The sequence below is a fragment of the Sphingomonas mali NBRC 15500 genome (assembly GCF_001598415.1).
GTDB lineage: Bacteria > Pseudomonadota > Alphaproteobacteria > Sphingomonadales > Sphingomonadaceae > Sphingomonas > Sphingomonas mali.
Genome location: NZ_BCYX01000011.1, coordinates 55,399 through 109,781 on the forward strand (window position 1 = coordinate 55,399; position 54,383 = coordinate 109,781).

The following is a 54,383-nucleotide window of genomic DNA, read 5'->3' on the forward strand; positions in this document are numbered from 1 at the left end:
ACGGTCGAACTCGGCGCGACCGAACATGGCCTTCGCGTCGAACGCGGTGGCATCGCCCTGGGCGAAGGTGATGCGATCGCTCAACCCCGCCTTGGCGACATTGGCGCGCGCTGTCTCGAGCATCGCTTCGGAGATATCGACGCCATAATAATGCGCATCGGGCCAGCGCCGCGCGGCGACGATCAGGTTGCGCCCGGTGCCGCATCCCGCCTCGAGCACGCTGCCGCCCGGCGGTGGCGCGAGGCCCTCGATCAGCGCGTCGCGTCCCAGCAGGTAATATTTGCGGGTCAGGTCGTAAAAGTGACGCTGGCTGCGATAGATCGCGTCCATCTGCGCCGCATGCGGCTGCTCGCTCAGGCGGCGTCCCCCAGCGCGTAGAGATGCACGCCACCGTAGATCGAGGAGCGATCGCGCCGCGTATAATCGAGCGATTCCTCGGCGCGATAGGTCCAGCGGCCGAGCACCGCGTCGGGAACGCGGCCAGGCAGGATGGTCGGCTCGCCCGCGGTGCGGAACAACACGCGCGATCCTGGCCGCGCCGTGCGCGTGATTTCGGTCCAGAGGTCGGTCAATTGCTCGTCGGTCATCCAGTCCTGCGCGTCGAGCAGGATGTAGCGATCGAGCGAAGCGTCGGGCTGGCGTTTGAGGAACTCGGTATAGTTGGAATGGAGGATTTCCATCCGGTCGAGCCGGTCGACGACGTCAGTGTAGTTGTCAGCCTGGAGATAAGGCGGCAGCGGCGCCTCGGGCCCCTCGCCATAGCCTCGTCCGAACGCCTGCCAGGCGAAATAATTGTCCTTGAGGTCGAAGTCGCAGGCGAGCTTTTCGAGCCGCTCGCGCAGCACGGTCGCCATCTTGGCGTCGCCGGCCAGCGCTTCGTATTGCGCGGGCGGGATGCCGAGCCCGAACAAGGACGCCGGCTGGTCGGTCAGCCAGCGCACGAACGCCTTGTCGAAGAACGGCGCATATTCGCGATCGAAAATCTCGCGCTGTTCCTCGATCGTATTGGCCTTGAGGATCGCCTTGGGATCGAGCCCGTGGAGCCGCGCCAGCATATGCGCCGCGCCGATGAAGCCGCCGAGCAGACCGCGCTTGTAGAGGCCCTTGGCGAAACCGCCGATCCGCCTGCGGCCGATCAGGTCGCGGCTTTCCCAATAATGCCGCGTCGGCTCGTCGAGATGCGGGCGGATATAGGTCTTGTATGCCGCGATGTTCGCCTTGGTGTTCGCTTCGGCGAAGAAGCGGTGGAAGGCGTCGTAGTCGGGCAGATAGCGCGCCGCCGCGAGCTTCAATTTGTTGAGCGCGATATGCGCGGTGTTGAGATCGACCGCGGTGATCCGGCGCGGATTGGCGGTCAGATAGCTGAGCGCGTTGCATCCGCCCGAGGCGATCGTCACGACGTGATTGTCAGGCTGGATCGCCAGCGCTTCCATGTCGACCGAAGGGTCTTCCCAGATCTGGGCATAGACCAGGCCGCGGAACGCGAAGGTGAAGGCGCGTTCGAGGATGCCTTGCTTGGTCAGATGGTCGTGGCGGTGGACCGCATCCTGGACGGCGCGGTTCTTTTGCGGTGCGAGTGCTGTGGCCATGGGGCAGTGTCCTAGCGGTGCGCGGCGCTTACTCCGCGCGACCGCCTTGCGCTAGGCCAATCCGGTGACGTTTCGATGACGGCCCCGCGACGTGCGACAAGGCGAGCCGGTCACGGAGTCATCGCCCCGCCCTCGGGCCAAGTCGTGTCCCCGACGCGGGTCAGGTGCATCTCGAAGAATCGAGCCGGGGGCTGGCCGGCCACGACGCGTTCGCCGATCTCGGTCCAGACCTTGTCCCTGAGCGTCGCGGTGTAGCGGATCGTGGCCGGACCGGCGGGAACCTCCCAGACATAGCCGTCGACGGTCGGCGTGATGACGAAGTCGCCGCCATGCCCGAGCGCATAGGAGCGGAAATTATAGGCTTTCTTCGCCGGATCGTACGAAATCATCGCAAAGGCGTTGAAGCCGATCGATCCATCCGGGTTGAACGATCGCCCTTCGATCACGCGCAAGGTCCCGCCGAGCATCGTACCGATGCGCTCGGTATGCGTGACCTTGTGCTCGCCGGCCGGGCCGCGCGTCGTGGCGATGCCGCGCCAGGTTCCGTCCATCCAGGCGAACTGGCCCGCGGCCTCCTTCTGCGCGGCGATCACGGCGGGATCCGCCTGTTGCGCGATGGCCGGTGCCGTCATGATCAGCGCCAAGGCTCCCAGGATGATTCGTCGCATATGGTCCTCCGCATCGCTTCGTGGCAGCGTCTGCCGCGATGGCGACGCTTTCCCCCGATCAGCCCGAGCGGCGGCGTCCGCGCAATCGCGGCTTCGCCAATGCCGCACGCAATTTCGCGAACCGCGTCTCGGCCTTGCCAGGCTTCATACCGCTGACGGCCAGCGGGCTCGCGGCGATCGTGCTGGCGACGATCACCGGCGCCTTCGGGACGATCGCAATGGCCTATCCGGCGCGGCTCGGTTTTTGGTCGCTGCTGATCGGCTGGAACATTGCCAAATGGATCGTCTGGTTCGGCTGGCGCGTGCGGCGCCCGCACGATTGGCGCCGCGCGGCGATGATCGGGGCATTGGTGATCAACCTGCCGCTGCCGCTCGAAATCCCGCTAGCGCTCCGCCTGTTCGGGATCCGGACGGCGATCGATCCCGCACGGACCTGGATCGAAGCCGCAGCGATCAGCGCCACCTTGTTCGTCGCCTTGTTCCTGGCGCGGCGGTCGAGCCGGCGGGAAGTGGCAATCCCCGCCGATACCGGCATCCTGTTTCGCGCCGGCGTGCGCGAACTCGCCGACGTGCACGGCCTGCGGGCGGAGGACCATTATTGCCGGGTCCATCTCGGCGACGGGCGTTCGCTGCTGGTGCTGGCGCGCTTCGCCGATCTGCGCGCCGAACTGGCGGGGATCGACGGCGAGCAGGTCCATCGCGGCGCCTGGATCGCCGCCGCCGGCATGGACGGCGCGGTGCGCGAGGGGCGGGCGTGGCGGCTGGTGCTCGGCGACGGCACGCGATTGCCGGTCAGCGATACCTACCTTTCCGCGGTCCGCGCGCGCGGCTGGCTCAAGATAAAACCCAAGCTCGGGGTAGCGTAACGCGCACGGGCTCGGTAAGGGCGTCTCACACGACAGCTCAAAGGACCCGCGCCCAGTTCATGCGCATCGCCATCGCGTCCGATCATGCCGCCATCGCGCTCAAGGCGACGCTTGCGGAATGGTTGCGTGCGGCCGGGCATGAGGTCGACGATCTGGGTCCGCACGACGGCACGAGCGTCGACTATCCCGATTATGGCTACAAGCTTGCCGATGCCGTCGCTTCCGGCGCGGCCGAACGCGGCGTCGCCTTGTGCGGATCGGGGATCGGCATCTCGATCGCGGTCAATCGCAATCCGAAAGTTCGCTGCGCTCTCGTCTCGGAGCCGCTATCCGCCGCGCTTGCCCGCGAGCATAACGACGCCAACGCGATCGCGATGGGGGCGCGCCTGACCGGCGAGGCGATGGCGATCGCCTGCCTCGACGCCTTTCTTTCCACTCCCTTTGCCGGGGGCCGCCACCAGGGCCGGGTCGACAAGCTCGGCCAGCCGATACCAGCCAATCCAACGAAAGCCTGATCGATGAGCACCAACCCCTCCGCGCTCCACGACGTCCAGCCCGACGGCTATTTCACCCGCGGCCTGGCCGAGGCCGATCCGGCGGTGTTCGCCGGCGTGCGCCACGAACTCGCCCGCGAGCAGAACCAGATCGAGCTGATCGCGTCGGAGAATATCGTCTCCAAGGCGGTGCTCGAAGCGCAGGGGTCGGTGTTCACCAACAAATATGCCGAAGGCTATCCCGGCAAGCGCTATTATCAGGGCTGTCACCCGTCGGACGAGGTCGAGCAGCTGGCGATCGATCGCGCCAAGGAGCTGTTCGGCTGCGAGTTCGCCAACGTCCAGCCGCATTCCGGGGCGCAGGCGAACGGCGCGGTGATGCTCGCTTTGGTCAAGCCGGGCGAGACGATCATGGGGCTCAGCCTCGATTCGGGTGGCCACCTGACCCACGGCGCCAAGGCGGCCATGTCGGGCAAGTGGTTCAACGCGGTGCAATATGGCGTCGACGCCACCACGCACCTGATCGATTTCGAAGAGGTCGCGGCCAAGGCGCGCGAGCATAAACCCAAATTGATCATCGCCGGCGGCTCGGCCTATCCGCGCCAGATCGACTTCGCCAAGTTCCGCGCGATCGCGGACGAGGTCGGCGCGATCTTCATGGTCGACATGGCGCATTTCGCCGGCCTGGTCGCGGGCGGCGCTCACCCCACCCCGTTCGGCCACGCCCATGTCGTCACCACCACGACGCACAAGACCCTGCGTGGCCCGCGCGGCGGCGCTGTGTTCACCAATGACGAGGCGATCGCCAAGAAGATCAACTCGGCGGTGTTTCCGGGGCTGCAGGGCGGCCCGCTGATGCACGTCATCGCCGCCAAGGCGGTCGCGTTCGGCGAGGCGCTGCGCCCCGACTTCAAACTCTACGCCGCGGCGATCATCGAGAATGCCAAGGTGCTGGCGGCGACGCTGGCCGAGCGCGGCGCGGCGGTGGTCTCGGGTGGCACCGACACGCATCTCGCGCTCATCGACCTGACGCCGCTGGGCGTGACCGGCAAGGACGCCGATGAGGCGCTCGAGCGCGCCGGCATCACCTGCAACAAGAACGGCATCCCCAACGACCCACTTCCCCCGGTCAAGACCAGCGGCATCCGCGTCGGATCGCCGGCCGGCACCACCCGCGGATTCGGCCCGGCCGAGTTCCGCGAGATCGGCAATATGGTCGCCGACGTGCTCGACGGACTCGCCAAGAATGGCGAGCAGGGCGACGCGCAAGTCGAAATGGCTGTGCGTGACCGTGTTAATACGCTATGTCACCGTTTCCCGATTTATCCGGAGGCGTGAGAGATGAGTGACGACAATCTGAAGCGGATGTGCGCGCATTGCGACGCGGCCCTGCCCGACGGCGCAAAATTCTGTCCGGCCTGCGGTGTGGCGACCGGCGACGGTTCAAGCACCTTTGAGGAAGCGAAGGCGTTCGTGATGAACAGCGCGTCCGAGGCCGAAAAGACCGCGCGCGAGCTCATGAAGAACGAAGATGCGCAGAAGATCGCGGGTGCCGCCGCAGTCGGCGCGGTCGCGGCGATCGTGTTGCCGATCTCGATGGTGACGGGCGCGGTTATCGGCGCCGGGATCATGGCGTATAACCGGTTCGCCAAATAAGGGGACTTTGATGAGTTCTTCGGACGAAACGCTCGCAGCCGCCCGCGCCGCGCTCCACCGCTCGCGCGCCGGTGAGCCCGAACCGGGCGTCGGCGGCGCGATGAAGCGCGGCGCGGTGCTGGGCGCGATCGTTTCATTGCCGGTCGCGGGCATTGGCGTGATCGGCGGCGCGGTGATCGGTGCCGGCGCCGCCGCGCTCGACAGACTGACGAAGAAGGACTGATCGACTTTGCGCTGCCCCTTTTGCGGTCACGAAGACAGCCAGGTTAAGGATTCGCGCCCGACCGAGGACGGCGCGGCGATCCGCCGCCGGCGGCAATGCGAGGGCTGCGCGGCGCGCTTCACGACGTTCGAGCGTATCCAGTTGCGCGATCTGGTCGTGCTCAAGAGCGACGACCGCCGCGAACCGTTCGACCGCGAGAAATTGATGCGCTCGATTTCGGTCGCGACGCGCAAGCGCCCGATCGACCCGGTGCGGATCGAGAAACTGGTATCGGGAATCCAGCGTCAGCTCGAAACATCGGGCGATCCCGAAATCCGCGCGCAGCAGATCGGCCAGATGGTGATGGAGGGGCTGAAGGGCCTCGATTCGGTCGCCTATATCCGCTTCGCCAGCGTCTATAAGGACTTCACCGAGGCGAAGGATTTCGAGGAATTCGCCGGGTCGGTGAGCGAGATCGGGGCGAAGCCTTAGCGCCGGCAGCAGCGTCCGGCCGCGCCACAAAATACGGCCGTCACCCCGGCCTTGTGCCGGGGTCCACCGTGCCCCAATCCCTGGGCCAAGCGGCTCGGTGGATGCCGGCACAAGGCCGGCATGACGATTAGATTTGAGCCCATCCGCTCGCCAATCTCGACGTGACGCCGGCCGCACCTCCGATTAGGTCCACGGCCATGACCGCCTCCGCGATCACTCGCCGTTCGATCGTCGCGCAAGCCTGGCCGATCATGATCGGGCAGATCACCGTGCCGCTGGTCGGGCTGGTCGACACCGCGATCATCGGCCGGACCGGTGACGCTGTGGCGCTGGCGGCGGTCGCGCTCGGCAGTTTCGTGGTGACGTTCCTGTTCTGGACCTTCGGCTTCCTGCGGATGGGGATGACCGGTCTGACCGCGCAGGCCGAGGGCGCCAAGGACGGGCAAGAGGTACGCGCGCTGCTGGTTCGTGGCATCGCTTTGGGAGTCGGACTCGGTGCTGCCCTGCTCGCGCTCCAGGCGGTGATCGTCCCGCTCGCGTTCCGCATCTTCGCGGGATCGGGCGAACTCGACGCGGTGGCCGAAGGGTTCGTCGCCGCGCGACTGTTCGGCGCGCCCGCCGCGCTTGCAGGTTTCGCGATCAATGGCTGGCTGCTTGGACTGGGCCGCACACGCGCTGCCTTGCTGCTCCAGGTCGTGATGAACGCCGCCAACATCACGCTCGATTTGATCTTCGTCTGGCATTTAGGCTGGGGCGCGCGCGGCGTCGGGTTGGGGACGTCGAGCGCGGAGTGGATCGCGCTGGCGACCGGACTTGCCATCGCCGCCGTCGTGCTGGGGCGCGACGGCCGCGCCGCGATCCGCGGCGAAGCGGCGCGAGCGTTCGAGCCGGCGGCGCTCAAGCGGCTGTTCGGGGTCAATGCCGACATCATGGTCCGCACCGTCGCGCTGCTGATCCTGTTCGGCTGGTTCGCCAATGCCGGCGCGCGATTGGGGCCGGTCCAACTCGGCGCCAACCATGTCCTGTCGCAATTCGTCGGCCTCGCCGCCTATGTGCTCGACGGCTTCGCCTTTACCGCCGAATCGCGCGTCGGCCAGGCGATCGGCGCCAAGTCGCGGAGCGATTTCCTCCGTGCGATCCGCCTGACCGGCGAATTCTCGTTCGCCAGCGGGCTGGTCTTCGTCGCGGCGATCGCCTTCGGCGGGCACTTCCTGGTCGAGCTGATGACTAGCAACCCGCAGGTCCAGGAGCGCGCGCTGGCGCTCGCGCCGTTCGCCGCGCTGCAGCCGTTGATCGGCGCGCCGGCCTGGCTGCTCGACGGCATCTTTATCGGTGCGACACGCGGCAAGGCATTGAGAAACGCCGCGATCCTGTCGACCGCTTTGTATATCGCGACCGATCTGGCGATGCGCCCCTGGGGCGCGCTCGGCGTGTGGATCGCGCTGACCATGAGCTATGTCTATCGCGCCGGCGCGCTCGCTTTGTGGTGGCCGGGGCTGCTCAAGGACGTGGGAACGCCCCCGCCGCTTGCGGAACCGTCCCCCGGGACCTAGACGCGCTCGCGATTCCCCTAATTCCAGTTCGCGGAGCCGCCATGTCGGAACAGATCAATCGTCCAGCCGGCGAAGCCGGTATCAATAGGGTTGTCCTCGCCTATTCGGGCGGCCTCGACACCAGCGTCATCCTCAAATGGCTGCAGCAGACCTATCAGTGCGAGGTGGTGACCTTCACCGCCGACCTCGGCCAGGGCGAGGAGCTCGAGCCGGCGCGCAAGAAGGCAGAGATGGCGGGGGTCAAGCCCGAGCACATCTTCATCGACGATCTGCGCGAGGAGTTCGTCAAGGACTACGTCTTCCCGATGATGCGCGCCAACGCGCTCTATGAAGGCCTGTACCTGCTCGGCACCTCGATCGCGCGGCCGCTGATCGCCAAGCGCCAGATCGAGATCGCCAAGCTCGTCAATGCCGATGCGGTCAGCCATGGCGCCACCGGCAAGGGCAACGATCAGGTTCGCTTCGAACTCGGCTATTATGCGCTCGCCCCCGACATCAAGGTGATCGCGCCGTGGCGCGAATGGGACCTGACCAGCCGCACCCGGTTGATCGAGTTCGCCGAACAGCACCAGATTCCGGTTTCGAAGGACAAGCGCGGCGAAGCGCCGTTCTCGACCGACGCCAACCTTCTCCACACCTCGTCCGAGGGCAAGGTGCTCGAGGATCCGTGGGAGGAAGTGCCGGACTACGTCTATTCGCGCACCGACAATCCCGAGGATGCGCCCGACACGCCCGAGATCATCACGATCGATTTCGAGCGCGGCGACGGCGTCGCACTGAACGGTGAGGGCATGTCGCCCGCGACGCTCCTCACCAAGCTCAACGAGCTCGGCAAGCGCCACGGCATCGGCCGGCTCGACCTGGTCGAGAACCGTTTCGTCGGCATGAAGTCGCGCGGCATGTACGAGACGCCGGGCGGCACCATCTATCACCTCGCGCATCGCGGCATCGAGCAATTGACGCTCGACCGCGGCGCCGCGCACCTGAAGGACGAGCTCGCGCCGCGTTATGCCGAGCTGATCTATAACGGCTTCTGGTTCTCGCCCGAGCGCGAGATGCTCCAGGCGGCGATCGACCATAGCCAGGAAAAAGTCACCGGAACGGTACGGCTCAAGCTCTATAAGGGCGGGGTCTATGTGATCGGCCGCAAATCGCCTTATTCGCTCTACAGCGAGAAGGTCGTGACCTTCGAGGACGATCAGGGCGCGTACGACCAGCGCGACGCGGCGGGGTTCATCAAGCTCAACGCGCTGCGGCTGCGGCTGCTCGGGCGGCGGGATCGCTGACGCGGGCTGCGCTTCGATTGAAGCGCAGTCGCCCCCGGCGCTTGGTGATCGTCTGTTTGGTCGACGGCACGCCCTAATCGCTCGCGCTTTAGGAGAGCGTTAACCACTTTCCGCCAAGGCTCCCTCCGACCATCGCGGTTCGGGGGAAAGTAGACATGCGGGACGACCAGGCAGTCGATGTCGCGATCATCGGCGCCGGCCCGGCGGGCCTGACCGCCGCGTACCAGCTTACCAAGCTCGGCTATTCGGTTACCGTGATCGAGAAGGATCCGGTCTATGTCGGCGGCATCAGCCGCACCGTCGAGCATGACGGCTTCCGGTTCGATATCGGCGGCCACCGTTTCTTCTCGAAATCGAAAGAAGTGGTCGATCTCTGGAACGAGATCCTGCCCGACGATTTCATCGAACGCCCGCGGATGAGCCGCATCTATTACGAGGGCAAGTTCTACAGCTATCCCTTGCGCGGGTTCGAGGCGCTGATGAATCTCGGCATCTGGCGCTCGGCCATGTGCATGCTGAGCTACGCCAAGGCCAAGGCATTTCCGACCAAGGATCCGCGCTCGTTCGAGCAATGGGTGGTCAATCAGTTCGGCCACAAACTCTATTCGATCTTCTTCAAGACCTATACCGAAAAGGTCTGGGGCATGCCGTGCGACGAGATGTCGGCGGACTGGGCGGCGCAGCGCATCAAGGGACTGAGCCTGGGCGGTGCGGTGATCGACGGACTCAAGCGTTCGCTCGGGCTCAACAAGCGGCGCAACGACGGCATGGCGGTCAAGACATTGCTCGAAACCTTCCGCTATCCGCGCCAGGGGCCGGGCATGATGTGGGATGCAGCGCGCGACAAGGTGGTGGCCGGCGGCAACCGCGTGCTGATGGGAACCGCGCTGCATCAGATCAGCCAGGACCAGGCGACGGGGCGCTGGCGCGTCGCGGCGCGCCGTGGCGACGAGATGCTGACGATCAATGCCGGCCATGTCATCTCATCCGCGCCGATGCGCGAGCTGGCCGGGCGAATTCATCCTCTGCCAGCGACGTTGCCCAACGCGCTCGACCTCAATTACCGCGACTTCCTGACGGTGGCGCTGATGATCCGGTCGGACGATCTGTTCCCCGACAATTGGATCTATATCCACGACCCGCGCGTGAAGGTCGGCCGCGTCCAGAATTTCCGCAGCTGGTCGCCAGAAATGGTGCCCGACGAAGCGCTTGCCTGTGTCGGCCTCGAATATTTCTGTTTTGAAGGCGATGGTCTGTGGTCGGCGTCGGACGACGATCTTGTCGCGCTGGCGACGAAGGAACTCGCGACTTTGGGGCTGGCGGATCCGGCCACTGTCGTCGGCGGGCGCGTCGTGCGGCAGGAAAAGGCCTATCCCGTCTATGACGACGCCTACCGGACGAATGTCGAGGAAATGCGCGGCGAGCTCGAAGCGCGCTATCCGACGCTACACCTGGTCGGCCGCAACGGCATGCATCGCTACAACAATCAGGATCACGCGATGATGACCGCGATGCTCACCGTCCGCAACATCCAGGCCGACGAGCGGATCTACGATATCTGGGCGGTCAACGAGGACGCCGAATATCACGAGAGCGGTAATGAGGGCGAACGCGCCGCCCTCGCATCCGAACGCCTCGTGCCTGCCCGCTTGGGAGCGGCCGCCTGATGAATCGCGTCATGGCCTTGCTGTGGCGAGCAACCTATCTGCGCTATCTGGCCGCGAGCGTCGTTGCGCTTGGCGTCGATGTCTCGCTGTTCATGGCGCTCCAGGCCACCGGCATGCCGATCGCGCTGCTGTCGGCGCTCAGCTACAGTGCGGGCATCCTGATCCATTGGCTGATGTCGAGCCGGCTGGTGTTCGCCGGTGACCTGCGCGACGTCGGCATCGAACGTACGCGGCAACAGGCGCTGTTCCTGCTCTCGGCCTTTGCCGGTCTGCTGATCACCGTCGGGATCGTCAGCCTTGCGGTTCAATTCGGACTCGACGCCCGGCTGGCCAAACTGGTCGCGATCGCGGCGAGCTTCCAGGCCACCTATCTGCTGCGATCGAAAATCGTCTTCGCATGACCGACCGGCGCTTCTGGCTGTCGACCGCGGCGATCTGGGCCGGCACCTGCCTCCTGCTCGTCGTCATTGCCTGGAGCGCGATCGTCGCCTGGCGTTTCCCCGATCCCGACGATCAGATGCGGTTGCTCGAGGTCCGCGACTGGCTGGCCGGACAAAGCTGGTTCGACGTGACCCAGCATCGCATCAACCTTCCCGCCGGCTTGCCGATGCACTGGTCTCGCCTGGTCGACCTGCCGATCGCCGCCGTGATCCTGACGTTGCGGCCGTTGCTGGGTCAGCTTCTCGCCGAGCACGTTGCCTTGGTGGTCGTGCCGTTGCTGACGCTCGGCGTGGTGATGGCCTTGGTCGCGGCTTTGGCGCGGCGGCTGTTCGCGAATGACGCCCCAGCCTTGATGGCGGTCAGCATCACGCCGGTTTGCGCCGAAGTCCTGCACCAGCTTCAGCCGATGCGCATCGATCACCATGGCTGGCAGATGGCCATGGCGCTGCTGACGGTCTACGCGGTGATCGGCGCACCGACGCGAAGATCCGGATGGCTGGCAGGCTTGGCGATCACCGTCTGGGTCACAATCTCGCTCGAGGGGCTGCCGATGATCGCAGCCATCCTGGCGCTGGTCGCGCTCAAATGGGCGATCACGCCGTCCAATCGCCCGCTGCTGGTTGCGACGATGGCGACCAGTTGCGCGGGCGCCGGTTTCCTTTTTCTGGTGTCGCATTCGCCCGGTGCGTGGGGCGTGTCCATGTGCGACGCGGTGTCGCCGGTCTATCTGGCGATGCTCGCCATCGCCGCGCTCGGCTCGATCGGCGTAGCGATGCTGCCGATCAAAACGACTGCTGGCCGCCTGGTCGCGTTGGCCTGCGTCGGCGCGGTCGCGCTCGTACCGTTGCCGTTGATCGCACCGCAATGCGCGACCGGTCCGTTCGGCCAGCTTGATCCGCTCGTGCGCCACTTCTGGTATCTCAAGGTGGCGGAAGGATTGCCGCTTTGGGTCCAGGATCTGCCATCGGTCGTCAACACGATCGGCTTGCCGGTGATTGGCCTTGCCGGCACCGCCCTCGCGGTCAAGACGAGCGACGGCGACCAACGGACGCGCTGGATCGCCATGTTGTTCCTCCTCAGCGCCGCGACGATCCTGGCAATCCTCGTCCAACGCGCAGCTGGAGTCGCCAATCTGCTCGCTATCGCGGGTGCCGTGCGCTTGCTCCATCCCTTGCTTCTGCGGGCTCGATCGATCGAGAATCTGCCGAAGCGGCTGGCAGCGACGCTTGGTGTCTTCGTCGCGGCCGCGCCGGGCGCGGTGTCCGGTGTCGCGATAACTTCCGCCGCGCCCGACGCGCGGGTCACGGCCATTCGCCGGGCGATGGGATGTCTCGCCGCCAGCGATATGAAGGCATTATCCGACCTGCCCCGCGGCAATGTCCTCGCACCGCTCGATATCTCGCCAACCATCCTGCTACTCACTCACCACGAAGCGGTGGCCAGCGGCTATCACCGCGGCGCGACCGCGATGCACGACGTGATCGCGACCTTCACTGGCACGGCCGATCAGGCGCACGCCGTCGTTGTCAGGCGGCGGGTCGACTATGTCGCGTTCTGCCCCGGTCTGCCTGAAGTCCTGATCTACGAGAATGAAGCGCCCAAGGGGTTTCTCGCGCAGCTCGACGCCGGCCGGACACCTGCCTGGCTGACGCCGGTGGCGCTTCACGGCTCGCCCGCAAAGGTTTGGCGCGTGCGTTGACCTTGCGGCGTGGCCCCGGCCATGCCTAAAGCCGCGAAGATGGACGGCGGCGACAAACTTCAATGGTGGCAGACGCGCACCTTCGTGGTGGTGATGGCGTTGTTGTCGATGGTGCCGCTGTTATGGCCCAATATCCCGCCGCTGGTCGACTTGCCTGGGCACATGGGCCGGTATCGCGTCCAGGTCGATCTCCAGAATTACCCCTGGCTGCTCGACTGGTATAATTTCCAATGGTCGCTGATTGGCAATCTCGGCGTCGACCTGCTGGTCGAGATCATGCACCCGATCTTCGGGCTCGAACTGTCGGTCAAGCTGATCGTGTTGTCGATCCCGCCGCTGATCGTGATCGGGCTGTTATGGATCGCGCGCGAAGTGCATGGGCGCATCCCGCCCACCGCCCTGTTCGCGCTGCCGCTCGCTTATTGCTACCCGCTGCAATTCGGCTTCGTGAACTTCATGCTGTCGATGGCCTGGGCGCTGCCGATGTTCGCGCTCTGGCTGCGGCTCGCGCGGCTCAAGAAGTTCCGGTTGCGCGCGATCATCTTCGTGCCGCTGTCGTGCATCCTGTGGGTCTGCCACACCTTCGGCTGGGGCGTGCTCGGCGTGCTCGCTTTCTCGGCGGAAATGGTTCGCGAGCACGATCGCATAAAGGACGAGGTCGGGGCGCGGATCGGGCCAATCACGCGCGAAGGTGCCAAGCGTTGGGCAATGGGATTCGTGCGCGCCGGGCTGCATTGCCTGCCGCTGTGCTTGCCGATGCTGATGATGATCGCCTGGCGGAACGGCCAGCATGTATCCGGGCAAACCGGCGACTGGTTCAACTGGCAAGCCAAGATCAGCTGGCTGACGATGATGCTGCGCGATCGCTGGATGGCGTTCGACATCGCCTCGGTGGCGGTGATCGGGCTCGTCATCTATAAGGCGGTGCGCGACCCCAATTTCGAATATTCGCGTGCAGTCGGCCTCTCGACCTTGTTCCTGGTCACGGTCTTCGTGCTGTTGCCGCGCATCGTGTTCGGTTCGGCTTATGCCGATATGCGCCTGGCGCCGTTCATGGTGGCGATCGCTGTGATCGCGATCCGGCCCAAAAAAATGGTGTCGACACGCGCGATGACGACGGTCGCTGTTCTCGGGCTGGCCTTCGTGCTGGTTCGCACCACCGCGACGACGGTGAGCTTCTACATTTTCGACCAGAATTACGACCGCGAGCTCAAGGCGCTCAACCATATCCCGGTCGGCGCGCGGCTGGTCAGCTTCGTCGGCAAGACGTGCAACAACGAATGGCTGATGAGCCGGCTCGAGCATCTGCCCGCGCTCGCGCTCGAGCGGAACGCTGCCTATACCAATGACCAATGGTCGATGCCCGGGGCGCAATTGCTCACGACCAAATATGTCGCCGCCGGGCACTTCTCGCACGACCCGTCCGAAATCGTCACCGAACGGCAATGCGCGCGCGAATGGTGGCGACCGATCGACCGCAGCCTCGCGCTCTTCCCGCGCCCGGCATTCGATTATGTGTGGCTGATCACGCCGCCGCCCTATCACGCCAAATATGTTCAGGACCTGACCCCGATCTGGCGCAGCGGCGACAGCGTGGTGTTCAAGGTCAACCATGTCGAGGTGGCGCCGCAGGCCAAGAGGAGCGACTTTCCGCTCCCGCCTAAGAGCAAGGTTCCCCTCTTCTGAATGGCGTGAGCTGCGCCAGATATTGCTGGTCGCTTTCGACGCCGGCGCGCTCGCGCGCCAGGAAGTCAGCGATCGCGCGGCGGAAATTGCGGTCGGGAATGTAATGCGCCGACCAGGTCGGCACGGGGACATAACCGCGCGCCAATTTGTGCTCGCCCTGTGCGCCTGCTTCGACGGTTTTGAGTCCTAGGGCGATCGCGGCATCGATCGCCTGGTAATAGCATAGCTCGAAATGGAGGAAGGGGACGTCTTCGACGCATCCCCAATAGCGGCCGTAGAGCGTGTCGCTACCGATCAGGTTGAGCGCTCCCGCGATCGGACGGCCGTCGCGTTCGGCCAGGATCAGCAGCACCTGATCCGCCATCCGCTCGCCAAGCAACGAGAAGAACGGTCGCGTCAGATAGGGATGCCCCCATTTGCGGCTGCCGGTGTCCTGATAGAATGCCCAAAAGGCGTCCCAATGCGCCTCGGTCAGCTCGGCGCCGGTGACGTGACGGATCGTCAGTCCCTCCACTGCCTTGGCGCGTTCCTGGCGAATCGCCTTGCGCTTGCGGCTGGCGAGCGCGGCGAGGAAATCGTCGAACGTCGTGTAACCGTCATTCCGCCAGTGGAATTGAGTGCCCTCGCGGATCAGCCAGCTCGCCGCCTCGAACAGTGGCAGCTGGTCGGGCGCGATGAAGGTCGCATGCGCCGAGCTCAGCCCGTTCTGGTCGGTCAGCGCCTCGATCGCGCCGATCAGTGCTGGGGCGAACGCCGCGTCGCGTAGCAGCAGTCGCGGACCCGGTACCGGGGTGAACGGGGCCGCGATCTGGAGTTTGGGGTAATAGTCGCCGCCAGCGCGCTCCCAAGCGTCGGCCCAGGCGTGATCGAAGACATATTCGCCCTGGCTGTGGCTCTTGGCATAGGCCGGTGCGATCGCCGCTGGGCGACCATCGGCGCCATCGACGATCACCGGCAGTGCCTGCCATCCGGTGCCGCGCCCGACGCTCCCCGATTCTTCGAGGATCGAGAGGAAATCGTGGCGCACGAACGGGTTACCGGTGCCGGCGCACGCGTCCCAGTCAGTCGCGGCGACCTGCGACACCCCTTCGGAAATTCGCGCGGTAATGGGAGTGCGACTCACCAGCCGCAGTCTTTCGTCACCCCGGCCTTGTGCCGTGTGCGGGTTTTGGCCTGCCCCAGGCAGGCCAACATCATGTCCGGGGGACATGATGCCACCCGCACACCACTGTGCCGCTTTCCTCGCATGCGCGGAATATGCGGATCGGTGGATGCCGGGACAAGCCCGGCACGACGTTTAGTTCGTTTGCTCGTTGGTTCGCTCAGTCCGCCAGCTTGACGACGGCGTCGACCTCGACCGCCGCACCGCGCGGCAACGCAGCGACGCCGACAGCGCTACGGGCATGTTTGCCGGCCTCGCCGAACAAGGCTTCCATCAGGTTCGACGCGCCGTTGGCGACTTCGGGCTGATCGGTGAAATCGGGTGCTGAATTGACGAACACGCCCAGCTTGACGATCCGCTCGACGCGGCTGAGGTCACCGCCCAGTGCCGCCTTGATCTGCGCGACCAGCATCAGCCCGCACAATTCGGCGGCTTCCTGCCCCGCGACCTTGTCGACGCCGTCACCCAGCCGGCCGGTGACCACCTTGCCGTCCTTGAACGGCAGCTGGCCCGAAATGTGGAGCAGGCCGTTGGCGTCGACCGTCGGCACATATGAGGCGACTGGAGCGGCCGGCGACGGCAGGCTCAGGCCCATTTCCTCCAGCTTGCGGTCGATACGGTCGGTCATGCGGAAATCCCTTCTGTTATGGCCGGCTGGCCGGCGGCGAAGCGCTGGTCGATCCAGTCGCGCGCTGCCCCCCAGTCGTCGATTCGTGCGTGCGCGTGCACCGCGGGCGGCACTTGCGGTGCCATTGCGGGCTCGGCCACCAAGTGGAGCCGGTGGACTGTGGGCGCGTGCTTGGCAACCGATTCGTGATGGGTCGCCAGATCATCGACGAAAACCGTGACCGGATTGCCATATTCCGCGACCAGCCGGGCGACGGGACCACCCTTGCCGCCCTGATTGGTTTCGACCCGGTGGCGGATGCCATGCCGCGCCAATTGCTCGATGCGATGGTCGCGGCAGTGATCGCCGAGATTAGTCAGGATGACGATGTCCGCGCTCTCCGCCAGCGCGGCCAGCGCCTCGGCGGCACCGGGGACCAAAGTCTGGCGTTCCATCTCCGCGGGAAAGAATTCGTCCAGCATCGCCCAGATCCGCTGGTGCTCGACCGGGCTGCCATCGGCATGGGTCATCGCGATGAAACTGCCCGTTTCGTGCGCGAAGGCGATGTCGTGGCGCTCGCGCAGCCAGGTGCCGAAATGCCGCACCATGTGCAGCAGCACTTCGTCGCAATCGCAGATCAGCAGCGGGCGCGTCATGCTTCCAGGCTCCGTCGCGCGGCGACCAAGGTTTCGGGTTTGACGCCGAGTTCCGCCGCACAGGCGACCAGATCGGGCTCGTGCGCCTCGAGGAACCCGAGCACCGCCGCCTGCGTGCCGCGATTCGCCGCCGAACCACGCAGGGCGTCCGCGTCGAGTCCGGTCAGGTCGAGCAATCGCCGCGCGCGTGCCGGATCGGCCAGCGTCCAGGCCAGCGCGTGCAATGCCAGGGTCGGGGCGTCGTTGGTGTCGGTGGGGTTCATTGCTATGTCGTGGTCCAAGGAGACCCCGTTGGCAAAGCGCGTGCTGGTTGTCGAGGACAACGAACTCAATCTGAAGCTGTTCTGCGATTTGCTGCGCGCGCACGAATTCGAGACCGAACCCGTGCGCGACGGCCGCGACGCGGTCGAGCGCGCGCGTGCCTTCGTTCCCGACCTGATCGTGATGGACATCCAGCTGCCTTATGTCAGCGGCTATGACCTCATCCTGCAGATCAAGGCCGATGAGAATCTGGGCAAGATCCCGATCATGGCGGTGACCGCTTATGCCGGGCGCGAGGACGAGGACCGCATCCGTGCCGCCGGCGCCGATGCCTATGTGTCCAAACCGATCTCGGTCGCGCGATTCGTCGAGGAAGTGAACGCGCTGCTTTGACGGTCCGGGAAGGACCACCCCACCTTCCGTCGTCACCCCGGACTTGTTTCGGGGTCCAACTATCATCCCGGCAGCACCTATGCAGACGCGATGCCGTCTGACATGCAAAGGGCCGCTGAGGGTTTCCCCCGCGGCCCGTTGGATCCCGGCACAAGGCCGGGATGACGTTTGGGGCTTTACGCCCCGCGCGTTACTTGATCTTCGCTTCCTTGAACTCGACATGCTTGCGCACGACGGGATCGTATTTGCGGAACGACAGCTTCTCGGTCTGGGTGCGCGGATTCTTCTTCGTAACGTAGAAGAAGCCGGTGTCGGCCGAGCTGACGAGCTTGATCTTGACGGTGGTCGGCTTGGCCATGACCCAAATTCCTGCTGGTTGAAATACAAAAGCGGCGGACGTGCCGCCGCTTGTCAGGGGCGGGCCATTGGCCCAGCCGAGGGCGATTGTCAAGCGCAAGGGGCTTTAACACTCCCTTTACCATCTTCGTAGCACTCTCGCGCAAGCGAAGCGGGAGTTAGGGAAATGGGGGTTTCTGCTCGTAATGACGATCTCGCCGCGCGGGTCGCGCGGCTCGACCTGATGGCGCAGCATGTGCGCCCGCGCGACCTCGTCGTCGAAGTCGATTCGATCCGCTGTGTTGCCGAAGCGGCGGGCGTATTGCCCGTGGTGGCGGTGGCGCATGCGCTCGAAGCGGCGCTGGGGCGCGGCGAAAGCGGGATGATCGTGCGCGGCTGGATCGCGATGCTGAGCGAAGCGGTCGGCTGCGGCCAGACCGACGCGCAGACCGGCCACGTCTTCCTCGCCGCCGGTGCGATGCGACTGGGCGGCTGATGGATTCATTGATGGCGGCGCTGGTTGCCGCCTTGCTGATTCGCGCGACCGATCCGACGGCGACTTATGTCGCGCGCGTCGCTGATCGTTCGGGCAAGGCCGGCGCGGTGCTCGCCGGCGCGCTGGTCGCGATCCTGATCACGCATGCAATTGCGGCGGTGGCGGGTTTCTTTCTCGCGCCGCATCTTACGCCCAATCCGAAACGGCTGTTCGTCGCCTTTGCCCTGCTCGCAGCGGCGAGCGGCGGGATCTGGCCGGGCAAAGCGATCGAGCCGGGAGAGGGACGCCATCCGTTCTGGACCACGGCTGGCCGGCTGACCGTCGGCGGGTGGAGCGGCCGGACCGAATTCGTCACGCTCGCACTGGCGATGAGCGGCACCGCCGCGCTCGCCGGGATCGGCGGATTCATCGGCAGCGCGGTCGTGCTCGGTTTTGCTGCGATCGGTGGCGACATGATCTGGCGCACCTTGCCGCATCGCGCGATCGGCATCGTCCTCGGCGGATTGCTGGCGGTCGCCGGGTTCTGGCTCGCCTTTTCCGCGCTACGCCTGATCTAGCGCGTCGATCACTCTGCCCGGCATTTTCGTGCGGCGAGGGCGGGAGCCAATCCCATATTGATCCGTTATCGCAACGACTCGTTCGTTCCAACGGAGACACCATGCCCAACGCCGATCTCAAAACCCCGACCGATTTGTCGTCCAACGCCGCCAAGAGCGTGAAGGACGCGCTCAACACGATCCTGGCCGATTCGTTCGCGCTCTATCTCAAGACCAAGAACTTCCACTGGCACGTCTCGGGCCCGCATTTCCGCGATTATCATCTGATGCTCGACGAGCAGGCGGCCGAGATCTTCGCCTCGACCGACGACATCGCCGAGCGCGTGCGCAAGACCGGCAACGTCACCTTGCGCTCGATCGGCGACATCGCCCGGCATCAGACGATCAAGGACAATGACAAGGATTTCGTCGCGCCCGACGACATGCTCAAGGAATTGCGCGACGATAACCTCAAGCTGGTCGAAAGCCTGCGCGAGGCCAAGGACATCGCCGACACTGCCAAGGACAATGCCACCAGCGCGATGATCGACGATTGGACCGACCAGGCCGAACGCCGTGCCTGGTTCCTGTTCGAGGCCGGGCGGAAGGCGTAACCTCTTGGGATTCCCCTCCCTTGCGGGAGGGGAGTTCCGTGGCCCTCAGCCTTCGATCGTAATCAGCCACAGATCCGGCGGCGCGCCGAAGCGCAGCGGCGGGCCGCTCGTTCCCAGTCCCCCAGTCACAATCACCGCGTGTCCCGGGTCGAGCACCAGCCCGCAGCGATAGCGGTCCCCGAAATGCGATACGCTTGCGACCGGGCCGTAAAAGGGCAACACCCCTTGGCCGCAATGCGTATGTCCCGCGAGCAGCAGATGCACGTCCCCGGGCAATCGTGGCGCGATGTCGGGCGAATGCGTCAGGATGATGCGCGCTCCCTCGAACGGACGCAGCTTGGCCATGGTCGCGGCGATGTCGGCATGGTGCGTGTAATCGTCGTCGACCCCGCCGATGGCAATTGGTCCGCGCGCGGTGACGTCGTTGACCAGCACGGTGATCCGCGCCTGCGCCAACAGGCTGGTCACGTCGTCGGCCCCCGTCCAGTGATCGTGATTGCCCAACACGGCAACAACGCCGAGCGGCGGGTGCAGCTTCTTGAACGGCGCCACCAGCCCGGGGCCGAGCTTCCTCCCGCCATGCGGATCGTGGCCATAGATGAAGTCGCCCGCCATCAGCACGATATCGGGGTTGAGCGCGTTGATCTGGTCGACGATGCGGGTCAGCCGCGCCTCGTCCATCGCTTGGCTGCCGATATGCACATCGCTGATCAGCACCGCGCGAACGGGCTTTATGCCCTTCGGCCAGCGGGGTAGCTTCACTGTCGCGGTTCTGACCACCGGATCGAACCGCGCCTCGGCGCGCGCATAGAGATAGAATCCCGCCACGATCAGCAACAGGATCAGTACGACCATCAGCAGCTTGCGCATGGCCGAACGCCTAGGAGGTGCGCGGGCGGCGGGCAATGGCTCCAAATCCTCCCCGGAACGGGGAGGGGGACCGCTCGCGTAGCGAGTGGTGGAGGGGGGCCTCCACATTTAGTGCACCGCTTGGGGGTCGCCCCCTCCACCAAGCCGCTGCGCGTCTTGGTCCCCCTCCCCATGAATGGGGAGGATTTAGTGGGCGCCTCTGGTGGAACCGTTACGCCAGCGCCATGTTGGTCGCGACATGCACGCTTTCGCGCCGCTCCTCGATTCGCTGATCTATACGCGGTCGCGCAACGCCAAGCTCAAGCTGATCGGCGATTATCTGAAGGCGACGCCCGATCCGGACCGCGGCTGGGCGATCGCCGCGCTGACCGGCGACCTCGACCTTCCTGCGGTCAAGCCGGCAGTGATCCGCGCGCTGATCGAGGAGCGCGTCGACCCGGTACTGTTCCGGATGAGCCGCGACTATGTCGGCGACACCGCGGAGACGATCGCCTTGCTGTGGCCGGGCGCCGATGACGGCAGCGGCGAGCCCCTGTCGGTCGGGCAGGTGGTCGACACGCTCAATTCGCTGTCGCGCTCGGACGCACCGGCGGCACTCGCCGCGATGCTCGACCGGATGGATGCCGAGGAAAGGTTCGCGTTGCTCAAGATGGCGACCGGCGCGCTCCGCATCGGCGTCTCCGCGCGGCTCGCCAAGACCGCGCTGGCTCAGGCATTCGGCGTCGCGGTCGAGGCCGTGGAGGAAGTCTGGCACGCCATCCGCCCGCCTTATGCCGAATTGTTCGACTGGGTCGAAGGGCGCGGCCCCCAGCCGACGTCGGCCGACGTTCCGGTGTTCCGCCCGTTCATGCTCGCGCATCCGCTCGAGGACGGAATCGTCGACCTCGCCGATTACGCGGCCGAGTGGAAATGGGACGGCATTCGCGTCCAGCTCGTCCATGTCGGCGGGACGACCCGGCTCTACAGCCGTGCCGGCGACGATATCACGGGCAGCTTCCCTGACATCGCCGCGGCGTTCCGCACGCCGGGCGTGCTCGACGGCGAATTGATGGTGAAGGGCGAGGCGCAAGGCAGCGCGCTCGAGGAAGGCGCGGGCGCCGCCAGCTTCAATGCGCTGCAACAGCGGCTGGGGCGCAAAATCGTATCGGCGAAAATGCTCGACGAGTATCCGGCCTTCGTCCGCCTCTACGACATATTGTTCGATGAGAACGACGACCTGCGCGCGCTCCCCTGGACCGACCGCCGCACGCGGCTCGAAAGCTTCGCTGCCCGGCTCGATCCCGAGCGGTTCGACGTCAGCGTCCTGATCGAAGCGCAGGATTTCGCCGCGCTGGAAGAAATTCGCGCCGGCGCGCGCGACGCCGCGATCGAGGGCGTGATGCTCAAGCGCCGCGATTCCGATTACGTCGCCGGGCGCCGCACCGGCCTGTGGTACAAATGGAAACGCGATCCCCTGACCGCCGATTGCGTGATGATGTATGCGCAGCGCGGCAATGGCCGGCGCTCCTCCTTCTACAGCGATTATACGTTCGGCTGCTGGACCGAAGAGGGCGAGTTGCTACCCGTCGGCAAGGCGTATTCGGGGATCACCGACGACGAGCTCAAATGGCTCGACAGCTTCGTGCGGAACCACACCGTCAACCGATTCGGTCCGGTCCGCGAAGTCGAGAAGACGCTGGTCCTGGAGGTCGCGTTCGATTCGATCCACGAGTCGAAACGCCACAAATCGGGCGTCGCGATGCGCTTCCCGCGCATCCATCGCATCCGCACGGACAAGCCGGCGGCCGAAGCGGATACGATCGCGGGAATCAGGAAGCTGGTGACCTGATCGGGGTCTCCGATTATCGGCGGCGACCGGTCAAGCCGCCGGCAGCCAGTGCCCACCAGCAGATGAGCGGCTGCGCGAACAGGCGAGGGTAATGATAGGCCCAGCCCAGCCCGGTGCCGGTCGACAAATCGTGCACAGCATGGAGAATGTTCGCCGGATAGACGCAGACCGCATAGAGCGCGAGCGCCACACCTGCGGCCGCTCGGGTCCGCGGCACGAACAGCCCGACCGCGCCGGCAATCTCGGCAGCACCGGTCAGCACGACGATGACGAGAGGATATGGAAGCGCCGGTGGCATGACCTGCATGAAGAGGTCCGGTCGCGCTATATGTATCGCTCCAGCCAGCAGATAGAGCGGCGCGATGGTCGCCCGGGCCAGGTCGGCGCGCCTCACCTGGATCGTTTTCCGTTCGTCATGTCAGGATCGGCGATAGTGGAGACACGCCCATCCGAATAGTGTGCGACCTGACGGCAAACCGAACCCAAGCCCGGCGCGGCGATCGTGATGGCTGGGACCTTCCGCATGACGTCCTCCGATCTGGTTTGCCGGGATGCCGGCACATCTCAGCTTGTGCGACGTCGAACGCATGAGGGACCGGCGCCGGGGGAATGACGCCGGTCCCTCGCTGCCCCGGCAGGAATTAGGGCAGCATGACGGTGTCGATGACGTGGATCACGCCATTCGATTGCATCACGTTGGCGATGGTGATCATTCCGGTGTCGCCCTTGTCGTCCATGACCGCCCAGCCGGCGCCCATCTTCTTGAACTTGAGCATCCCGCCCTGGACCGTCGCGTAGCTGGCGACGCCGCCGTCCTTCTTGGCCTTGGCCGCGATCATCGCCGCGGTGATCCGGCCCGGCACGACGTGATAGGTCAGCACCGAGGTCAACTGGCCCTTGTTCTCGGGCTTGAGCAACGTGTCGACCGTTCCAGCGGGCAGCTTGGCGAACGCGGCATTGGTCGGGGCGAACACGGTGAACGGACCCGCACCGGACAAGGTGTCGACCAGCCCGGCTGCCTTGACCGCGGCGACCAGCGTGGTGTGGTCCTTCGAATTGACCGCATTCTGAACGATATTCTTGGTCGGATACATGGCGGCACCGCCGACCATCGGGTTCTTCATCGCGGCGACGCTTGCGCCCGCGCCGGCGACCAATGCGGTCGCGAGCATCAATTTACGAATTGCCTTCATGTCCCTGTCTCCTGAAGCACGCCATTTGGCGCGTGCGTCTGGAGGTACGGAGGCGGGGCGCCGGCGGATGCAATGATGCGAAGAATTTGCGGTGCTTCGCTTGCGCGGGAGCAGCTTAGGCGATCAACAGTTTTCCGCTCGCCACGACCGGCCCGGTCGGCAGCCCGGTTGGCGACCCGCCGAGCGGCTCGATCGATACCGCCAGCATGATGCCGGCCTTCAGGGCGCGGCGTTTCTCCATCGGTAGTACCATGCGCGACGGCCCGGCCGATGCCAGCATTCCCATCGGCTTGGGTACGCCATCGCCGCCGATCATCCAGAGCTGGGCGGTCTTGCCTGCTGGCGCCATCGCCGCCCCGCCGACACGCATCTCGCCCGTCGTCATGTCGACCATCGCCGGCACCGCGGCAGATTTGTCGCTCATCATCAGCGACGCGACCATCAAATGGTGCGGCGCGACCGCGGCCGGCGGTGCCGGGCGCAGCACGACGAACAAGGCGAGCATCGCCGCGATCGCGGTGACCATCGCGGCGATCGGCCAGCGCGCGCGCCGACCTGGCGCCGGCGCGGCGGACGAGTCGAGTTGCGCGAGGCGAGCAGCGACCGATTCGGGGGCAGGAACTTCCGCATAATCGTCGAACAGCCCGGCCAGCCGCTGGCGCCACTCCTCGACCTCGCGCGCGAAGGCAGGATCGGCCAACACCCGTCGCAGCGCCGTGGCGCGTTCCTCGCCATCGAGCAGGCCGAGCGCGAGTTCGGCCGCGGTCATATCGGGGTCGGGAGCGTCAGGCGTCATCGACACATCCCCTCAACTGGAGCAGGCCGCGCCGCATGATGCTCTTCATCGTGCCCAGCGGCACGTTCTTGCGCTCGGCCAGTTCGGCATAGGTCACGCCGTCGAAAAAGGCCGTGCGGATCGCGTCGCGCGCGCGCGCGTCGAGCGCGTCGAGGCAATCGTGCAGCCGCCGCGATTCCTCGTCGCGCTCGGCGACCTCGCGCTGATCCGGAGATGTGTCGGCTACCATCGCAGCTTCCTCGATCGGGTGCGAGGGTCGGGCGCCCCTGGCCCGCACCCAGTCGATCGCCCTGTTGCGCGCGATCGTCGCCAGCCACGAAATCGGGCTCGCGCGGCCGGGCTCATAGGCGCCGGCGCGCTTCCAGATCGTGAGATAGACGTCGTGCAATACATCCTCGGCAGCGCTCCGCTCTCCGCAGATACGCAAACATATGCCGAAAAGCTTCGCCGAGGTCAGGCGATAGACATCCTGCAACGCGGCGCGATCCTCCTGGCCGGTACGTACCAGCGCCTCGGTCAGGCGGGCGCGGGCGGCAGCAGGATCGGTCGGTTGGCGCACTGCCTTTGACTAGACGTCCCCGCCGTCACAGGCAATTAGGGCGAGGATGACCGCCACGCTCGCGCCGCTGCTGATGATCGCCTCGGGGTCGATCCACGCGGTGGTCAATGCGATCGTCAAGGGCGGCAAGGACAAGATGGCGTCGCGCGCGATGACCGACGGTTCGGCGGCGGTCATCCTGCTCCCCGTCTTGTTGCTCGTGCCCCTGCCGCACGGCGCCTGGGCCTGGCTCGCCGCGACCGCGCTCGTCCATGCGCTCTATCTCTACGCGTTGATCAGGGCGTATCAGGTCAGCGATTTTTCCTCCGCTTATCCCGTGCTGCGCGGCACCGCGCCGCTGGTCACTGCGGCTGTGACGCTCGGGCTGCTCGGCGATCACGTTTCGACGATAAGCATTATCGGGATCGCGCTGATCGGCGTGTCGATGTTCGTGCTGGCGATCGGCCGCCATCTGAGCCGCGCCGGGTTCGGCTGGGCAGTGCTGACCGGTTTCACCATCGCTGCCTATACCGTGATCGACGCCGCGGGGGTGCGCGCGGCGCCGACGCCGTTCAGCTATATCGCCTGGATGTTCGTGACGATGGGGTTGGTCATCGTCGGCCTGTTCGCGATTCTGACTCGCGGTGCCTTGTTCGCGTCGATGCGCCAGCAATGGCGGCCGGGCGCGATCGCGGGCGCGCTGTCGATCCTGACCTATGGCCTCGCGCTCTATGCATTGTCGATCGGCCCGACCGCACCGCTCGCCGCGTTGCGCGAGACAGGGATGGTGACGGCGCTGATCATCGCTGTCGTGTTTCTGAAAGAGCGAGTGACGGTGGCGCGCGCGATGGCGGTGCTGGGGATTCTGGCCGGGGCTGGTCTGATTTTGCGGGGGTAGCAGAAGAATCCTCCCCGTTTACGGGGAGGGGGACCGCCGCCGGAGGCGGTGGTGGAGGGGCTCTCCACATCTACGTCGCTTGATGCCCGCCCCCTCCACCAAGCCGCCGCGCGTCTTGGTTCCCCTCCCGGTAAACGGGGAGGATTTACCCCCAAACGAAAAAGCCCGGCCCGCATATCTGCGGACCGGGCTTATTCAAAAGCGGAACCGGAGGACGATTAGATCGCCGTGAGGTTCACCGCGGCGTATTTGCCGCGACGATTGTCGACCTCGAGCTCGAATTCGAGCCGATCGCCTTCGTTCAGGCTGGTCATGCCGGCGCGCTCGACCGCAGAGATGTGGACGAATGCATCGGGCTGGCCGTCGTCGCGCTGAATGAAGCCGAAACCCTTCATCGCGTTGAAGAACTTGACCGTGCCGGTCGCCTTCTCACCGGTCAGCTCGCGACCACCACCGCCGCCAGCGCCACCAGGGCCGCCGGCTGCACGCTCGGGACGCGGACCGCGATCCTGGACCGGCAGGGGCTCGCCCTCAATCTTGAGGTCGGTCGCCGAAATGCGGCCGCCGCGGTCGACGAGCGTGAAGCCCAGCGGCTGACCCTCGGCCAGGCCGGTCAGGCCGGCCTGCTCGACCGCGCTGATGTGCACGAACACGTCCTCGCCGCCATCGTCGCGAACGACGAAGCCGAAGCCCTTTTGCCCGTTGAAGAACTTTACGACGCCGGTGCCTTCACCGACGACCTGGGGGGGCATGCCGCCGCCGCCACCGCCGCCGCCACGGAACCCGCCGCCACCGCCGCCGCCGCGGAAACCACCGCCGCCGCCGCCGAAGCCGCCACCACCGCCGCCGAAGCCGCCACCGCCGCCGCGATATCCGCCGCCGCCGCCGCCATAGCTGCTACCGCCGCCGAAGCCACCGCCGCCGAAATCTCCACCGCCGCCAAAGTCGTCACCGCCGAAATTGTCGCGCTTGTCACGGCCGCGACCACCACGATTGCCACGGCCACCTTTATCGAAACTCATGCCCTGTTCGTCTTTCCGGTTCGCCCCGTATCACATTCAAGAACCAACGCGTCGGACGACAGACGCAGGCCTTCGGGCGCAAACCAACAGCGCCTTATTGCGAGTCTTAGCCGAAAATCGGCCACGCCGCGAACAAAATCGTCCGCATTCCTGCCCTTGTCGTCGCGATACTTGCGCGAGCGTGGCCAAGACGGCACAGCCGCGCCCTATGTCGATCATCGAACTTCTCGCCAGTCCGGCCGCCTGGGCGGCGCTGTTGACACTGATCATGATGGAAGTCGTGCTCGGCATCGACAACCTGGTCTTCGTCGCGATTCTGTCGAACAAATTGCCCGAGGCGGACCGTGCCCGCACGCGGCGGATCGGCATCGGGCTCGCGCTCGTCATGCGCCTGCTGCTGCTCACGACGATCAGCTGGATCGTCGGCATGACCGCGCCGGTGATCGATCTCGGGCTGACCGGGGCGATCGACGCGCATGGCAATCCCAGCTTCGAAACGGCCTTTTCGATTCGCGATCTCATCCTGATCGCGGGCGGCCTGTTCCTGCTCTACAAGGCGACGACCGAAATCCATCACAGCGTCGATCCGGCCGAGTCGGATTCACCGCTCGACAAGACCAACAGCCAGAAGTCGCTCGGCTTCGCGACCGCGATCGCCCAGATTCTGGTGCTCGATCTCGTCTTCTCGATCGATTCGATCCTGACCGCGGTCGGTATGACCGACGAATTGCCGATCATGATCGTCGCCGTGGTGGTCGCAGTGGGGGTGATGCTGCTCGCCGCCGACCCCTTGTCCAATTTCATCGCGAAGAACCCGACCGTGGTGATGCTTGCGCTAGGTTTTCTCTTGATGATCGGGCTCGTGCTGATCGCCGACGGCTTCGGCGTCCATGTCCCCAAGGGTTACGTCTATACCGCCATGGCCTTCTCCGCCGGGGTCGAGATCCTCAACATCTGGAGCCGCAAGGCGCGCGAGCGGCGGAGCGGGAACGGCGCCGCTCACTGAACGCGGCATCTTCCTCCGCCCATTGAGCGTTCCGCCCGGAAGGGCTAGGCGCTAGGCGATGACCGTATATCTCCACGAGGAAGACCTTCCCGCCGGGCTGTTCGCGCCCGGTGCCGCGATCGCCATCGACACCGAGACGATGGGGCTGATCACGCCGCGCGACCGTTTGTGCCTGGTGCAATTGTCCGATGGCGGACCCGACGAGCATCTCGTCCGCTTCGGCCCCGGCAGCGATTATGCAGCGCCCAATCTGAAGGCGTTGCTGGCCGATCCGGCGCGCGACAAGCTCTATCATTTCGCGCGCTTCGATCTCGCCGCGATCAAGCATTATCTCGGCGTCACCGCCGGCCCGGTCTATTGCACCAAGACCGCGTCGCGGCTGGTCCGCACCTATACCGACCGGCATGGGCTGAAGGAATTGGTCCGCGAGCTGCTCGGCCAGGACATTTCGAAACAGCAGCAATCGTCCGATTGGGGCGGCCCCGAACTGAGCGACGCGCAAAAGGATTATGCCGCGTCCGACGTGCGCTATCTGCATCGCCTGCGCGAGGAACTCGATCGCCGCCTGGTTCGCGAAAACCGCGCCGAACTGGCGCAGGCCTGCTTCGACTTCCTGCCGTGGCGCGCCGAGCTCGATCTCGCCGGCTGGCCCGAAATCGACATCTTCGCGCATGTCTGACGTCGCGCTCCGGATGCGGTCCGAGCGCCAGCGTTGGGCGGCGCCGGGGAGCGGACACGACACACTGATCGCGATCTTGCGCATTGTCCTGCCGTCGGCGGTCGGCGTCGTCGCCGCGCTGATGGTGTTCCTGCCGCTGACCGCCGGCGGCGACGTCAGTTTCGTGCTCGACCGCAACAAGGTGGAAATCACCAAGGAACGCCTGCGCGTCCAGTCGGCGACCTATCGCGGCGAGTCCGACAAGGGCCAACCTTTCACCTTGACCGCACAATCGGCGGTGCAGCGCGACGCCAGCCAGCCGATCGTCGAGATCGACCACATGAACGCCGATATCCTGTTGTCGGACGGCCCCGGCAAGCTTCAGGCGCCCAAGGGCAATTACAATCTGAAGAGTCAGCAGGTTGACGTCTCGGGGCCGATCACCTTCACCGGCCCCAAGGGCTACAGCCTTCAGAGCAACGCAGCGACGGTCGATTTGAGGAAGCGCACGATGCAGGGGACGGGCGGCGTCTCCGGCACCCTGCCGCAAGGCGAGTTCAACGCCGATACGATGAATGCCGATCTCGAGAATCGCGTGGTGCGGCTCGACGGGCGCGCGACCATGCATTTCAGCGGCAAGGCCAAGAGCAACCGATAACCCGATTTTTTGGCGCATCCGCCGCGCACAAGCTTGCCCGCTGCAAAGCGCCGGTGCATGGCGCGAAGGTGCGACATGCACGAAGCTTGCCAATTGCTCGCTTGATAACCATTCAGTAACCAAGAGGCGGGCACTCAGGGAGCCGATATGAACGACACCGTTACCCTGGAAGAGATCGCGCCGATCGCCGAAGCCCCGGTGATGCGCGGCCTGTCGGTCGTGTCGATCGCCAAGTCCTATGACAAGCGCGTCGTCCTGACCGACGTGTCGCTGTCGGTCGGACCGGGCGAGGTCATCGGCCTGTTGGGCCCCAATGGTGCCGGCAAGACCACCTGCTTCTATTCGGTGATGGGGTTGGTGAAGCCCGATTCGGGCCGCATCATGCTCGATGGCGACGATATCACCGGATTGCCGATGTACCGTCGCGCGATCCTCGGCCTGGGCTATCTGCCGCAGGAAACCTCGATCTTCCGCGGCCTGTCGGTCGAAAAGAATATCCTGACGGTGCTCGAGCTCTCCGAGCCCGACAAGGCGGCGCGCGAACGCCGGCTCGACCAGTTGCTCGACGAATTCGGCCTGACCCGGCTGCGCGACGCGCCGGCCATGGCATTGTCGGGCGGCGAGCGTCGCCGCGCGGAGATCGCCCGGGCGCTCGCCGCCAATCCCTCGATCATGCTGCTCGACGAGCCGTTCGCCGGCATCGACCCCTTGTCGATCTCCGACATCCGCGACCTGATCGTCGAACTGAAGAAGCGCGGCATCGGCGTGCTGATCACTGACCATAATGTCCGGGAGACGCTCGACATCGTCGATCGCGGCTACATCATCTATGACGGCCGCGTGCTGTTCGCGGGCTCGCCGGAGGAACTCGTCGCCGACGAGAATGTCCGTCGCCTCTATTTGGGAGAGAGCTTCACGCTCTGACCCGCTTATGAGCTTGGCACCGCGCCTCGACCTTCGGCAGTCGCAATCGCTGGTGATGACGCCGCAGCTGCAGCAGGCCATTCGCCTGCTCGCGCTGTCCAATCTCGAAGTCGAAACCTTCATCGCCGAGGAGATCGAGCGCAATCCGTTGCTCGACAGTTCGAGCGCCGGCAGCGACGACGACGGTCCGATCGTCGAGCGTGAGGCGCCGGTCGCGATGGGCGACGAGCCCGCCAGCGCCGATGCCTTGTTGAACGGCGAAAGCGGCGGCGAAGCCTCGCTCGACGTCGATTTCGCGACCGAGAGCTTCCATCACGATTCGCCGTCGGACCAGGCCGGGATGGACGGTTCGCTCGGGATGAACGGCGGCGCGTCGGGCGGGGCGAGCGAGGATGGTCCTGATCTCGATGCCTTTGCCGACACCAGCCTGACGCTTGCCGATCACCTGCTGACCCAGGCTGGCGAAGTGCTGTCGGGCGCCGACATGTTCGTCGCACAGCATCTGATCGACCTGATCGACGACGCCGGCTACCTGACCACGCCGCTGCTCGATGTCGCCAACCGGCTCGGCGTCCCCCTCGTGCATGTCGAGGACGTGCTCAAGGTGATCCAGACATTCGATCCCACCGGGGTCGGCGCGCGCGACCTTGCCGAATGCCTGGCGCTCCAGGCCAAGGAAGCCGATCGTTACGATCCCTGCATGGCGCGGCTGATCGACAATCTCGACCTCGTCGCGCGCGGCGAGATGTCGCGGCTGCGGCGGATCTGCGACGTCGACGACGAAGACCTCGCCGACATGATCCGCGAACTGCGCAATTACGACCCCAAGCCCGGCTGCCGCTTCGGCGGGGAACCGATGCAGGCGGTCGTCCCCGATCTCTATGTCGCGCGCGCCAAACAAGGCTGGGCGATCGAGATCAACGCGGCGACGCTGCCCAAGGTGCTGGTCAATCGCTCTTATTATGTCGAATTGTCCACTGGCCCGCAGGACCGCGCGTCGAAGGCATGGCTCAGCGAAATGCTCGCCAGCGCCAATTGGCTGGTAAAGGCGCTCGACCAGCGTCAGCGCACGATCATCAAGGTGGCGAGCGAGATCGTGAAGCAGCAGGAAGCGTTCTTCCTCCACGGCGTCGCGCATTTGAAGCCGATGACGCTGAAACAGGTCGCCGACGCGATCGAGATGCACGAATCGACCGTCAGCCGGGTGACCTCGAACAAATATCTCAGCTGCGCGCGCGGCCTCTACGAGCTCAAATATTTCTTCACCTCGGCGATCCAGGCGGCGGATGGCGGCGACGCGGTGTCGGCCCAGGCGGTCAAGTCGGCGATCCGCGCACTCATCGCGGCGGAGAGTCCGAAGGCGATCCTGTCCGACGACACATTGGTCGACATGCTCAATGCCAAGGGCTTCGACATCGCGCGGCGCACCGTCGCCAAATATCGCGAGGCGATGGGAATCGGCAGCTCGGTGCAGCGTCGGCGGCAAAAAGCGCTGGAGGGAGTCGGCTAGTAAACTGTCACCGCAATTCGGTCACAGAAAGAGGAAATCCGCCGTCGAGAAATCGGCCGCATGCAGCGTACCATATGCATCGGTCAGCTGGATGCTGAACGCCACGCCCGCTGACGTGACGACATCCACGCTGACATCGCCGTTCGCCAGATCATGGGCGAAGACGCTGCCCGCACTCCCCCCGCTCTTGAAAGCGGTAATGCCCAGCTTCTCCAGCACGATCTTGTCGACCCCGTCCTGATAATCCTCGATCCGGTCGCCGCCATCGAGCGCACCGGCGCCCTTGAACACGAACCAGTCGGCACCGCTATCGCCCCAGAGCCGGTCGGCGCCCAGTTCGCCGAACAATTTGTCGAAGCCCAGGCCGCCATGGATCCGATCGGCGCCATCGCCGCCCAGCATGTAATCGTCGCCGCCATCGCCGAACATCTGGTCGTTGCCGGCCTCGCCGCTCATCCTGTCGGCGTCGGCGCCGCCTTCCATATAATCGTTGCCCGCGCCGGCCTCCATCGTGTCGCGACCATCGCCACCAAGCAGGACGTCGACCCCATTTTCGGTGGAGAGGATGTCGTCGCCGGTGCCGCCCTCGAGCCAGTTGTCGCCGTCGCCGCCGTCGACCCGGTCATTGCCGTCGCCGCCATAGACATGGTCGTTGCCCGACTGGCCCTTCAGCTTGTCGTTGCCACCCTCGCCATAGATCCAGTCATTGCCGGCGCCGCCGGCCACTGCCTCGGTGGTCAGCAGGCCCGTCGCCGGATTGATCTCGTTGAGGAACCCGTCATCGCCGGCGCCAGCATAGATGATGTCATCACCGTACCCGCCATCGATATAGTCGCGGCCGTCCCCGGCATAGATGGTGTCGTTGCCGGCATCGCCGAGGATCTGGTCATGGCCGATTCCGCCGTCGAGATAATCGTCATTGTCGCCGCCGGACAGGATGTCGTTGCCGTCCGCGCCGATCAGCCGGTCGTTGCCCACGCCGCCGTCAAGCCGGTCATTGCCATTCTCGCCAAAGAGATAGTCGGCGCCGGGCCCGCCGATCAGATAGTCATGGCCGTCGCCGCCATAAATGTCGTCGTCGCCGTCACCGCCATGGACCTGGTCATCGCCCCCCTTGGCGAGGATCAGGTCGTTGAGGTTCGTGCCCTGAATGACGTCGGCATTCAACGTACCTTCAATGCGTGTTGCATAGGTTCTCATGGCTACCTGCTTCGGGCTGAATATCGCGCTGTTTTAAGGTGGGCCATTGGTGCCCCAAATATGGTCTTCGTGGTGAGCATGCTTCAACAAGGGCGTATTTTATGAGCAGGGACTGTCCTGAAGGCCATTGGTTTTCGATCGGCGGGGCGGGGTATCGGACGAAGAGTGGGCGCTTATCGGGCCGTTGCTGCCAACCGAGCATGGCCGGGGAAGTCGGCCTGCGGGCGACAACCGGCTCTATTTCAAGGGCATGGTGTGGATGGCGCGCTCAGGTGCGCAATCCGGATTGAGGTGCTGCTCGCCGACAAGGGCTACGACGCAGACGCGATCCGCGCAGAGCTCGCCGCAGCCGGCGTCGAAGAGGTCATCCCCACCAAGAGCAATCGCCGCACACGCATCCCGCACGATCGCGCGAAATACCGCTGGCGTAATCTCGTCGAGCGGTTGTTCAGCAAACTCAAAAACTGACGGCGCATCGCCACCCGATACGACAAAACCAAGGAATCATACCTCGGCTTCGTCGCCCTCGCTTCAATCAAACTGTGGACCCTTTGTCCACGACCCCTAGTCTCGGTTTCGGCCAAGCTGAAAAACGACTCTAGTTTCTGGTCTTTTACCGTTCGGCAAAACATTCGCCGTAACCCAACGGCATGACTGCACAGTTCACCGTTCGGGCCGAGCCCTCACGCGATTTGATTCGCATCACCATGTCCGGCTTCTTCAACCCCGACGATATCCAGGCATTTCGCACCGCGCGCGCGGCGGAACATGCCCGCCTGACCTGCGGTCCCAACGAGCATGTCACGCTCAATGACGTGAGGGCGATGAAGGTGCAGGCGCAGGACGTCGTCGCCGCGTTCCAGGACCTGCTCGCCGATCCGGCCTATCGATCGCGCAAGCTTGCTTTCATCGTCGACCGGACACTGGCGCGCAGCCAATTGATGCGCGCGCTCAACGGCCGCACCGCGAAATGCTTCGAAAATCGCGCCGAGGCCGAGCAATGGCTGTTCGCGCACGATTCGGAGATGGTGGCGGCCTGACGGGGGCACCCGGCGCGTGAGGCGCTTTCTGAGCGAGCATCCATTATCAAATTCCGAGCCGGCGGATGCGGGGACAAGCCCGGCATGATTAAAGGAACGCCGGAGCCAGCAAGCGCGATATATTCTTTTGTTATCTTTGTTTTCCAGTACTTTCGATAGTTTCCGCAACCTTGAAAATGCGTTAGCCTTCCACCCAAGGGAGAGGGCGTCATGATCATCGTCACCGGCAGCGTCACCGCGAAGGAGGGGCAGTTCGAGCCGCTGCGCGATGCCTGTCTCGCGCACGTCCGCCGCTCCCGGACCGAGGACGGCTGCATCAGCCATGCGGTCCATATCGATGCCGAAAACCCGCTGCGGCTGGTCTTTTTCGAGGAATGGCGCGACCTGCCTGCGCTGCAGGAGCATTTCGTCACGCCTGGAATCGCCGACCTGATGAACGCGGTCCGCGAGCACGCCGCGTCGAGCGAGAAGATCACTACCTATAGCGCGCAAAAGGCGCCGGATCAGGAATAATCCACGCTCGGATACCAGTCGGTGCCGCGCCCGGCGGGAATCGTGTCGAGCACGTTCCATAGCGGCGACATTTCGGGCGCGCCGCGGGGATCCTGACCGGGATCCTGCGTCCCACCCAATTCCGATCCCCAGAAATGGCGGATGGTGCCGTCGGCATCTCTGGTGAACACGTCATAGGACGGCCAGTCGCCATCATCGTGCCAGGCGTTGTGATCGCGGCCGAATGCCTCGCTCACATCGCTGTAGAGCGGCAGCCCGCGCCAGCCGCGTTCCTTGGCGAAATCGTACAGCCGTTCGACCGGCGACCGTGCGATCACCGCCAGCGCGACCTTCTGGCGCAAGTCGAGCGCGTTGGCCGCCAGCGCCCCGAGAAATTGCGTGCACATCGGGCAGGGTCGCGCGCGCTCGGGACCGAACATCCAGCAATAGGTGACGAGGGCGTCATGCCCTTCGAACAGGTCCGCGAGTGCGACCTCGCCGTCCTTGCCCCGGAAGCGATAGTCCTTCGCGACCACCGGTCCGGGTGGGAGCGCGCGGCGTTGCGCGGCGACGCGTTCAAGATGCCGCCGCAGTTCGATTTCCTCGGCGAGCAGCTTCTTGCGCGCCTCGGCGTAATCGGCGCTTTCGCCTGGATAGGGGTGATGCGCCTTCTCGGCGAGCTCGGCAGCAGGGGCGAGCAGCTTCACATCGGCGTCGGCCATGATCCTCTCCTTCTCGCAGGCCAACGCCTGAAATCGGAGTCGGGTTTCTATCAGCCGATGGTCGGATCGACCATGATCTTCACGTGGTTCTCGGGATCGCCGAGGTCGGTGAACGCTTGTGCCACGCCGCCCAGATCGACCGTCCCGGTGATGATCCGCCCGACATCGACCGTCCCCTCGGCGATCTCACGCAATGTCGCGGCGAACTCGTCGGGCGTATAGCCATAGACGAATTCCAGGTTGAGCTGTTTGGTGATCGCCATCGACGGGCGGAAGCTGTCGGGCTCCATGCACACGCCGGCGACGACGATCTGCGCGCCCGGGGGACAATCCTCGATGATCCGCTGCACCATGCCGGGCACGCCGACGCATTCGAACACGATGGGCCGGGCGTGCAGCTTGCCCGCCATCCTGGCGATGTGCGCCTCCGCCTCGGTCGCGGGAACGCCATAGTCCGCCCATTTCTTGTGCGGCCCGTCGACTGCCGGGTCCACCACCACGTCAGCGCCCATCCGCTCGGCCTCGGCGCGGCGACGCGGCGAGAAATCGGCGGCGATCACCGGCCCTTTGCCGACGATCTTGAGCGCGGCGATGATCGCGAGACCGACCGGACCACAGCCGATCACCAGTGACGCCGATCCGGGTTCGAGCGCTGCCCTGGCGACCGCATGCGCGCCGACCGCGAACGGCTCGGTCAGCGCGGCGAGATCGTCGGACAATCCATTGGGCACTTCGAGCAGCAAGCGCTCGTCGAGCAGCATCCGCTCGGCGAACCCGCCCGGCGCCGAGGGCGAATAGCCGACGGGGTGATAGCCTTTGGCGGAATTAGTAACGGGGACCGAGACCACGCGCGTCCCGGGCTTTAGCCGGTGCGGGGTGTCGGGACCGTAATCGAGGATCTCGGCGCAGAATTCATGCCCCATCACCATATCCGGCAGCGGCCGCGGCGTACCGGCGGCGCGCTCGGCGACCATCTTGTCCATATGGTGGAGCGCGTGGAGATCCGACCCGCAGATACCGCAACGTAGCGTGCGCACCAGCACTTGCCCCTTGTCGGGCGTCGGCTCGACCATCTCGTCGAGCTCCAACCGCTGCCCGCGCTTGACCACTGCTCGCATCGCGCTCTCCTTTTCCGTACCCTCTTTTCGAAAATACGGAGCGCGGTCAATCGTCCTCGTCTTCGTACCCGACCAGCGCCAGCGCGCGCGCCTTGATCTGCCGCGTCTCGCACCAATGGATCAGCGCATCCTCGCGGCCATGCGTCACCCATACTTCCTTGGGCGCGATCTCGATCAGCGTTTCGGTCAACTCGTCCCAATCGGCGTGGTCCGACAGGATCAACGGCAGTTCCACCAATCTCTGCCGCGCGCGCTGGCGGACGCGCATCCAGCCGCTGGCCATCGCGGTGATCGGGTCGGGCAGGCGACGCGACCAGCGATCGTTGAGCGCGCCGGGCGGGCACAAAACGATCCGGCCCTGCAATTCGGCCTTGGCGACTCCGGTGGCGGGGCGAAGCTCGCCGAGATCGACACCCAGTTCGACATAGAGGTCACACAATCGCTGCAAGGCGCCATGGATGTAGATCGGATCGTCATGGCCCATGTCGCGCAACTCGCGGATCACGCGCTGCGCCTTGCCCAGGGCATAGGCGCCGACCAATACGCAGCGATCGGGATTGGCGCGCGACGCGGCGAGCAATTTGTCGATCTCGTCATGCGTCTCGGGATGACGGAAGACGGGCAGGCCGAACGTCGCCTCGGTCACGAAGACATCGCATTTTACGGGCACGAAGCGCGCGCAGGTCGGGTCGGGGCGGCGCTTGTAATCGCCCGACACGACGATCGTCTCGCCGCGATATCTGAGCACGATCTGCGCCGATCCCAGCACATGTCCGGCGGGGACGAATTCGACCTCGACCCCGCCCATGTCGCGTGGCTCGCCGTATTGGACGGCGTGCCCGGCTTGCGGACCGTAGCGCGCCTCCATGATCGCCAGCGTTTCCGGCGTCGCCCACACCGCCTCGTGCCCGCCGCGAGCATGGTCGGCGTGACCGTGCGTCACCAGTGCGCGCAGGCTGGGGACCGACGGATCGATCCAGACATCGGCCGGCGCTACATAAATCCCCTGCGGATGGGGCGTGATCCAGTCGCCGAGCTTCGCCATGCCGCCAATATGGCGCGGCGGGCGTTCCTGTTCCATCTTGGCCGCAAATAAGGAGGAACGGATGCAGGAATCGACGATCGATCAGCGGCTTGATCGGCTCGAACGGACGATCAGGTGGCAGCGCCTGATATTGGGTGCGATGGGGCTGGGCGGCGCGGCGGCGTTGCTGATGGCGCTCGCGCCCGCCAGCCCCGGTACGATCGACGCTCAGGCGATCCGCATCGTCGATGCCTCAGGCAAGCCGCGCATCCTGATCGGCGCGGCGCCGCCAACCGAGGGCCGCCAGCGCAAGGACGCGCAGACTGCGTCGATCGTCGTGCTCGGCCCCGATGGCGCGGACCGTCTGGTTCTCGGCGAGGAGCCGCCGGTGCTGGTCGACGGCAAGACCTACCCGCGCATCGCCAGCGCTTATGGCCTGCTGATCCATGACGCCAAGGGCAATGAACGCGGCGGGTTCAGCTTCCTGGATAATGGCCGTGCGATCCTGTCGCTCGACCGGCCCGGCGGCGACGCGGTGCTGCTCACCGCCAACGACAAGACCGGGTTCGCCGGGCTGGTGGTCAATTACCAGAACCCGCTCGGCAAATATGCCGAGGGGCTGCGGATGGGGACGCAGGCCGACACCGTCTGGCTGTCGCTCCAGGATCGTGCCGAGGGCGAACGCGCCAGGCTGGCGGTCGAAAGCAAAGCGGCGCCGAAGCTGATCACCCGGCCGGCGGGCGCGCCGCCGGCGCCATAGCGCGATCGGCGGCCCGCACCCTATATCCGTCGGGTGAGTCCTCTCCCTCAACCCTTGACCGACTGGTTCGCCGCGCGTGGCTGGCGCCCGCGGCGGCATCAGCTCGAGATGCTCGAGGCCGCGCGCGCGGGGCATCATGCGCTGCTGGTCGCGGCGACCGGCGCGGGCAAGACGTTGGCGGGTTTCCTCCCAACGCTCGCCGATCTGATCGACAGCCCAGCCGAGGGCCTCCACACGCTTTATGTCTCGCCGCTCAAGGCGCTCGCGGTCGATGTTCAGCGCAACCTGCTCACCCCGATCGAGGAGATGGGGGTCGACATCCGCGTCGAGACGCGCACGGGCGACACGCCAAGCGACCGCAAGGCGCGCCAACGCGTGCGCCCGCCGCAAATCCTGCTGACCACGCCCGAGAGTCTGTCGCTGCTGCTGAGCTATCCGGACAGCTTCCTGATCTTCGCTGGTTTGAAGCGTATCGTGGTCGACGAAGTCCATGCCTTTGCCAGCGGCAAGCGCGGTGACTTGTTGTCGCTGTGCATGGCGCGGCTCCAGCGGATCGCCCCCGACATGCGACGGGTGGCGCTGTCGGCGACCGTCGCCGATCCCGATGCCTATCGCGCCTGGCTCGCCCCCGACGGTGATATCGACATGGTCGATCTCGTGCTCGGCGAGCCCGGCGCCGATCCCGACATCTCGATCCTGCTGCCCGAGGGCCGCGTTCCCTGGGCGGGTCATTCGGGGCGCTATGCCGCCGAACAGGTGATGGCGGAGATCGAGACGCGGCGCACCACGATCGTGTTCTGCAACACGCGCAGCCTGGCCGAGCTGATCTTCCAGGATTTGTGGAAAGTGAATCTGATGTCGCTGCCGATCGGCGTGCATCACGGCAGCCTGTCGAAGGAAGCGCGGCGCAAGGTCGAAAGCGCGATGGCGGCCGGTCAGCTGCGCGCGCTGGTCGCCACCGCCAGCCTCGATCTCGGGGTCGATTGGGGCGATGTCGATTGCGTGATCCAGATGGGCGCGCCCAAGGGATCGTCGCGCCTGCTCCAGCGGATCGGCCGCGCCAATCACCGGCTCGATGAGGCGAGCGAGGCGATCCTGGTCCCTGGCAACCGCTTCGAATATCTCGAATCGCGTGCCGCGCTCGACGCGGTCGAGGCAGGCGAGCTCGACAACGAACCGTTCCGCGCCGGCGCGCTCGATGTCCTCGCGCAGCACATCATGGCCTGCGCCTGTGCCGCTCCGTTTCGGAGCGAGGAGATGCTGAGCGAAGTGCAAGGCGCGCTGCCATATTCGGCGCTCGATGGCGAGACGTTCGAGCGCGTGCTGAGCTTCATCCGCGACGGCGGTTATGCCTTGCGCGCCTATGATCGCTTCAAGCGGTTGACGCAGGAGCCCGACGGGACTTGGCGCGTCAGCCACCCGCGCTTCGTGCAACAGCATCGCCTCAACGCCGGGATCATCGTCGAGGCAGCGATGCTCAACGTGCGGTTCAAGAATGGCCGCCTGCTCGGCAAGGTCGAGGAGGGGTTTGCCGCCTCGCTGTCGAATGGCGACACCTTCTTCTTCGCGGGCATGAGTTGCGAAGTATTGCGGATCGATACCGAGGACGTGCTGGTCCGCGCCTCGACCAGGCCGGCGCGGATCCCGACCTATGGCGGCGCGCGCATGCCGCTATCGACCAACCTCGCCGACCGCGTCCGGGGGTTCCTCGCACAGCCCGGGGAGTGGGCCCGCTTTCCCGACGACGTGCGCGAGTGGCTGGAAGTGCAATCCTATCGCTCGCGGCTGCCCGAGCCGGGGCAATTGCTGGTCGAGACTTTCCCGCGCGAGGGGCGCCAGTACATGGTCGCCTATAGTTTCGAAGGGTGGAACGCCCACCAGTCGCTCGGCATGCTGATCACGCGGCGAATGGAGACGCAGGGGCTGAAGCCGCTCGGCTTCGTCGCCAACGATTATGCCATCGCCTGCTATTCGCTCGATCCGGTAACCGATCCGGCGTCGCTCTTCTCGCCCGACATCCTGGAGCACGAATTCGTCGACTGGGTGCAGCAATCGCACCTGCTCAAGCGCGCGTTTCGCGAGGTCGCGGTGATCGGCGGGCTGGTCGAACGCCAGCATCCCGGCAAGCGCAAGACCGGCAAACAGGTCACTTTTTCGACCGACCTGATCTACGATGTGCTGAGGAAATACGAGCCTGGCCATTTGCTGCTCCAGGCCGCCTGGGCCGACGCCCGCGCGCGGATGACCGATGTGGGGCGTCTTGCCGACCTGCTCGACCGCGCCGGCGATACGATGATGCACGTGACGCTCGACCGCATCTCGCCGCTCGCGGTGCCGGTACTGACCCTGATCGGGCGCGAGAACGTCGCGATGGGCCTCGCGGACGATGCCTTGCTGATGGAAGCGGAGAGCCTGGCGCAGGAGGCAATGCGGCTCGACTGAGCGTGATTTCGGGGCGTATTATCCGCTTGGTACACGTCCGAAACAGGCGTATGATCCTGCCATGCGCGGGTTCATTCCCCTGCTGGCGCTTGGCATCGGTACACTGGCCGGACCGCCCCTTGCCGCGCAACAGTCGCAGCCTTCGCTCAAGCCCGAGACCGCCGCCACTACACCCGCACCGGACGTCCTAACCATCGGCGAGCGAACCGATCGCATGACCGTGCCGGTGACGATCGGGCCACACGGGCCTTTTCCGTTCATCATCGATACCGGGGCTGAGCGCTCGGTCGTCTCGCGCGAACTCGCCGGCTATCTCAAGCTGTTGCCGGGGACGGACGTGAAGCTGTTCGACTTTACCGGCGCCGCGCAGGTCGCGACGGTGAAGGTACCGTCGCTGACCGCGGGCAAGCTCGGCACGCCGGCGATGGAAGCGCCGCAGCTGTTGCTGGCCGATATCGGCGCCCCTGGCATGCTCGGCATCGACGCGCTCCAAGGGCAAAAGGTCGTGCTCGACTTCAACGCGCGGCGGATGCTGCTGCGACCGGCGCGGCGTCACGCCTCGGGCGATTTCGTCATCCGCGCCGAGTCGCGTACCGGCCAGTTGATCGTGACCAAGGCATGGTTCAACAATCAGCCGATCGCGGTGATCATCGATACCGGATCCTGGCTCAGCGTCGGCAACACCGCCATGCTCAAGCTGGCGAAGAAACCGCCACGATCATACGGGCCGGTGGCGATCACGTCGGTGACCGGGCGCACCTTCACCGCCAATTTCGTCGCGATCAGCAACGTCAAGATCGATACCATCCGGTTCGACAATTTCGGGCTGGTCTTCGCCGACGTTCCGCCATTCGATCGTTTCGGCCTGCGCGACCAGCCGGCGCTGATCCTCGGGATGAGCTCGCTCAAGCTGTTCGGCCGGGTGGAGCTCGACTTCGTCAATCGCGAGATCGGGTTCAGCCTGCCGCGGCCGCAGATCGATTTCCACGACATCTGCCGAAATGGCAGTGCCGCCTGCAGGAGCATCGGCCCCTCATCCTGACGGCAGACCGCTGATACACATCAGTGACTCGTGGGCGATTTGAACATATAGAGAACGAGTGGCCCAGCTCGATACCCGCCAGAAGCTCGAAATCCTCGCCGATGCCGCCAAATATGATGCCTCGTGCGCGTCGTCCGGCTCGGTCAAGCGCGACTCGCGCGGCGGCAAGGGAATCGGCTCGACCGACCAGGGCATGGGCATCTGCCATGCCTATGCGCCCGATGGGCGCTGCATCTCGTTGCTCAAGATCCTGCTGACCAACAGCTGCGTGTTCGATTGCCATTATTGCATCAACCGCAAGAGCTCGAACGTCCGCCGCGCGCGCTTCACCACCGACGAAGTCGTCCAGCTCACGCTCGCTTTCTACCGGCGCAATTATATCGAGGGACTGTTCCTGTCCTCGGGCATCATTCGATCGTCCAATTACACGATGGAGCGGATCGTCGAGGTCGCGCGATGCCTGCGCGAGGATCACGATTTCCGCGGCTATATCCATTTGAAGACGATCCCTGACGCCGATCCCGAACTGGTCCATCGTGCCGGCGTCCATGCCGACCGTGTCTCGATCAATGTCGAGCTGCCGACCCGCGCCGGGCTCGAGCGGCTTGCGCCCGAAAAGGACGCGACGCGGATCGAAGGCGCGATGGCGGGAGTCAAGCGCGACATCGTCGATGCCGGCGACGCCACCCGACGCTACAAGTCAGCGCCGCGTTTCGCGCCCGCCGGCCAGTCGACCCAGATGATCGTCGGCGCCGATGCCGCGACCGACCGCGACATCGTGACGCGTGCCGCCGGGCTGTACCGCAAGTTCGACCTGCGCCGCGTCTATTATTCGGCCTTCTCGCCGATCCCCGACGCCAGCGCGGTGCTGCCGTTGCAGCGCCCGCCCTTGATGCGCGAGCACCGGCTCTACCAGTCCGACTGGCTGATGCGCTTCTACGACTACAGCCCCGGCGAGGTTGCGGCAGCAGCCGATGACGCGACCGGCATGATGCCGCTCGACATCGATCCCAAGCTTGCCTGGGCGCTCAAGTTTCGCGACCGTTTCCCGGTCGACGTTAACCGCGCCCCGCGTGAGGCGCTGCTGCGCGTGCCGGGGCTCGGCACGCGCGCGGTCGACCGCATCCTCGCCGCGCGGCGTTGGCGGCGGCTCGCGCTCGCCGATATCGGCCGGCTGACCGTCTCGGTCGCCAAGGTCCGTCCGTTCCTGATCGCCAGCGACTGGAAACCTGTCGCGCTCGCCGACAAGGCTGATCTTCGGGCCGACCTCCGCCCGCTCGTCGCGCCCCAGGCGAAGCAGATGGAGCTGTTCGGGTGAATGGATCCTGGACATGAAAGCGACCACCACGACCGCAGCTGTGCGCTGATGCGCATCGTCACGCTGGAGGCGGAGGACGATTTCGACGGCTGGCGCGACGCCGTGCGCGGGCTGGTGCTCGATCAGGTGCCGCCCGATCAGGTGGTGTGGCAGGTCGGCGACGATCTTGGCGAGCTGTTCGCTGGGCAGATGCCCGTGGTCCCCGCCGAGCGCGGCGCCTTCTCGGTGCCGCGCGGTTTCATCGACCTTGCGCGCTCGGCGATCCTCCATGCCGACCGGCAGCGCTTTGCCTTGCTCCACACCTTACTCGACCGAGTGCTCCGCGAACCCGGGCTGATGGAGGACCAGGCCGATCCGCTGGTCCGCAAGATCGAGGGCATGGCGAAGGCCGTCCGCCGCGACATCCACAAGATGCGCGCATTCGTGCGCTTTCGCGAGGCGCGCGATGATGGCGGGACGAGATACATCGCCTGGTTCGAGCCCGAGCATCACATCGTCCGCGCCAATGCCGGCTTCTTCGTCGATCGCTTCGCGACAATGCGCTGGTCGATCTTGACGCCGGACATCTCGATCCATTGGGACGGCAAGCGGCTGACCCAGGGCCCGGGCGCCTCGAAGGGCGACGCGCCCGATGGCGACCCTGTCGAGGCGGTGTGGAAGACCTATTATGCGTCGATCTTCAATCCGGCGCGGGTCAAGGTCGGTGCGATGCTCAAGGAGATGCCGCGCAAATATTGGAAAAACATGCCCGAAACGGCGTTGGTACCCGAGTTGATCGCGGGGGCGCAGGCACGGGAGCAGGCAATGGTCGCGACGGCACGCGCGAAGACCGGAGACAATGTCGAAGCCGCCTGGGCAGCGTTGCGCGACGAGGCGATGCATTGCCGCCGCTGCGATCTCTACAAGCATGCGATCCAGACCGTGTTCGGCGAAGGGCCGGTCGTTGCCGACCTCGTCTTCGTCGGCGAACAGCCCGGCGACCAGGAGGATCTGGCGGGCAAGCCGTTCGTCGGCCCCGCCGGGCAGGTGTTCGACCGCGCGCTGGCGGAGGCGGGGATCGACCGTGCGCGCGTCTATGTCAGCAACGCGGTCAAGCATTTCAAATTCGAGCAGCGCGGCAAGCGCCGTATCCATTCCAAGCCCGATGCCGGGGAGATCACCGCGTGCCGCTGGTGGATCGAGCAGGAACTCGCGTTGGTGAAGCCGCGCGTGACGGTGGCGCTGGGCGCGACCGCGGCGCGGTCTCTGTTCGGCAAGACGATGACAATCAGCCGCGAACGCGGTCGCCCGCACGATCTGCCCGAGATCGGCGAGGCCTGGATCACCGTCCACCCCAGTTTCCTGCTTCGGCTGCCCGACGAGGACGCGCGGCACGCGGAATTCGCCAAATTCGTCCACGACCTCAAGGCTGTCGCCAAGCGCCTCGGTCGTTGACCGCGAACATTGCCGGCGCGTTACCGCCGCGCCCGGTGTCGAAACCCTAACGCAACCCGGGCGCAAACAAGGGGCAACGACCCTGTCCCAGTGACAAACTTATGCGACAAATCGCGCTTAGCCCGGCCGCAGCGCGACGAAGGGGACGATATGACGGCTGGCGGCGGCCGGAATTCAGAGCGAGCGGGTTGCTGATGGCCCGCGACGAGAGCGCCGCGGCAGAGCGGCGGGATATGCCGTTGCTCGCGCGCCGCGTTCCACTCTGGACGCTCGTCCTCGTCTTCAACGTATCGCTGGTCCTGGTCGTCGCGGTGGCGGCACTTGCGCGCAGCGCGGAAAAGCATGGCGCGCTGGGCGTCGCGGCGGCGCAGATCGCCGAGATACCCGACACGATCGGCGATTGGTGGAAAGGCGCCGCGCCATTCGCCACACCGCCATACGAAAAGGTCGCCGGCGGTTTCCAGCGCAATGCAGCGCGATCGTTCGTCGATCCGGGCTATGCGCTGATCACTCCTTATGACACCAAACGCGGCCGCGCGACGGTCCAGCTGATCCGCCTGTCCGACGGGAGGATAGTCAAGGAATGGCTGCCCGACGTTGCCGCGATCAATGCGCGGTCGCGTTTCCATTCGGCGATCGTCGACCTCTACCGCGACAAGGGCGCGGACCGGATGCGACCGATGCATCCGATGCTGCTCGCCAATGGCGACCTGCTGATCCACGACAATACGCCTTTGTCGCGGATCGACGGCTGCGGGCGGCCACGCTGGGTGATCGACGGCATTTTCCACCATTCGCTCGAGCGCGCCGCCGACGGCACGTTGTGGATTCCCTATCGGCTGACGCGGTCCAACGTTCCCGGTGTCGGCGCCAAATTCGCCGACGAGGCGCTGGCGCAGGTCGACGAGAAAGGCCGGCTGATCCGCGTCGAAAGGCTGATCGAGATCCTCGACCGCAACGACCTCGGCGGCCTGTGGCGCGGTCGGCCCTATGAGGAGGATCCGTTCCACCTCAACGATATCGAACCGGTGCTGACCTCGGGCCCTTATTGGCAGCGAGGGGACGTCATCCTGTCGCTCCGCAACATGTCGCTGATCGCGCTCTATCGCCCTTCGACCGGCCGTATCCTGTGGACGCGCGCGGGGCCGTGGTCGGCGCAGCATGACGTCTCGATCCTCGACGACCATCGCATCATGGTGTTCGACAACCACGTGCGTTGGGGCGTGGCGGGGCGGCGCGTCGACGGCAATAGCCGCTTGTTGATCTACGATCTGGCGACCGACAAGGTGAGCTCGCCGCTGGCCGCCACTTTCGCGGTGCGCGGTATCACCACCGCGACCCAGGGTCGGGCCACGCCGCTGTCGAACGGCGACGTGATGGTCGAGGAGACCGAGCGCGGCCAGCTGATGCGCATCGCGCCCGACGGCAGCCTGCGCTGGCGTTACATTTCCGCCGATCCCTCCGGCCGCCGCTTGTGGCTGAGCTGGAGCCGCTATCTCGACCCCAATGATCCCGGGGTCCTTTCCGCCGTCAAGGCGGCCACTGCCAGGGAGCAATGCACATGACCCTCCACCGCATCTCCGCGCTGACCGGCGCGATCCTACTGACGATGATCCCGGCGATCGCCCAGGCCTATAGCGGCCCCGGCGTCGGGCTCGGCGCGATCGGTGTCGTCCTCGGCATCGTCGGTTCGGTATTCCTGATGACCGTCTCGCTGATCTGGTACCCGGTCAAGCGCATGGTCCGCGCCCTGCGCCGGCGCCCGGCCACGCCACCCCGGCCACGCGACAGCAAGGCATGACCGGGGCGATCGCACCGATTTCGCTGCTGCTCGCCGCGATCGTGGCAGCGGGTGAACTCGCGCGCCGGCTGCGTATCGTGCCGCGCTTCGCCACGCTGGCGGTGCTCGGCCGCCGCGCGGGCGCCGTGCTCGCCCGGCGCGGCGTGTCGGATCATCTGAAGGAGCGCGCGACGCGCATCCTGGCCGGGCGCATGATGGCATCGTCGTTGACCGCGGGGGCGATCCTGGTGTTGGTGATCGCGCCGGTCGTCCTGTTGCTGCTGGTCGACGGGACCGTGCCGCTCGGCGTGCGCGCCGCCTTCTTTGACTGGCAAGCGCGTCTCCTCATCCTTTTCATGAGCCTGATCTATGTCCTCGCCCGATGGCGCCTCGGCCGGCGTCGGCTACAGTCGCGCTGACCGCTTGCTCCACCGCCTGGCGATGAACCCGGCGGTGCTCGATCTCTCGTTCGATCTCGAGCGCGCGCGTTATGGCGCCGCCGCCCGTGCGCGCGACGGCGGCGCGCCGGTGTTCGTCACCGGGCTGGCACGCGCCGGTACCACGATCCTGCTCCGCTTGCTTCATGACAGCGGCCAATTCGCCTCGCTTACCTATCGCGACATGCCGTTCCCGCTCGCGCCCAATAGCTGGCAACGAATGAGCAAGCGGTCGCGGCACGACCTGGCGGCGCGGGAACGCGGCCATGGCGACGGCATCGCGCACGACCTCGACAGCCCGGAAGCGATCGAGGAAGTGTTCTGGCGCAGCACCGAGGGCACGCGCTACATCACGCGCAGCCACGTCCATCCGCACGATCCGCTGCCCGACACCGTCAACTCCTTTCGCGATCTCGTCGCCTTGGTCCGCCACCGCTATGATCGCCCGCGCTATCTGTCGAAGAACAACGCCAACGTGCTGCGTCTCGGTGGCATCGTGGCGGCGTTTCCCGATGCGGTGCTGATCCATCCGTTTCGCGATCCGCTGCAACAGGCAGCGTCGCTGCTCAACCAGCATCGCCGCGCGGTCGATCTCGGCCGCGCCGATCCGTTCCGCGCGAGCTACATGCGCTGGCTCGGTCATTACGAATTCGGCCGTAGCCATCGCCCGCCGCTGATCCCCGGCGCGCCCGCTGCCAGCGAGCCGACCGACCGGATCGATTATTGGCTGGCGATCTGGAGCGCGGTGCACCGCCTGCTGCTCGACCAGCCGGGCGAGGTGAGGGCGCGGCAAGTATTCGTCGATTACGATGCGCTATGTGCCGAACCGGTAGTCGGGGTCGCACGCATCGCCGCCGCGACGACCGTGCCGCTCGGCGCGGGCGACGGCCTCCGACCGCCGCCTGTGCATGCCATCGAGGGCGCGAGTGACGACGTGCTCGGGCATGCGCGCGCAGTCCATGCCCAGTTGGTCACGCGCGCTGCTCCCTGACTGATCGTCAGCGCTGTCTTTCCTAGCACCGTTCGCCCTGAGCCTGTCGAAGGGCGGGTATGATGGCATCGCCACACGGAGCCACCAGCCCGTACTTCGACAGGCTCAGCACGAACGGATTTGGGGAAGAGAGCCGAGTCCAAATCGGCGATTGACCCCAACCGGCCATTCTGCGCATCGATCGGTCCCATGATCGAGAAAATCCTGGGCTGGCTGGCCGGCATCATCATCGCTGTGATCTCGTCAGGCGGCTATCTCGGCATCGTCCTGCTGATGGCGATCGAGAGCGCGTGCATTCCACTGCCGTCCGAAATCATCATGCCGTTCGCCGGCTATCTCGTCTCGACCGGGCGGTTCGATCTCTATCTCGCCGCCACCGCAGGCGCGATCGGCTGCAATCTCGGCTCGATCGTCGCCTATGAGATCGGCAAGCGCGGCGGCCGTCCGCTCGCGCTCAAATGGGGCAAGTACGTGCTGGTCGGCCCCGGCGAGATCGACGCCGCCGATCGCTTCTTCGACCGTTACGGCTCGATCGCGGTGCTGATCGGACGGCTGCTCCCGGTGATCCGCTCGTTTATCGCCTTTCCGGCCGGCGTTGCGCGGATGCGGCTGGTGCCGTTTCACGTCTATACCTTCCTCGGCTCGTGGCCGTGGTGCTTCGGGCTCGCCTGGATCGGCATGAAGCTCGGCAAGGCATGGGATAGCGACCCGCGGCTGAAGGCGGCGTTCCACTCGGCCGATGCGGTGATCGCGCTCGTGCTGGTCGCGGCGGTCGCCTTCTACCTCTGGCACCGCCTGCGCGGCGTCAGGAAAAGCCCAGGCGGGCCGCCGCAGCCCTGAACTTTTCCTCGCGATCGGGGGCGAGCTGCGCCACCCGGCGCTGATAGGTCGCGACCAGCTCGGGTCCAGCCTTCTCGGGCGATCCCGCATCGAACGGCGGCGCGGGATCATATTCCAGGCTGAGCTGCACCGCCTTGGCGAACTCGGCGCTCCGCACCTCCGCCATCAGGGTCAGCGCGAAGTCGATCCCCGCGGTCACCCCGCCACCGGTAACGCGGTTGCGGTCGACCACCACCCGCTCGGGCACCATTTCCGCGCCGAACATCGCCAGATACTCGCGCCACGACCAATGCGTCGCCGCGCGATACCCGTTGAGCAGGCCCGCCGCGCCCAGGATCAGCGATCCGGTGCACACGCTCGTCACCCAGCGCGCCTCGGCCCCGATCGAACGGACCCAAGCCATCGCCGCGTCGTCGGCGATGACATCCGTCACGCCCATTCCGCCCGGTACGCAGAGGATGTCGGCGCGCGGCACCTCGGCGAAGGTCGCGGTCGGCATGATGGCGAACCCGGCATCGGTCGTGACTGGTGCGCGATCCTTCCACACCAGATCGAGCGTCACATTGCCCAGTCGCGACAGCACCTGCGCCGGCCCGGTCAGATCGAGCTGGGTGACGTTGGGGAACAGCAGGAAGGCAACGGAGATCGGCGGAATGCTGGCCATGAGCGGACTCCTTGTCGATGCGCGGATGCCCAGGCGAGCGGCAGGATATCAGGCCGCGCTCCCCTGTGGTGCCCCACGGTTTCGCCAGTCACGCAGCGGGACGGAGTGTATCGCGGGCGAGCGAGCAGGCCAAGCGCGGTTTGTCCTTGTGCGAAGTTCGAGATCGCGGAGGCGAGGCTGCGCGTTCAACGGGTCGGCAATCAATCCTGACGCCGAACCCTTATCGCAATACGGACACGGCCGGCCACTGCCATGCGACCAGGCCGGCAATGACGACGAGCGCGATCGCCGCGGTGAGGACCGCCATCCAGCGCGCGCCACCGCGCCGGTCGTCGGCCGCCGCTTCGTCCGCGTCGTCGTCCGCGGCGGGATAGAGCGTCGGCAGGTCGATCGCGATCGGCCGATCGACGGGCGTGGCAACAGCAACCGCGACCATCGGTTCGACGTGTACGGAAGCAGCGAGATCATTGGGTGTGGCGACTGCGGGATGGTCGGGTTCGGAGACGGCCGGATCGTCCGGCCCGGGGGTGGCGGTTGGCCGGGCATCGCCTGGCCAGTCGCCGCCCGCCAGAGCATGCTTTTCGACCGCGATGGCGGCCTTTTGGAGCCCGATGAAGCCGGACAGCGCCGCATCGCCGACTGCGTGCGTGGGGGCGTCGTCCAGGATGGCCGCGAGCTCCGCCATTTCCGCCTCGATGTCGAGCAGGGTGTCGAGCGCCTGCATCGCGGAGCGACGGTTCGACTTGTGGAGCGCGAGCTGCAACCGCACCATGGTCAACTGGCTCGCCCGCGCCAAGTCCCACCCGGCACGTAATGCGACTAGTTCGTCGATCGTTTTTAGATCGGTCGATCGGCTCACCGAAGAACCGGCGGCGGGTGTGTTCACGGCGTCGTTCCCTGCTCCTATCGCAGACGGATAGACGCCGCATCGCGTGGAATGGGAACCGCAATCTGGCGATCCGTTGGAACCCCGCGCCCGATTGCCGGCGCGGCCGATTGGCGAGGGGGGACAGTGGCCCGCTGCTGAGGGGTCTCCACCCCCTGAATTGCGACGCTACGTGCGATGACCCATCAATATCATTGGGGCTTTGTTCAGCGCTTGCGGTCGACGGCGAGGTTCGTCTGCCGTTGGGAGTCATTTGACCGCCCGGTAGGCCGCCGCGCCAGCAACGCGGAGATGAGCATCAGCGCCACTGTCAGATATGCCCCTACCCCCGCGATCGGACTCCACCCCAGGAAATCGCTCGGCAACGTCCTGAGCGCACCTGCCTTCCATGCCGTTAGAATCGGGTCGGCCAGCGGGAAGCGATAGGTATCCGGTGTGGTGATGTTCGCCGCTGCGATCATCAGGTTGATGACCACCGACACCAGTAGCAACGCGACCGTCGCCGCGCGCCCCCACGCGAACCGCAAGCTCGTCCAGAACGGCGCCAGGCCAATCACGATCAGGCCGATCGCGGGGACCGAATGGCGCGGGCCGGTCGAGTGGCCGCCGTCCCAATAGACGTACGCCGAATTGACCAGCAGGACGGTGAGCGCCGCCGCCGCCAGCATTATCGCCAGCCCGCGATGCTTCCGACCCAGCAGCCATAATCCGACCGTCGCCGGGACCAGCACCGGCGCGACCCACAGCAATCCGCGGCGCATGCCGACCAGGATCTTGAGCAGCACCATCGGCTTGGGGCTGGTCAGACCGAACAATCCCTGATCCATCCCGGCGAAGCCGACCACGCCCGAATAGCCGAATCGGAACGGCGTGCCGAACGCGATCATGTTGTAGGTCATGAACGGCACCAACAGCGTCACAAGCCCAGCGCCCGCGGCCGCCAGCACCGCGCGCCGATCGGTGCGCCACAGCCGCAGCGCGCCCCAGATCGCGATTACCGATCCCGCCAGCGCCGCCTCGAACTCGATCAGCACCGCCAGCCCCAAGGCCGCACCGCCGATCGCCGCGAAGCGCATTGCTCGGCCCTCGCCCGCGCGCCACAAGGCCCACACCGCGATCACGAACAGCCCTGCCACCGGCGCGTGTCCGAACAACGTGGTCGACCAGCCCCAGACCGGCGTGCCCAGCGCGAAGCCCAGGCCAGCGACCAGCGCGCCGTTCGCGCTTCCCGTCAGCCGGAGACCGAGATCGTGCATCGCCAGCGCCGCCAGTGCGGCGATGACGGCGCTCACCAGCGCGACCGCGAGCCGCAGCCGCACCGTCATGTAATGTTCGAAATTCGCGTCATAGATCGTCGGCGGGACGTACTCGAGCGGGCTCCCGACATGATCGGCGATCGCCATCGCGGGCAGCGATAACAGGGTCATCCCCGGCGCCTTGTCCATGAAGAAATGCCCGCCGAACTCGGCCTTGTCGATCGTCAGCGCCTGGTACGTGTCGATCCGCGCATCGCCGCGCTCGACCAGCGCCATGCCCGCATAGATGCGCGTCGCATTATTGGGATTGAGCGCCCACGACCCGAACCACACGCATGACAGCCAGACCAATGCGAACAACAGCAACCGGGTCCGCGCCATCGCCTATCCGAACAGCCAGCCGCCGAGCAGCCGGAACGGGGGCAAGGTGAAGAACCCCGCGATCAGCAAGGCGCCGGTCACCAGTCCGCGCACCGTCGCGCGATGCCGCGCCACCTGATGCACGCGCGCGGTCAGCCAGACGCGCGGCGCCATGATTAGTACGAAGATCGACAGGATATGGATGACGCTGAAATGGCCGGGATTGATCGTCCTGACCAACAGGCTGAGCGCCGCGGTTGCGACCATCGCCAGCACCCAGATCTTGCCGAGCAGCCGGTGGGTCGGCGTGCCGCGCGGCCTGAGCAGCATCCACGGCGTCAGCGCGAGCGAGATCAGCACGGTGAAAAGATGTGCCCAGACGATGCCGGGAACTTGCGGCCATTGGGTATGCCCGCGGACGAGCGCGACGATCACCGCGGCGAGCAGCAATCCCGCCGCTCCCGACAGCGCCTTGTCATAGCCATTGGGTGCGATCGAGCCGACCTTCGCGTCGGCTTTCATGAATAACGTCGCCATGAATCCCCCGGTTTGTGCGGGCGAATCCTAGGGTTGGCGGATTGAATGGGCAATCGCCGGTTTGACCGGCTCTCCCGTCACTGGAGTGGCTTAAGCGCCTACTTCCCCTCTTCCTCGGCTTCCTTGCGGTCCTTGTTGAACTGCTTGGTTTCCTTGAACTGCCGTTGCGAGCAGCCGAGCGAGCCGCCCGGGCCGATCGCGGAACACGAGCCGATCCCCGACGCGCCGGTGTCGAGCGTGCCTTGCGCGCGCAGCGCCCAGCTCTGATTCTCGGGCGTGACCTTGAAATTGCGCAATTCCTTGGGAACGCGATATTGTTCGGCGGCGTCGCGGCGGGTGCACACGACGATCTCATTGCCGTCGCGGTCGGTCGGGCATTGCTCGTTGCCGTACAGGACGAGGACGCCGTTGACCGGCGCGTTGCGCGACACCTGGCCGGGCGTGGTCGGCTTGGGCGGCGGCGGTACGCCGGGACCGGCCACCTGTGCGGTGGCGGGCATCGCGGCGATCGTCGCGGCCAGCAGGCCCAGGGCAATGATACGCATCCTAATCTCCTCCTCCCGCCAACGCCTAGAAGCGCTTGGCGGTTTCGATCGCCACCCGGCAGCCGAGCCGGATCAGCGCCGACATCAGCGGATAGGCCGGTGCCGATTCCGCGCCGTGCGCCAGCGCTGTCTCGCGATGCTCGACCTCCTCGGCCTGGAATTCCGCGATCGCCGCCGACAATGCGGGATCGCTATCGCCCAGTTGCTGAAGCTGCTCTGAATAATGTTTGTCGATCTCGGTTTCGACCGCTGCGGTGCAAGCCATCGCTGCTTCCGGGCCGATCGCCGCGGTCGCCGCCCCCAGCGCGAAGCCGGCAACGGTCCAGAATGGCTGGAGCAGGGTGGGGCGTACGCCGCGATCGGCGATCATCTTGTCGAAGAATGCGCGGTGGCGTTCCTCCTGCCGCGCCATGCCGGCGATCTCGCGCGCGGCCGGCGTGCGGTCGCCCATGATCGCCAGCTGACCGGCATAGATACGCGTGGCGCCATATTCGCCCGCCTGGTCGACTCGGATCATCGAGTCGGTCCGTGGCCTGGGGTCACCGGGGCGCCAGCGGCTCATGCCGCGCGGCTCCGGCGCGTCAGCAGGACCAGGATGATCAGCGCGCCGCCCAGCGAGACGATCGCGTTGAAGCCCGCCAGCGAAATCCCGGCGAAGGTCCATTGCGGCGCGTCGCAGCGCACCACCGGCGCGTTCATGATCGCGCTCAGCGTGTCGCCGCCGCTGCTGAACGTGGAGGTGCACGGCGTGAAGCCCTGCCACCAATGATATTCGACTCCGGCATGCGCCACGCCGATCGCGCCGCTGACCGCGATCGCGATCGCCGCCAGCGCGACCAGCGGCCGCTGCGGCATGCCCGGCACGAACGCCAGCAAGGCGATCGGCAGCGCGGCGTAATGCGGCCAGCGCTGCCAATGACACATTTCGCACGGATAAAGATGCCCGATCAACTGGAACCCCCAGGCGCCGGCGAGCAGGGCGGCGGGGATCAGCAGTGCAAGCGCACGGGCTTTTTGGAACGAGGTCATCGCTGCCTCAGTGCTTCTTCGGCGTCGCCGCCGCAGTGGTCACCGCCGGCACCTTGGACAGCCGTCCGATCGTCTGCAGCGCGTACCACAGCTGGAAGTCGGTCACGCCCTTCTTCTTCAGCTCATCGGGCGTCGCGGCGAAGCGCGGATCGGTCTTGGTATCCTCTTCCAGGATCGCGTTGTCGGCCTTGACCTCGTTGACCAGATGCTTGCGCAGATCGGCCTCGCGGAAGATCGGGCGCGATTTGTAATCGGGGTCGGAAATCTGCGGCACCGCAATGTCGGGGCGGATGCCGCCTTCCTGCACCGATCGGCCCGACGGCGTATAATAACGCGCGGTGGTCAGGCGGAGCGCGCTATTCTCATCGAGCTGGAGCAGGGTCTGGACCGATCCCTTGCCGAAGCTGCGTTCACCCATGATCAGCGCGCGGTGATGATCCTGCAGCGCGCCGGCGACGATCTCCGATGCCGACGCGGTGCCGGCATTGGTCAGCACGATCACCGGCAGGCCGTTGGCGAGATCGCCCGGCTTGGCGTAATAGCGCTCGATGTCCGCGGCGTCGCGTCCGCGCTGGCTGACGATCTCGCCATAGGACAGGAAGGCGTCCGACACTTCGATCGCCTGGCTCAGCAACCCGCCGCCATTGTCGCGCAGGTCGACGACATAGCCGAGCGGCTTGTGCCCCAGCGACTTGTCGACGCTGGAGATCGCCGAGCGCACGTCGGCACCGGTATTCTCGGAGAAGGTGTTGATGTTGATATAGCCGATGCCGTCGCGGACTTCCCATTTGACCGGCTTCTGGACGATGATCTCGCGGACCAGGCTGACGTCGATCGGCTTGTCGCGGCCCGGCCGGACCAACGTCAGCGCGATCTTGGTGCCGGGCTTGCCGCGCATCGCGGTAATCGCCTCATCCAGCGTCTCGCCGAAGATCAACTGCCCGTCGATATGGGTGATGTAATCGCCGGCCTTGATCCCGGCGCGGAAGGCCGGCGTGTCTTCCTGCGGCGCGATGACCTTGACCGCGCCGTCCTGCATCGTGACCGACAGGCCCAGGCCGCCATAATTGCCCTCGGTCAGAATCTTCATGTTCTGAAAATCGACCGCGTCCATGTACGACGAATGCGGGTCCAGGCTGTTGAGCATGCCGTCGATCGCGCCGCGGATCAGCGTCTTGTCGTCGACCTTGTCGACATAGGACTTC

General features: G+C 65.7%; 62 protein-coding genes, 1 pseudogene and 1 riboswitch (2 of these 64 only partly in view). Of the genes and pseudogenes, 37 read left to right on the top strand and 26 right to left on the bottom strand.

What is annotated here, in order from left to right; genetic code table 11:
• The 3 genes from SMA01S_RS10360 to SMA01S_RS10370 form a co-directional block, all read right to left on the bottom strand.
• Positions 1–330 carry the 5' portion of a class I SAM-dependent methyltransferase gene (locus SMA01S_RS10360; protein WP_066821211.1) on the bottom strand. It extends 282 nt beyond the left edge of the window, so 330 of the gene's 612 nt are visible here — the first part of the coding sequence; the start codon lies at positions 328–330; the stop codon falls past the left edge of the window.
• Between the two features lie 23 nt (positions 331–353).
• Positions 354–1,589: a BtaA family protein gene (locus SMA01S_RS10365; RefSeq protein ID WP_066821214.1), complete on the bottom strand. Its 1,236-nt coding sequence runs from the start codon at positions 1,587–1,589 to the stop codon at positions 354–356.
• Positions 1,590–1,699: 110 nt separating this feature from the next.
• Positions 1,700–2,257 carry a hypothetical protein gene (locus SMA01S_RS10370; RefSeq protein ID WP_066821217.1) on the bottom strand — a complete coding sequence of 186 codons (558 nt, stop codon included), beginning with the start codon at positions 2,255–2,257 and terminating at the stop codon, positions 1,700–1,702.
• Between the two features lie 38 nt (positions 2,258–2,295).
• Between SMA01S_RS10370 and SMA01S_RS10375 the strand changes: the two genes are divergently transcribed.
• The 12 genes from SMA01S_RS10375 to SMA01S_RS10430 all read left to right on the top strand — a co-directional run bounded on the left by SMA01S_RS10375 (position 2,296) and on the right by SMA01S_RS10430 (position 14,299).
• Positions 2,296–3,123 (top strand): LytTR family DNA-binding domain-containing protein, encoded by an 828-nt coding sequence (locus SMA01S_RS10375; protein ID WP_066821219.1) that lies wholly within the window; start codon positions 2,296–2,298, stop codon positions 3,121–3,123.
• A gap of 59 nt (positions 3,124–3,182) precedes the next feature.
• Complete coding sequence (rpiB, locus tag SMA01S_RS10380) at positions 3,183–3,638, top strand: ribose 5-phosphate isomerase B (RefSeq protein ID WP_066821223.1); 456 nt, start codon at positions 3,183–3,185, stop codon at positions 3,636–3,638.
• A gap of 3 nt (positions 3,639–3,641) precedes the next feature.
• Positions 3,642–4,955: a serine hydroxymethyltransferase gene (gene glyA / locus SMA01S_RS10385; protein ID WP_066821225.1), complete on the top strand. Its 1,314-nt coding sequence runs from the start codon at positions 3,642–3,644 to the stop codon at positions 4,953–4,955.
• Positions 4,956–4,958: 3 nt separating this feature from the next.
• The gene (locus SMA01S_RS10390) at positions 4,959–5,273 is read left to right on the top strand and encodes a zinc ribbon domain-containing protein (protein ID WP_066821227.1); all 315 of its coding nucleotides are present in this window, start codon (positions 4,959–4,961) and stop codon (positions 5,271–5,273) included.
• Positions 5,274–5,283: 10 nt separating this feature from the next.
• A complete protein-coding gene (locus SMA01S_RS10395; RefSeq protein ID WP_066821230.1) occupies positions 5,284–5,496 on the top strand; it encodes a hypothetical protein in 213 nt (70 codons plus the stop codon).
• 6 nt (positions 5,497–5,502) lie between these two features.
• Positions 5,503–5,967 (top strand): transcriptional regulator NrdR, encoded by a 465-nt coding sequence (gene nrdR / locus SMA01S_RS10400; protein WP_066588043.1) that lies wholly within the window; start codon positions 5,503–5,505, stop codon positions 5,965–5,967.
• A gap of 197 nt (positions 5,968–6,164) precedes the next feature.
• On the top strand, positions 6,165–7,520 hold the full coding sequence (locus tag SMA01S_RS10405) for an MATE family efflux transporter (RefSeq protein ID WP_066821233.1): 1,356 nt from the start codon (positions 6,165–6,167) through the stop codon (positions 7,518–7,520).
• A 41-nt stretch (positions 7,521–7,561) separates the two neighbouring features.
• Positions 7,562–8,806, top strand: coding sequence for an argininosuccinate synthase (locus SMA01S_RS10410; RefSeq protein WP_066821235.1), 1,245 nt, complete (start codon positions 7,562–7,564; stop codon positions 8,804–8,806).
• 155 nt (positions 8,807–8,961) lie between these two features.
• Positions 8,962–10,473 carry an NAD(P)/FAD-dependent oxidoreductase gene (locus SMA01S_RS10415; protein WP_066821244.1) on the top strand — a complete coding sequence of 504 codons (1,512 nt, stop codon included), beginning with the start codon at positions 8,962–8,964 and terminating at the stop codon, positions 10,471–10,473.
• Positions 10,473–10,874, top strand: a complete 402-nt coding sequence (locus SMA01S_RS10420; RefSeq protein ID WP_066821247.1) for a GtrA family protein — start codon at positions 10,473–10,475, stop codon at positions 10,872–10,874. The genes SMA01S_RS10415 and SMA01S_RS10420 overlap by 1 nt, the downstream gene beginning before the upstream one ends.
• Positions 10,871–12,613, top strand: coding sequence for a hypothetical protein (locus SMA01S_RS10425; RefSeq protein ID WP_066821250.1), 1,743 nt, complete (start codon positions 10,871–10,873; stop codon positions 12,611–12,613). Before SMA01S_RS10420 ends, SMA01S_RS10425 begins: the two co-directional genes overlap by 4 nt.
• 39 nt (positions 12,614–12,652) lie before the next feature.
• Positions 12,653–14,299 (top strand): hypothetical protein, encoded by a 1,647-nt coding sequence (locus SMA01S_RS10430; RefSeq protein WP_066821391.1) that lies wholly within the window; start codon positions 12,653–12,655, stop codon positions 14,297–14,299.
• On the opposite strand, the gene SMA01S_RS10435 is transcribed toward SMA01S_RS10430, so the two are convergent.
• From SMA01S_RS10435 to SMA01S_RS10450, 4 genes are all read right to left on the bottom strand, one after another.
• Positions 14,274–15,422, bottom strand: a complete 1,149-nt coding sequence (locus SMA01S_RS10435) for a GNAT family N-acetyltransferase (RefSeq protein ID WP_066821252.1) — start codon at positions 15,420–15,422, stop codon at positions 14,274–14,276. The genes SMA01S_RS10430 and SMA01S_RS10435 overlap by 26 nt on opposite strands.
• A gap of 199 nt (positions 15,423–15,621) precedes the next feature.
• Positions 15,622–16,089 (bottom strand): RidA family protein, encoded by a 468-nt coding sequence (locus SMA01S_RS10440; protein WP_066821255.1) that lies wholly within the window; start codon positions 16,087–16,089, stop codon positions 15,622–15,624.
• A complete protein-coding gene (locus SMA01S_RS10445) occupies positions 16,086–16,724 on the bottom strand; it encodes a hypothetical protein (protein WP_066821258.1) in 639 nt (212 codons plus the stop codon). The genes SMA01S_RS10440 and SMA01S_RS10445 overlap by 4 nt, the downstream gene beginning before the upstream one ends.
• On the bottom strand, positions 16,721–16,987 hold the full coding sequence (locus SMA01S_RS10450) for a DUF3572 domain-containing protein (protein ID WP_066821260.1): 267 nt from the start codon (positions 16,985–16,987) through the stop codon (positions 16,721–16,723). Before SMA01S_RS10450 ends, SMA01S_RS10445 begins: the two co-directional genes overlap by 4 nt.
• 28 nt (positions 16,988–17,015) lie before the next feature.
• Between SMA01S_RS10450 and SMA01S_RS10455 the strand changes: the two genes are divergently transcribed.
• Positions 17,016–17,378 carry a response regulator gene (locus SMA01S_RS10455; RefSeq protein ID WP_066821394.1) on the top strand — a complete coding sequence of 121 codons (363 nt, stop codon included), beginning with the start codon at positions 17,016–17,018 and terminating at the stop codon, positions 17,376–17,378.
• Between the two features lie 190 nt (positions 17,379–17,568).
• On the opposite strand, the gene rpmG is transcribed toward SMA01S_RS10455, so the two are convergent.
• Positions 17,569–17,736 (bottom strand): 50S ribosomal protein L33, encoded by a 168-nt coding sequence (gene rpmG, locus SMA01S_RS10460; RefSeq protein ID WP_066808222.1) that lies wholly within the window; start codon positions 17,734–17,736, stop codon positions 17,569–17,571.
• Positions 17,737–17,901: 165 nt separating this feature from the next.
• Here rpmG and SMA01S_RS10465 point away from each other — a divergent pair, with 165 nt between their 5' ends.
• The 3 genes from SMA01S_RS10465 to SMA01S_RS10475 all read left to right on the top strand — a co-directional run bounded on the left by SMA01S_RS10465 (position 17,902) and on the right by SMA01S_RS10475 (position 19,360).
• Positions 17,902–18,210: a hypothetical protein gene (locus tag SMA01S_RS10465; RefSeq protein ID WP_066821262.1), complete on the top strand. Its 309-nt coding sequence runs from the start codon at positions 17,902–17,904 to the stop codon at positions 18,208–18,210.
• An 11-nt stretch (positions 18,211–18,221) separates the two neighbouring features.
• Entirely contained in the window at positions 18,222–18,767 is a 546-nt protein-coding gene (locus SMA01S_RS10470; RefSeq protein ID WP_157093894.1) for a TMEM165/GDT1 family protein, read from the top strand.
• A gap of 101 nt (positions 18,768–18,868) precedes the next feature.
• Complete coding sequence (locus SMA01S_RS10475; RefSeq protein ID WP_066821266.1) at positions 18,869–19,360, top strand: Dps family protein; 492 nt, start codon at positions 18,869–18,871, stop codon at positions 19,358–19,360.
• A gap of 45 nt (positions 19,361–19,405) precedes the next feature.
• Here the strand turns inward: SMA01S_RS10475 and SMA01S_RS10480 are convergent, their stop codons facing one another.
• The gene (locus SMA01S_RS10480; protein ID WP_084250229.1) at positions 19,406–20,230 is read right to left on the bottom strand and encodes a metallophosphoesterase; all 825 of its coding nucleotides are present in this window, start codon (positions 20,228–20,230) and stop codon (positions 19,406–19,408) included.
• 238 nt (positions 20,231–20,468) lie between these two features.
• On the opposite strand from SMA01S_RS10480, the gene SMA01S_RS10485 reads away from it, so the two are divergent.
• Positions 20,469–22,058, top strand: a complete 1,590-nt coding sequence (locus SMA01S_RS10485; protein ID WP_066821269.1) for a cisplatin damage response ATP-dependent DNA ligase — start codon at positions 20,469–20,471, stop codon at positions 22,056–22,058.
• A 13-nt stretch (positions 22,059–22,071) separates the two neighbouring features.
• On the opposite strand, the gene SMA01S_RS10490 is transcribed toward SMA01S_RS10485, so the two are convergent.
• The 4 genes from SMA01S_RS10490 to SMA01S_RS10505 all read right to left on the bottom strand — a co-directional run bounded on the left by SMA01S_RS10490 (position 22,072) and on the right by SMA01S_RS10505 (position 24,606).
• Positions 22,072–22,452, bottom strand: coding sequence for a DoxX family protein (locus SMA01S_RS10490; RefSeq protein WP_245649230.1), 381 nt, complete (start codon positions 22,450–22,452; stop codon positions 22,072–22,074).
• A gap of 247 nt (positions 22,453–22,699) precedes the next feature.
• A complete protein-coding gene (locus tag SMA01S_RS10495; RefSeq protein WP_066821272.1) occupies positions 22,700–23,251 on the bottom strand; it encodes a fasciclin domain-containing protein in 552 nt (183 codons plus the stop codon).
• A gap of 115 nt (positions 23,252–23,366) precedes the next feature.
• The gene (locus SMA01S_RS10500) at positions 23,367–24,047 is read right to left on the bottom strand and encodes an anti-sigma factor (protein ID WP_066821274.1); all 681 of its coding nucleotides are present in this window, start codon (positions 24,045–24,047) and stop codon (positions 23,367–23,369) included.
• Positions 24,037–24,606, bottom strand: a complete 570-nt coding sequence (locus tag SMA01S_RS10505; RefSeq protein ID WP_066821277.1) for a sigma-70 family RNA polymerase sigma factor — start codon at positions 24,604–24,606, stop codon at positions 24,037–24,039. Before SMA01S_RS10505 ends, SMA01S_RS10500 begins: the two co-directional genes overlap by 11 nt.
• 46 nt (positions 24,607–24,652) lie before the next feature.
• Between SMA01S_RS10505 and SMA01S_RS10510 the strand changes: the two genes are divergently transcribed.
• The gene (locus tag SMA01S_RS10510) at positions 24,653–25,483 is read left to right on the top strand and encodes an EamA family transporter (RefSeq protein ID WP_066821280.1); all 831 of its coding nucleotides are present in this window, start codon (positions 24,653–24,655) and stop codon (positions 25,481–25,483) included.
• Between the two features lie 218 nt (positions 25,484–25,701).
• Here the strand turns inward: SMA01S_RS10510 and SMA01S_RS25285 are convergent, their stop codons facing one another.
• Positions 25,702–26,505, bottom strand: a complete 804-nt coding sequence (locus SMA01S_RS25285; RefSeq protein WP_066821283.1) for a cold-shock protein — start codon at positions 26,503–26,505, stop codon at positions 25,702–25,704.
• A 208-nt stretch (positions 26,506–26,713) separates the two neighbouring features.
• On the opposite strand from SMA01S_RS25285, the gene SMA01S_RS10520 reads away from it, so the two are divergent.
• The 5 genes from SMA01S_RS10520 to rpoN all read left to right on the top strand — a co-directional run bounded on the left by SMA01S_RS10520 (position 26,714) and on the right by rpoN (position 31,261).
• Entirely contained in the window at positions 26,714–27,511 is a 798-nt protein-coding gene (locus SMA01S_RS10520) for a TerC family protein (protein WP_066821286.1), read from the top strand.
• 58 nt (positions 27,512–27,569) lie between these two features.
• Positions 27,570–28,190, top strand: coding sequence for a ribonuclease D (locus SMA01S_RS10525; RefSeq protein WP_066821292.1), 621 nt, complete (start codon positions 27,570–27,572; stop codon positions 28,188–28,190).
• Entirely contained in the window at positions 28,183–28,827 is a 645-nt protein-coding gene (gene lptC, locus SMA01S_RS10530; protein WP_066821294.1) for an LPS export ABC transporter periplasmic protein LptC, read from the top strand. Before SMA01S_RS10525 ends, lptC begins: the two co-directional genes overlap by 8 nt.
• Positions 28,828–28,974: 147 nt before the next feature.
• Positions 28,975–29,751 (top strand): LPS export ABC transporter ATP-binding protein, encoded by a 777-nt coding sequence (lptB, locus tag SMA01S_RS10535; RefSeq protein ID WP_066821296.1) that lies wholly within the window; start codon positions 28,975–28,977, stop codon positions 29,749–29,751.
• A 7-nt stretch (positions 29,752–29,758) separates the two neighbouring features.
• Positions 29,759–31,261, top strand: coding sequence for an RNA polymerase factor sigma-54 (rpoN, locus tag SMA01S_RS10540; RefSeq protein WP_066821299.1), 1,503 nt, complete (start codon positions 29,759–29,761; stop codon positions 31,259–31,261).
• A 21-nt stretch (positions 31,262–31,282) separates the two neighbouring features.
• Here the strand turns inward: rpoN and SMA01S_RS10545 are convergent, their stop codons facing one another.
• Positions 31,283–32,461: a calcium-binding protein gene (locus SMA01S_RS10545; protein WP_066821302.1), complete on the bottom strand. Its 1,179-nt coding sequence runs from the start codon at positions 32,459–32,461 to the stop codon at positions 31,283–31,285.
• A gap of 127 nt (positions 32,462–32,588) precedes the next feature.
• Between SMA01S_RS10545 and SMA01S_RS25440 the strand changes: the two are divergent.
• The 4 genes and pseudogenes from SMA01S_RS25440 to SMA01S_RS10560 all read left to right on the top strand — a co-directional run.
• Positions 32,589–32,729, top strand: a pseudogene (locus SMA01S_RS25440) (IS5-like element ISMt1 family transposase); the annotation flags it as partial.
• Positions 32,730–32,752: 23 nt separating this feature from the next.
• Positions 32,753–32,929 carry a hypothetical protein gene (locus SMA01S_RS25135; RefSeq protein ID WP_245649231.1) on the top strand — a complete coding sequence of 59 codons (177 nt, stop codon included), beginning with the start codon at positions 32,753–32,755 and terminating at the stop codon, positions 32,927–32,929.
• A gap of 182 nt (positions 32,930–33,111) precedes the next feature.
• Positions 33,112–33,501: an STAS/SEC14 domain-containing protein gene (locus SMA01S_RS10555; RefSeq protein ID WP_066821308.1), complete on the top strand. Its 390-nt coding sequence runs from the start codon at positions 33,112–33,114 to the stop codon at positions 33,499–33,501.
• A gap of 210 nt (positions 33,502–33,711) precedes the next feature.
• A complete protein-coding gene (locus SMA01S_RS10560; RefSeq protein ID WP_066821310.1) occupies positions 33,712–34,014 on the top strand; it encodes a putative quinol monooxygenase in 303 nt (100 codons plus the stop codon).
• Here the strand turns inward: SMA01S_RS10560 and SMA01S_RS10565 are convergent.
• From SMA01S_RS10565 to SMA01S_RS10575, 3 genes are read right to left on the bottom strand one after another with little or no spacing between them, the layout of a single operon-like run.
• Positions 34,005–34,715 (bottom strand): DUF899 family protein, encoded by a 711-nt coding sequence (locus SMA01S_RS10565; RefSeq protein ID WP_066821313.1) that lies wholly within the window; start codon positions 34,713–34,715, stop codon positions 34,005–34,007. The genes SMA01S_RS10560 and SMA01S_RS10565 overlap by 10 nt on opposite strands.
• A 50-nt stretch (positions 34,716–34,765) precedes the next feature.
• Positions 34,766–35,833, bottom strand: coding sequence for a zinc-binding dehydrogenase (locus SMA01S_RS10570; protein ID WP_066821315.1), 1,068 nt, complete (start codon positions 35,831–35,833; stop codon positions 34,766–34,768).
• Between the two features lie 46 nt (positions 35,834–35,879).
• Positions 35,880–36,878, bottom strand: a complete 999-nt coding sequence (locus SMA01S_RS10575; RefSeq protein WP_066821400.1) for a ligase-associated DNA damage response exonuclease — start codon at positions 36,876–36,878, stop codon at positions 35,880–35,882.
• 61 nt (positions 36,879–36,939) lie between these two features.
• On the opposite strand from SMA01S_RS10575, the gene SMA01S_RS10580 reads away from it, so the two are divergent.
• The 10 genes from SMA01S_RS10580 to SMA01S_RS10625 all read left to right on the top strand — a co-directional run bounded on the left by SMA01S_RS10580 (position 36,940) and on the right by SMA01S_RS10625 (position 47,901).
• Positions 36,940–37,617, top strand: coding sequence for a hypothetical protein (locus SMA01S_RS10580; RefSeq protein WP_066821317.1), 678 nt, complete (start codon positions 36,940–36,942; stop codon positions 37,615–37,617).
• A 33-nt stretch (positions 37,618–37,650) separates the two neighbouring features.
• Positions 37,651–40,059, top strand: a complete 2,409-nt coding sequence (locus SMA01S_RS10585) for a ligase-associated DNA damage response DEXH box helicase (RefSeq protein WP_084250230.1) — start codon at positions 37,651–37,653, stop codon at positions 40,057–40,059.
• Positions 40,060–40,120: 61 nt separating this feature from the next.
• Entirely contained in the window at positions 40,121–41,101 is a 981-nt protein-coding gene (locus SMA01S_RS10590; protein WP_066821319.1) for a retroviral-like aspartic protease family protein, read from the top strand.
• Positions 41,102–41,159: 58 nt separating this feature from the next.
• Positions 41,160–42,419 (top strand): putative DNA modification/repair radical SAM protein, encoded by a 1,260-nt coding sequence (locus SMA01S_RS10595; RefSeq protein WP_066821322.1) that lies wholly within the window; start codon positions 41,160–41,162, stop codon positions 42,417–42,419.
• A gap of 48 nt (positions 42,420–42,467) precedes the next feature.
• Positions 42,468–43,853 carry a UdgX family uracil-DNA binding protein gene (locus SMA01S_RS10600; protein WP_066821406.1) on the top strand — a complete coding sequence of 462 codons (1,386 nt, stop codon included), beginning with the start codon at positions 42,468–42,470 and terminating at the stop codon, positions 43,851–43,853.
• Positions 43,854–44,047: 194 nt separating this feature from the next.
• Positions 44,048–45,418, top strand: coding sequence for an arylsulfotransferase family protein (locus SMA01S_RS10605; protein ID WP_066821324.1), 1,371 nt, complete (start codon positions 44,048–44,050; stop codon positions 45,416–45,418).
• The gene (locus SMA01S_RS10610; protein WP_218016870.1) at positions 45,415–45,654 is read left to right on the top strand and encodes a hypothetical protein; all 240 of its coding nucleotides are present in this window, start codon (positions 45,415–45,417) and stop codon (positions 45,652–45,654) included. Before SMA01S_RS10605 ends, SMA01S_RS10610 begins: the two co-directional genes overlap by 4 nt.
• Positions 45,651–46,052: a hypothetical protein gene (locus tag SMA01S_RS10615; RefSeq protein WP_066821329.1), complete on the top strand. Its 402-nt coding sequence runs from the start codon at positions 45,651–45,653 to the stop codon at positions 46,050–46,052. Before SMA01S_RS10610 ends, SMA01S_RS10615 begins: the two co-directional genes overlap by 4 nt.
• Positions 46,003–47,061, top strand: coding sequence for a sulfotransferase (locus SMA01S_RS10620; RefSeq protein ID WP_066821332.1), 1,059 nt, complete (start codon positions 46,003–46,005; stop codon positions 47,059–47,061). The genes SMA01S_RS10615 and SMA01S_RS10620 overlap by 50 nt, the downstream gene beginning before the upstream one ends.
• A gap of 189 nt (positions 47,062–47,250) precedes the next feature.
• Positions 47,251–47,901, top strand: a complete 651-nt coding sequence (locus tag SMA01S_RS10625) for a DedA family protein (protein WP_066821335.1) — start codon at positions 47,251–47,253, stop codon at positions 47,899–47,901.
• On the opposite strand, the gene SMA01S_RS10630 is transcribed toward SMA01S_RS10625, so the two are convergent.
• The 8 genes from SMA01S_RS10630 to SMA01S_RS10665 all read right to left on the bottom strand — a co-directional run.
• Positions 47,867–48,565 carry a DJ-1/PfpI family protein gene (locus SMA01S_RS10630; protein WP_066821338.1) on the bottom strand — a complete coding sequence of 233 codons (699 nt, stop codon included), beginning with the start codon at positions 48,563–48,565 and terminating at the stop codon, positions 47,867–47,869. The genes SMA01S_RS10625 and SMA01S_RS10630 overlap by 35 nt on opposite strands.
• A gap of 20 nt (positions 48,566–48,585) precedes the next feature.
• Positions 48,586–48,667: riboswitch (ZMP/ZTP riboswitch) on the bottom strand.
• 118 nt (positions 48,668–48,785) lie between these two features.
• Entirely contained in the window at positions 48,786–49,337 is a 552-nt protein-coding gene (locus SMA01S_RS10635) for a hypothetical protein (protein ID WP_218016871.1), read from the bottom strand.
• Positions 49,338–49,657: 320 nt separating this feature from the next.
• Entirely contained in the window at positions 49,658–51,088 is a 1,431-nt protein-coding gene (locus SMA01S_RS10640) for a hypothetical protein (protein ID WP_066821344.1), read from the bottom strand.
• 3 nt (positions 51,089–51,091) lie between these two features.
• Positions 51,092–51,604 (bottom strand): DUF2306 domain-containing protein, encoded by a 513-nt coding sequence (locus SMA01S_RS10645; protein WP_066821346.1) that lies wholly within the window; start codon positions 51,602–51,604, stop codon positions 51,092–51,094.
• A 98-nt stretch (positions 51,605–51,702) separates the two neighbouring features.
• Positions 51,703–52,149: a hypothetical protein gene (locus tag SMA01S_RS10650; protein WP_066821348.1), complete on the bottom strand. Its 447-nt coding sequence runs from the start codon at positions 52,147–52,149 to the stop codon at positions 51,703–51,705.
• A gap of 25 nt (positions 52,150–52,174) precedes the next feature.
• Positions 52,175–52,711: a demethoxyubiquinone hydroxylase family protein gene (locus SMA01S_RS10655; protein ID WP_066821351.1), complete on the bottom strand. Its 537-nt coding sequence runs from the start codon at positions 52,709–52,711 to the stop codon at positions 52,175–52,177.
• The gene (locus SMA01S_RS10660) at positions 52,708–53,178 is read right to left on the bottom strand and encodes a disulfide bond formation protein B (RefSeq protein ID WP_066821357.1); all 471 of its coding nucleotides are present in this window, start codon (positions 53,176–53,178) and stop codon (positions 52,708–52,710) included. Before SMA01S_RS10660 ends, SMA01S_RS10655 begins: the two co-directional genes overlap by 4 nt.
• A 7-nt stretch (positions 53,179–53,185) precedes the next feature.
• Positions 53,186–54,383, bottom strand: the 3' portion of a protein-coding gene (locus tag SMA01S_RS10665; protein ID WP_066821359.1) for a S41 family peptidase. Its footprint extends 146 nt past the window's final position; 1,198 of the gene's 1,344 nt are visible here — the last part of the coding sequence; its start codon lies off the right edge, out of view — the gene reads right to left on this strand; its stop codon occupies positions 53,186–53,188.

Coding starts and splice junctions, on each gene's coding strand:
- SMA01S_RS10365 (WP_066821214.1), bottom strand. CDS start 1,589: ATGGCCACAGCACTCGCACCGCAAAAGAACCGCGCCGTCCAGGATGCG.
- SMA01S_RS10370 (WP_066821217.1), bottom strand. CDS start 2,257: ATGCGACGAATCATCCTGGGAGCCTTGGCGCTGATCATGACGGCACCG.
- SMA01S_RS10375 (WP_066821219.1), top strand. CDS start 2,296: ATGGCGACGCTTTCCCCCGATCAGCCCGAGCGGCGGCGTCCGCGCAAT.
- rpiB (WP_066821223.1), top strand. CDS start 3,183: ATGCGCATCGCCATCGCGTCCGATCATGCCGCCATCGCGCTCAAGGCG.
- glyA (WP_066821225.1), top strand. CDS start 3,642: ATGAGCACCAACCCCTCCGCGCTCCACGACGTCCAGCCCGACGGCTAT.
- SMA01S_RS10390 (WP_066821227.1), top strand. CDS start 4,959: ATGAGTGACGACAATCTGAAGCGGATGTGCGCGCATTGCGACGCGGCC.
- SMA01S_RS10395 (WP_066821230.1), top strand. CDS start 5,284: ATGAGTTCTTCGGACGAAACGCTCGCAGCCGCCCGCGCCGCGCTCCAC.
- SMA01S_RS10405 (WP_066821233.1), top strand. CDS start 6,165: ATGACCGCCTCCGCGATCACTCGCCGTTCGATCGTCGCGCAAGCCTGG.
- SMA01S_RS10410 (WP_066821235.1), top strand. CDS start 7,562: ATGTCGGAACAGATCAATCGTCCAGCCGGCGAAGCCGGTATCAATAGG.
- SMA01S_RS10415 (WP_066821244.1), top strand. CDS start 8,962: ATGCGGGACGACCAGGCAGTCGATGTCGCGATCATCGGCGCCGGCCCG.
- SMA01S_RS10420 (WP_066821247.1), top strand. CDS start 10,473: ATGAATCGCGTCATGGCCTTGCTGTGGCGAGCAACCTATCTGCGCTAT.
- SMA01S_RS10425 (WP_066821250.1), top strand. CDS start 10,871: ATGACCGACCGGCGCTTCTGGCTGTCGACCGCGGCGATCTGGGCCGGC.
- SMA01S_RS10430 (WP_066821391.1), top strand. CDS start 12,653: ATGGACGGCGGCGACAAACTTCAATGGTGGCAGACGCGCACCTTCGTG.
- SMA01S_RS10440 (WP_066821255.1), bottom strand. CDS start 16,089: ATGACCGACCGTATCGACCGCAAGCTGGAGGAAATGGGCCTGAGCCTG.
- SMA01S_RS10445 (WP_066821258.1), bottom strand. CDS start 16,724: ATGACGCGCCCGCTGCTGATCTGCGATTGCGACGAAGTGCTGCTGCAC.
- SMA01S_RS10450 (WP_066821260.1), bottom strand. CDS start 16,987: ATGAACCCCACCGACACCAACGACGCCCCGACCCTGGCATTGCACGCG.
- rpmG (WP_066808222.1), bottom strand. CDS start 17,736: ATGGCCAAGCCGACCACCGTCAAGATCAAGCTCGTCAGCTCGGCCGAC.
- SMA01S_RS10465 (WP_066821262.1), top strand. CDS start 17,902: ATGGGGGTTTCTGCTCGTAATGACGATCTCGCCGCGCGGGTCGCGCGG.
- SMA01S_RS10470 (WP_157093894.1), top strand. CDS start 18,222: ATGGCGGCGCTGGTTGCCGCCTTGCTGATTCGCGCGACCGATCCGACG.
- SMA01S_RS10475 (WP_066821266.1), top strand. CDS start 18,869: ATGCCCAACGCCGATCTCAAAACCCCGACCGATTTGTCGTCCAACGCC.
- SMA01S_RS10480 (WP_084250229.1), bottom strand. CDS start 20,230: ATGCGCAAGCTGCTGATGGTCGTACTGATCCTGTTGCTGATCGTGGCG.
- SMA01S_RS10485 (WP_066821269.1), top strand. CDS start 20,469: ATGCACGCTTTCGCGCCGCTCCTCGATTCGCTGATCTATACGCGGTCG.
- SMA01S_RS10495 (WP_066821272.1), bottom strand. CDS start 23,251: ATGAAGGCAATTCGTAAATTGATGCTCGCGACCGCATTGGTCGCCGGC.
- SMA01S_RS10500 (WP_066821274.1), bottom strand. CDS start 24,047: ATGACGCCTGACGCTCCCGACCCCGATATGACCGCGGCCGAACTCGCG.
- SMA01S_RS10510 (WP_066821280.1), top strand. CDS start 24,653: ATGACCGCCACGCTCGCGCCGCTGCTGATGATCGCCTCGGGGTCGATC.
- SMA01S_RS25285 (WP_066821283.1), bottom strand. CDS start 26,505: ATGAGTTTCGATAAAGGTGGCCGTGGCAATCGTGGTGGTCGCGGCCGT.
- SMA01S_RS10520 (WP_066821286.1), top strand. CDS start 26,714: ATGTCGATCATCGAACTTCTCGCCAGTCCGGCCGCCTGGGCGGCGCTG.
- SMA01S_RS10525 (WP_066821292.1), top strand. CDS start 27,570: ATGACCGTATATCTCCACGAGGAAGACCTTCCCGCCGGGCTGTTCGCG.
- lptC (WP_066821294.1), top strand. CDS start 28,183: ATGTCTGACGTCGCGCTCCGGATGCGGTCCGAGCGCCAGCGTTGGGCG.
- lptB (WP_066821296.1), top strand. CDS start 28,975: ATGAACGACACCGTTACCCTGGAAGAGATCGCGCCGATCGCCGAAGCC.
- rpoN (WP_066821299.1), top strand. CDS start 29,759: ATGAGCTTGGCACCGCGCCTCGACCTTCGGCAGTCGCAATCGCTGGTG.
- SMA01S_RS10545 (WP_066821302.1), bottom strand. CDS start 32,461: ATGAGAACCTATGCAACACGCATTGAAGGTACGTTGAATGCCGACGTC.
- SMA01S_RS10555 (WP_066821308.1), top strand. CDS start 33,112: ATGACTGCACAGTTCACCGTTCGGGCCGAGCCCTCACGCGATTTGATT.
- SMA01S_RS10560 (WP_066821310.1), top strand. CDS start 33,712: ATGATCATCGTCACCGGCAGCGTCACCGCGAAGGAGGGGCAGTTCGAG.
- SMA01S_RS10565 (WP_066821313.1), bottom strand. CDS start 34,715: ATGGCCGACGCCGATGTGAAGCTGCTCGCCCCTGCTGCCGAGCTCGCC.
- SMA01S_RS10570 (WP_066821315.1), bottom strand. CDS start 35,833: ATGCGAGCAGTGGTCAAGCGCGGGCAGCGGTTGGAGCTCGACGAGATG.
- SMA01S_RS10575 (WP_066821400.1), bottom strand. CDS start 36,878: ATGGCGAAGCTCGGCGACTGGATCACGCCCCATCCGCAGGGGATTTAT.
- SMA01S_RS10580 (WP_066821317.1), top strand. CDS start 36,940: ATGCAGGAATCGACGATCGATCAGCGGCTTGATCGGCTCGAACGGACG.
- SMA01S_RS10590 (WP_066821319.1), top strand. CDS start 40,121: ATGCGCGGGTTCATTCCCCTGCTGGCGCTTGGCATCGGTACACTGGCC.
- SMA01S_RS10600 (WP_066821406.1), top strand. CDS start 42,468: ATGCGCATCGTCACGCTGGAGGCGGAGGACGATTTCGACGGCTGGCGC.
- SMA01S_RS10605 (WP_066821324.1), top strand. CDS start 44,048: ATGGCCCGCGACGAGAGCGCCGCGGCAGAGCGGCGGGATATGCCGTTG.
- SMA01S_RS10610 (WP_218016870.1), top strand. CDS start 45,415: ATGACCCTCCACCGCATCTCCGCGCTGACCGGCGCGATCCTACTGACG.
- SMA01S_RS10615 (WP_066821329.1), top strand. CDS start 45,651: ATGACCGGGGCGATCGCACCGATTTCGCTGCTGCTCGCCGCGATCGTG.
- SMA01S_RS10620 (WP_066821332.1), top strand. CDS start 46,003: ATGTCCTCGCCCGATGGCGCCTCGGCCGGCGTCGGCTACAGTCGCGCT.
- SMA01S_RS10625 (WP_066821335.1), top strand. CDS start 47,251: ATGATCGAGAAAATCCTGGGCTGGCTGGCCGGCATCATCATCGCTGTG.
- SMA01S_RS10630 (WP_066821338.1), bottom strand. CDS start 48,565: ATGGCCAGCATTCCGCCGATCTCCGTTGCCTTCCTGCTGTTCCCCAAC.
- SMA01S_RS10635 (WP_218016871.1), bottom strand. CDS start 49,337: ATGGTGCGGTTGCAGCTCGCGCTCCACAAGTCGAACCGTCGCTCCGCG.
- SMA01S_RS10640 (WP_066821344.1), bottom strand. CDS start 51,088: ATGGCGCGGACCCGGTTGCTGTTGTTCGCATTGGTCTGGCTGTCATGC.
- SMA01S_RS10645 (WP_066821346.1), bottom strand. CDS start 51,604: ATGGCGACGTTATTCATGAAAGCCGACGCGAAGGTCGGCTCGATCGCA.
- SMA01S_RS10650 (WP_066821348.1), bottom strand. CDS start 52,149: ATGCGTATCATTGCCCTGGGCCTGCTGGCCGCGACGATCGCCGCGATG.
- SMA01S_RS10655 (WP_066821351.1), bottom strand. CDS start 52,711: ATGAGCCGCTGGCGCCCCGGTGACCCCAGGCCACGGACCGACTCGATG.
- SMA01S_RS10660 (WP_066821357.1), bottom strand. CDS start 53,178: ATGACCTCGTTCCAAAAAGCCCGTGCGCTTGCACTGCTGATCCCCGCC.